Origin of the sequence: Gryllotalpicola ginsengisoli DSM 22003, from assembly GCF_000419445.1 — a bacterium.
GTDB lineage: Bacteria > Actinomycetota > Actinomycetes > Actinomycetales > Microbacteriaceae > Gryllotalpicola > Gryllotalpicola ginsengisoli.
On record NZ_AULK01000008.1, the window covers coordinates 1 to 56531 of the forward strand.

General features: G+C 70.9%; 49 protein-coding genes, 3 tRNA genes and 1 pseudogene (1 of these 53 running past the window's edge). 32 read left to right on the forward strand and 21 right to left on the reverse strand.

All coding sequences use genetic code 11. The features are described 5' to 3' along the window. The first annotated feature begins 42 nt into the window (after window positions 1-42). The 3 genes and pseudogenes from H563_RS17750 to H563_RS17480 form a co-directional block, all read left to right on the forward strand. Entirely contained in the window at window positions 43-327 is a 285-nt protein-coding gene (locus tag H563_RS17750; protein ID WP_245556852.1) for a transposase, read from the forward strand. Window positions 328-1188: 861 nt separating this feature from the next. Continuing rightward, on the forward strand, window positions 1189-1572 hold the full coding sequence (locus H563_RS18005; RefSeq protein ID WP_155865233.1) for a hypothetical protein: 384 nt from the start codon (window positions 1189-1191) through the stop codon (window positions 1570-1572). A 153-nt stretch (window positions 1573-1725) separates the two neighbouring features. After that, window positions 1726-2547 (forward strand): annotated as a pseudogene (locus H563_RS17480) (tyrosine-type recombinase/integrase); the annotation flags it as partial. Window positions 2548-2755: 208 nt separating this feature from the next. On the opposite strand, the gene H563_RS0112365 reads toward H563_RS17480, so the two are convergent. The 3 genes from H563_RS0112365 to H563_RS0112375 all read right to left on the reverse strand — a co-directional run bounded on the left by H563_RS0112365 (window position 2756) and on the right by H563_RS0112375 (window position 3074). Beyond that, window positions 2756-2831 (reverse strand) — tRNA-Phe (locus tag H563_RS0112365). A gap of 65 nt (window positions 2832-2896) precedes the next feature. Then, window positions 2897-2970, reverse strand: a tRNA-Asp gene (locus tag H563_RS0112370). A 31-nt stretch (window positions 2971-3001) separates the two neighbouring features. Next, window positions 3002-3074 (reverse strand) — tRNA-Glu (locus tag H563_RS0112375). A gap of 188 nt (window positions 3075-3262) precedes the next feature. On the opposite strand from H563_RS0112375, the gene H563_RS16575 reads away from it, so the two are divergent. Both H563_RS16575 and H563_RS0112385 read left to right on the forward strand, forming a co-directional pair. Beyond that, window positions 3263-4555, forward strand: coding sequence for a M23 family metallopeptidase (locus H563_RS16575; protein ID WP_022882918.1), 1293 nt, complete (start codon window positions 3263-3265; stop codon window positions 4553-4555). Next, entirely contained in the window at window positions 4548-5999 is a 1452-nt protein-coding gene (locus H563_RS0112385) for a C40 family peptidase (RefSeq protein ID WP_022882919.1), read from the forward strand. The genes H563_RS16575 and H563_RS0112385 overlap by 8 nt, the downstream gene beginning before the upstream one ends. Before the next feature lie 3 nt (window positions 6000-6002). Here H563_RS0112385 and ppa read toward each other — a convergent pair whose 3' ends face one another. Continuing rightward, on the reverse strand, window positions 6003-6497 hold the full coding sequence (gene ppa, locus H563_RS0112390) for an inorganic diphosphatase (RefSeq protein WP_022882920.1): 495 nt from the start codon (window positions 6495-6497) through the stop codon (window positions 6003-6005). Between the two features lie 17 nt (window positions 6498-6514). Between ppa and tilS the strand changes: the two genes are divergently transcribed. After that, window positions 6515-7639, forward strand: a complete 1125-nt coding sequence (gene tilS, locus H563_RS0112395; protein WP_022882921.1) for a tRNA lysidine(34) synthetase TilS — start codon at window positions 6515-6517, stop codon at window positions 7637-7639. A 16-nt stretch (window positions 7640-7655) separates the two neighbouring features. Next, window positions 7656-8207, forward strand: a complete 552-nt coding sequence (gene hpt / locus H563_RS0112400; RefSeq protein WP_022882922.1) for a hypoxanthine phosphoribosyltransferase — start codon at window positions 7656-7658, stop codon at window positions 8205-8207. Between the two features lie 123 nt (window positions 8208-8330). On the opposite strand, the gene H563_RS0112405 is transcribed toward hpt, so the two are convergent. Beyond that, window positions 8331-8636, reverse strand: a complete 306-nt coding sequence (locus tag H563_RS0112405) for a GIY-YIG nuclease family protein (protein WP_022882923.1) — start codon at window positions 8634-8636, stop codon at window positions 8331-8333. A 292-nt stretch (window positions 8637-8928) separates the two neighbouring features. Between H563_RS0112405 and ftsH the strand changes: the two genes are divergently transcribed. The 6 genes from ftsH to H563_RS0112435 are packed head-to-tail and all read left to right on the forward strand — an operon-like array spanning window position 8929 to window position 13796. Beyond that, the gene (gene ftsH, locus H563_RS0112410) at window positions 8929-10944 is read left to right on the forward strand and encodes an ATP-dependent zinc metalloprotease FtsH (protein WP_022882924.1); all 2016 of its coding nucleotides are present in this window, start codon (window positions 8929-8931) and stop codon (window positions 10942-10944) included. A 9-nt stretch (window positions 10945-10953) separates the two neighbouring features. Continuing rightward, window positions 10954-11592, forward strand: coding sequence for a GTP cyclohydrolase I FolE (gene folE / locus H563_RS16580; RefSeq protein ID WP_022882925.1), 639 nt, complete (start codon window positions 10954-10956; stop codon window positions 11590-11592). Beyond that, a complete protein-coding gene (gene folP / locus H563_RS0112420) occupies window positions 11589-12389 on the forward strand; it encodes a dihydropteroate synthase (RefSeq protein WP_022882926.1) in 801 nt (266 codons plus the stop codon). The genes folE and folP overlap by 4 nt, the downstream gene beginning before the upstream one ends. After that, window positions 12386-12766, forward strand: a complete 381-nt coding sequence (gene folB, locus H563_RS0112425) for a dihydroneopterin aldolase (protein WP_027479416.1) — start codon at window positions 12386-12388, stop codon at window positions 12764-12766. The genes folP and folB overlap by 4 nt, the downstream gene beginning before the upstream one ends. Continuing rightward, window positions 12766-13308 carry a 2-amino-4-hydroxy-6-hydroxymethyldihydropteridine diphosphokinase gene (gene folK / locus H563_RS0112430; protein ID WP_051142750.1) on the forward strand — a complete coding sequence of 181 codons (543 nt, stop codon included), beginning with the start codon at window positions 12766-12768 and terminating at the stop codon, window positions 13306-13308. The genes folB and folK overlap by 1 nt, the downstream gene beginning before the upstream one ends. Beyond that, on the forward strand, window positions 13305-13796 hold the full coding sequence (locus tag H563_RS0112435) for a DUF3180 domain-containing protein (RefSeq protein ID WP_022882927.1): 492 nt from the start codon (window positions 13305-13307) through the stop codon (window positions 13794-13796). Before folK ends, H563_RS0112435 begins: the two co-directional genes overlap by 4 nt. 48 nt (window positions 13797-13844) lie before the next feature. Here H563_RS0112435 and H563_RS0112440 read toward each other — a convergent pair whose 3' ends face one another. After that, window positions 13845-14447, reverse strand: coding sequence for a biotin transporter BioY (locus H563_RS0112440; protein ID WP_022882928.1), 603 nt, complete (start codon window positions 14445-14447; stop codon window positions 13845-13847). An 88-nt stretch (window positions 14448-14535) separates the two neighbouring features. On the opposite strand from H563_RS0112440, the gene H563_RS0112445 reads away from it, so the two are divergent. The 7 genes from H563_RS0112445 to H563_RS0112475 all read left to right on the forward strand — a co-directional run bounded on the left by H563_RS0112445 (window position 14536) and on the right by H563_RS0112475 (window position 22691). After that, window positions 14536-15018 carry a PH domain-containing protein gene (locus tag H563_RS0112445; protein WP_022882929.1) on the forward strand — a complete coding sequence of 161 codons (483 nt, stop codon included), beginning with the start codon at window positions 14536-14538 and terminating at the stop codon, window positions 15016-15018. Window positions 15019-15026: 8 nt separating this feature from the next. Continuing rightward, window positions 15027-16706 (forward strand): PH domain-containing protein, encoded by a 1680-nt coding sequence (locus H563_RS16585; protein WP_022882930.1) that lies wholly within the window; start codon window positions 15027-15029, stop codon window positions 16704-16706. 16 nt (window positions 16707-16722) lie between these two features. Then, window positions 16723-17460: a Rossmann-like and DUF2520 domain-containing protein gene (locus H563_RS16590; RefSeq protein WP_022882931.1), complete on the forward strand. Its 738-nt coding sequence runs from the start codon at window positions 16723-16725 to the stop codon at window positions 17458-17460. Further along, complete coding sequence (panC, locus tag H563_RS0112460; protein ID WP_022882932.1) at window positions 17457-18332, forward strand: pantoate--beta-alanine ligase; 876 nt, start codon at window positions 17457-17459, stop codon at window positions 18330-18332. The genes H563_RS16590 and panC overlap by 4 nt, the downstream gene beginning before the upstream one ends. 50 nt (window positions 18333-18382) lie before the next feature. Beyond that, window positions 18383-19900: a lysine--tRNA ligase gene (lysS, locus tag H563_RS0112465; protein ID WP_022882933.1), complete on the forward strand. Its 1518-nt coding sequence runs from the start codon at window positions 18383-18385 to the stop codon at window positions 19898-19900. Beyond that, window positions 19897-21234: a Gfo/Idh/MocA family protein gene (locus tag H563_RS16595; protein ID WP_022882934.1), complete on the forward strand. Its 1338-nt coding sequence runs from the start codon at window positions 19897-19899 to the stop codon at window positions 21232-21234. Before lysS ends, H563_RS16595 begins: the two co-directional genes overlap by 4 nt. Before the next feature lie 134 nt (window positions 21235-21368). After that, on the forward strand, window positions 21369-22691 hold the full coding sequence (locus H563_RS0112475; RefSeq protein ID WP_022882935.1) for an ABC transporter substrate-binding protein: 1323 nt from the start codon (window positions 21369-21371) through the stop codon (window positions 22689-22691). Here the strand turns inward: H563_RS0112475 and H563_RS0112480 are convergent. The 3 genes from H563_RS0112480 to H563_RS16605 form a co-directional block, all read right to left on the reverse strand. Further along, window positions 22688-23068, reverse strand: a complete 381-nt coding sequence (locus H563_RS0112480) for an ArsR/SmtB family transcription factor (RefSeq protein ID WP_022882936.1) — start codon at window positions 23066-23068, stop codon at window positions 22688-22690. The genes H563_RS0112475 and H563_RS0112480 overlap by 4 nt on opposite strands. Continuing rightward, on the reverse strand, window positions 23058-23489 hold the full coding sequence (locus tag H563_RS16600) for an SRPBCC family protein (RefSeq protein WP_022882937.1): 432 nt from the start codon (window positions 23487-23489) through the stop codon (window positions 23058-23060). Before H563_RS16600 ends, H563_RS0112480 begins: the two co-directional genes overlap by 11 nt. Before the next feature lie 66 nt (window positions 23490-23555). Continuing rightward, a complete protein-coding gene (locus H563_RS16605; RefSeq protein WP_022882938.1) occupies window positions 23556-24473 on the reverse strand; it encodes a cytochrome c oxidase assembly protein in 918 nt (305 codons plus the stop codon). 309 nt (window positions 24474-24782) lie between these two features. On the opposite strand from H563_RS16605, the gene H563_RS0112495 reads away from it, so the two are divergent. Continuing rightward, complete coding sequence (locus H563_RS0112495) at window positions 24783-27317, forward strand: glycoside hydrolase family 2 protein (RefSeq protein WP_022882939.1); 2535 nt, start codon at window positions 24783-24785, stop codon at window positions 27315-27317. Here the strand turns inward: H563_RS0112495 and H563_RS0112500 are convergent. Then, window positions 27304-30012 (reverse strand): AAA family ATPase, encoded by a 2709-nt coding sequence (locus H563_RS0112500; RefSeq protein ID WP_022882940.1) that lies wholly within the window; start codon window positions 30010-30012, stop codon window positions 27304-27306. The genes H563_RS0112495 and H563_RS0112500 overlap by 14 nt on opposite strands. Then, window positions 30009-31175, reverse strand: coding sequence for an exonuclease SbcCD subunit D (locus H563_RS0112505; protein ID WP_022882941.1), 1167 nt, complete (start codon window positions 31173-31175; stop codon window positions 30009-30011). The genes H563_RS0112500 and H563_RS0112505 overlap by 4 nt, the downstream gene beginning before the upstream one ends. A 131-nt stretch (window positions 31176-31306) precedes the next feature. On the opposite strand from H563_RS0112505, the gene H563_RS18155 reads away from it, so the two are divergent. The 3 genes from H563_RS18155 to H563_RS16615 are packed head-to-tail and all read left to right on the forward strand — an operon-like array spanning window position 31307 to window position 35189. Continuing rightward, window positions 31307-31477, forward strand: a complete 171-nt coding sequence (locus tag H563_RS18155) for a hypothetical protein (protein WP_169409505.1) — start codon at window positions 31307-31309, stop codon at window positions 31475-31477. A gap of 20 nt (window positions 31478-31497) precedes the next feature. Then, window positions 31498-32970: a cardiolipin synthase gene (gene cls, locus H563_RS0112515; RefSeq protein WP_027479419.1), complete on the forward strand. Its 1473-nt coding sequence runs from the start codon at window positions 31498-31500 to the stop codon at window positions 32968-32970. Window positions 32971-33008: 38 nt separating this feature from the next. Then, window positions 33009-35189: a prolyl oligopeptidase family serine peptidase gene (locus tag H563_RS16615; RefSeq protein ID WP_022882944.1), complete on the forward strand. Its 2181-nt coding sequence runs from the start codon at window positions 33009-33011 to the stop codon at window positions 35187-35189. A 275-nt stretch (window positions 35190-35464) separates the two neighbouring features. Here H563_RS16615 and rfbA read toward each other — a convergent pair whose 3' ends face one another. Genes rfbA through H563_RS0112545 form a run of 5 tightly spaced genes read right to left on the reverse strand, consistent with a single transcriptional unit; the run spans window position 35465 to window position 41172 of the window. Beyond that, window positions 35465-36343 (reverse strand): glucose-1-phosphate thymidylyltransferase RfbA, encoded by an 879-nt coding sequence (rfbA, locus tag H563_RS0112525; protein ID WP_022882945.1) that lies wholly within the window; start codon window positions 36341-36343, stop codon window positions 35465-35467. 24 nt (window positions 36344-36367) lie between these two features. Continuing rightward, a complete protein-coding gene (locus H563_RS0112530) occupies window positions 36368-37681 on the reverse strand; it encodes a UDP-glucose dehydrogenase family protein (protein WP_022882946.1) in 1314 nt (437 codons plus the stop codon). 10 nt (window positions 37682-37691) lie between these two features. Then, window positions 37692-39089 carry a sugar nucleotide-binding protein gene (locus H563_RS0112535; RefSeq protein ID WP_022882947.1) on the reverse strand — a complete coding sequence of 466 codons (1398 nt, stop codon included), beginning with the start codon at window positions 39087-39089 and terminating at the stop codon, window positions 37692-37694. A 12-nt stretch (window positions 39090-39101) separates the two neighbouring features. Next, the gene (rfbB, locus tag H563_RS0112540) at window positions 39102-40100 is read right to left on the reverse strand and encodes a dTDP-glucose 4,6-dehydratase (protein ID WP_022882948.1); all 999 of its coding nucleotides are present in this window, start codon (window positions 40098-40100) and stop codon (window positions 39102-39104) included. A gap of 58 nt (window positions 40101-40158) precedes the next feature. Further along, a complete protein-coding gene (locus H563_RS0112545; protein WP_027479420.1) occupies window positions 40159-41172 on the reverse strand; it encodes a pirin family protein in 1014 nt (337 codons plus the stop codon). A gap of 51 nt (window positions 41173-41223) precedes the next feature. On the opposite strand from H563_RS0112545, the gene H563_RS16620 reads away from it, so the two are divergent. The 4 genes from H563_RS16620 to H563_RS0112565 all read left to right on the forward strand — a co-directional run bounded on the left by H563_RS16620 (window position 41224) and on the right by H563_RS0112565 (window position 46710). Continuing rightward, the gene (locus H563_RS16620) at window positions 41224-41664 is read left to right on the forward strand and encodes a YgdI/YgdR family lipoprotein (RefSeq protein ID WP_022882949.1); all 441 of its coding nucleotides are present in this window, start codon (window positions 41224-41226) and stop codon (window positions 41662-41664) included. Between the two features lie 166 nt (window positions 41665-41830). Further along, window positions 41831-44344, forward strand: a complete 2514-nt coding sequence (locus H563_RS0112555; protein ID WP_022882950.1) for an ATP-dependent Clp protease ATP-binding subunit — start codon at window positions 41831-41833, stop codon at window positions 44342-44344. Between the two features lie 234 nt (window positions 44345-44578). Further along, window positions 44579-46039 (forward strand): MFS transporter, encoded by a 1461-nt coding sequence (locus H563_RS0112560; RefSeq protein ID WP_081416297.1) that lies wholly within the window; start codon window positions 44579-44581, stop codon window positions 46037-46039. A 167-nt stretch (window positions 46040-46206) separates the two neighbouring features. Continuing rightward, on the forward strand, window positions 46207-46710 hold the full coding sequence (locus H563_RS0112565) for an amino-acid N-acetyltransferase (protein ID WP_022882952.1): 504 nt from the start codon (window positions 46207-46209) through the stop codon (window positions 46708-46710). A gap of 26 nt (window positions 46711-46736) precedes the next feature. On the opposite strand, the gene H563_RS16625 is transcribed toward H563_RS0112565, so the two are convergent. The 4 genes from H563_RS16625 to H563_RS17485 all read right to left on the reverse strand — a co-directional run bounded on the left by H563_RS16625 (window position 46737) and on the right by H563_RS17485 (window position 53605). Continuing rightward, a complete protein-coding gene (locus H563_RS16625; protein WP_022882953.1) occupies window positions 46737-48749 on the reverse strand; it encodes a glycosyl hydrolase in 2013 nt (670 codons plus the stop codon). A 23-nt stretch (window positions 48750-48772) separates the two neighbouring features. Further along, a complete protein-coding gene (locus H563_RS0112575) occupies window positions 48773-49498 on the reverse strand; it encodes an HlyD family efflux transporter periplasmic adaptor subunit (protein WP_022882954.1) in 726 nt (241 codons plus the stop codon). After that, window positions 49495-51216: a glycosyltransferase family 2 protein gene (locus H563_RS16630; protein ID WP_022882955.1), complete on the reverse strand. Its 1722-nt coding sequence runs from the start codon at window positions 51214-51216 to the stop codon at window positions 49495-49497. The genes H563_RS0112575 and H563_RS16630 overlap by 4 nt, the downstream gene beginning before the upstream one ends. A 157-nt stretch (window positions 51217-51373) precedes the next feature. After that, window positions 51374-53605: an anthranilate synthase family protein gene (locus H563_RS17485; RefSeq protein WP_022882956.1), complete on the reverse strand. Its 2232-nt coding sequence runs from the start codon at window positions 53603-53605 to the stop codon at window positions 51374-51376. 231 nt (window positions 53606-53836) lie between these two features. On the opposite strand from H563_RS17485, the gene H563_RS0112590 reads away from it, so the two are divergent. After that, window positions 53837-54508 (forward strand): hypothetical protein, encoded by a 672-nt coding sequence (locus H563_RS0112590; protein WP_022882957.1) that lies wholly within the window; start codon window positions 53837-53839, stop codon window positions 54506-54508. Between the two features lie 9 nt (window positions 54509-54517). Here H563_RS0112590 and H563_RS0112595 read toward each other — a convergent pair whose 3' ends face one another. After that, window positions 54518-55072: a GNAT family N-acetyltransferase gene (locus H563_RS0112595; RefSeq protein ID WP_022882958.1), complete on the reverse strand. Its 555-nt coding sequence runs from the start codon at window positions 55070-55072 to the stop codon at window positions 54518-54520. Between the two features lie 90 nt (window positions 55073-55162). Here H563_RS0112595 and H563_RS0112600 point away from each other — a divergent pair, with 90 nt between their 5' ends. The 3 genes in view from H563_RS0112600 to H563_RS0112610 are tightly spaced (at most 24 nt apart) and all read left to right on the forward strand, a layout consistent with a single transcriptional unit that may run on beyond the window. Continuing rightward, window positions 55163-55558 (forward strand): VOC family protein, encoded by a 396-nt coding sequence (locus tag H563_RS0112600; protein WP_022882959.1) that lies wholly within the window; start codon window positions 55163-55165, stop codon window positions 55556-55558. A gap of 5 nt (window positions 55559-55563) precedes the next feature. Beyond that, window positions 55564-56259 carry a DUF998 domain-containing protein gene (locus H563_RS0112605; protein WP_162138950.1) on the forward strand — a complete coding sequence of 232 codons (696 nt, stop codon included), beginning with the start codon at window positions 55564-55566 and terminating at the stop codon, window positions 56257-56259. Window positions 56260-56283: 24 nt separating this feature from the next. After that, window positions 56284-56531, forward strand: the 5' portion of a protein-coding gene (locus tag H563_RS0112610) for an aspartate/glutamate racemase family protein (protein WP_022882961.1). The gene runs 466 nt beyond the window's last position; the window shows 248 of its 714 coding nt (coding positions 1-248); the start codon lies at window positions 56284-56286; the stop codon falls past the right edge of the window.

Sequence of the window (56531 nt, forward strand, 5' to 3'; positions counted from 1 at the left end):
AATGGCGGCCCGTTCCGGTCGTTGAACTTCGAGTTGTTCATCATGCGTCACCCCGAGCTTCGGCATGTCCGCACCCGGGTGAAGTCGCCAGGCCAGAACGGGTCACGCGAACGCGGGTTCGGGACGCTGAAGTACGAGCGGCTGTTCCTCGACGAGATCCCGGACTCCTTGACGCTCATCGAGCGGGCCGAGGACTACCGAGTCGAGTACAACACCGAGCGCCCTCATGAGGCGATCGCCTGGAACCGGCCACTGGAGGTGCACCTCGGCCTGGCCGACCCCACCACCCCCACCTTTGAAACAGAAGAAATCCTGCCAACTACTTGACGCGGGACAAAGACTGACAGCGATGTCCCAATTCTTGTCGGCCACCTCGCTCAAGTAACGGCGCATGCGACCAGTCGCCAAGGCCTGCGCGTACAGCGTTGCCCAGGCTTTGAAGTCTGCAGCCTTCGGAGGCGCCTCGGGCGGCGTGAGCCAGCGGGCCCCCTGATGCTCGCGCGCGAAAGCGATCAGCGCTTCCCGACACATGATCCCGATGCCTTGGTAATCCTCTGCCTCCCGGGCTGAGTCCATAGCCTCCCGCGCGGCTTCAAGACGCCGCCAGGCGGCACCGACTTCGTCCGCCTTGTCTTCCTCGATCTCGACTCGCTCGCGCTCCCACATGCGCATCATGAGACCGACGTGGAACGAGAACGCGACGTCGTAGTTGGGGAAATCGGCCTGCGAGTAGAGATTGGTCAGCTCCGTGATGACCCACCAACGCTGCATAGGCATGTGAACGTCGTATACGTCGTAGTCCGTTCCGAGAAGGCGGTAGCTCGCCACCTTCTGCACCAGCGTGACCTTGTTGTCGGGATTGTCCGGATCGTCGTGATCGATGCTCTCGCTCTCGACGTACTGTCGGATCGCCTTCTCTTCGTGCTCAGGTAGGGGCTTCGGCATGCTGCCCACTGTATGTACGCCCGGACGGCTACAAGCACCACACAACAAGCACTGTTCCGATTGACGATCCCAAACCGCGCGCGGAGCCCGGGCGTGGTCGCTTCCGCAGTCTTCGAGAGCCGTGAAGTTCGTTGTCCGGGCGAGCGATCGCTCGGCAACCGAGCTACGGCCCGCGGAGCGAGTCGGACAAATCCTGCGCGCCATTTGCGGGCCGTTATTCTTACCGATCGCCAACGTGCAGGTGTGAGGACAAATACACGAGCAGAACGAGATGCACGACGTCGGGCCGCTTATGCGCGACAGCGCGCGCAACGTGAAGCGGCCGCGGTCAGGAATGCGGTCCGAGAAGACGCCAGGGCCGCTGCGCGACGCGCCGCCGACGCCATCGACGCGCTCGAGGACGGCTGGGGCGGGCGCGCCCGCGCGCTCAGTGAGTTGGACGAGCTCAGCCAGGCGCTCGTGAAGCTGCAGCGGGAGGAGCTGAAGCTGCGGACGCAGCGCGACGAGCTGATCGACGCCTTGCGCGCGGCGGGCGCGAGCTGGACGTTGCTCGCGCTGCGTACCGGGCTCAGCCGGCAGGCGCTGATCAAGCGCCGCGGCGTAGCCGATGTCGCTGGTCGGGCCTAGGGTTCGGCCATGGGGAGCATCGAGCCCTACTCGACGTCGGCGGGTCGGCGCTATCGGGTGCGCTATCGGAAGCCCGATCACTCGCAGACCGACAAGCGCGGTTTCCGCACCAAGCGGGACGCCGAGCTGTTCCTCGCCTCGGTCACCGTCTCGATGACGCGCGGCGAGTGGATCGACCCATCGGATTCGCGCATCACCGTTCGCGAGTGGGGCGAGACGTGGTTCGAGGCCCAGGTGCAGGTGAAGCCGGCGACGCGCTCCGGCTACCGGTACAACCTCGATCACCACATCTACCCGCTCTGGGGCGAGCGCCGGCTCGTCGAGATCGGGCACGCCGAGGTGCAGGACTGGGTCGGCTCGCTCAGCGCGCGGCTCAAGCCCTCGACGGTCAAGCAGATCTACCTCGTGCTGTCCGGGCTGATGAAGTTCGCGATCCGCGACGGGCGCCTCGTGCGCAACCCGTGCGAGTTCATCCGGCTGCCGCGCATCGAGCGGAAGCGGAAGGGCTACCTGACTGCCGACCAGGTCGCGCACGTCGCGAGCCTGTGCAGCAGCGACGCCGATCTCGTCGTGTTCCTCGCCTTCACCGGGCTGCGCTGGGGCGAGATGGCCGCGTTGCGCGTCGCGTCGGTCGATTTCGACCGGCGGCGGGTGGCTGTCGACGAATCCGTCGTCGAGCTCGAAGGCGTCATGACCTGGGGCACGCCGAAGAACCACGAGCGCCGCTCGGTGCCGTTTCCCGACTTCCTGGTCGGCCCGCTCGCCGCGCGATGCGCGGGCCGCAGCCTGGACGCGCCGCTGTTCACCAGCGTGGGCGGCGGGCTCATCCGCAACGGCAACTTCCGCCACCGCGTCTTCGAGCCGGCGGTCCGGCAGGCGATGGCCGAGGATCCCGGATTCCCGTGGGTGACCCCGCACGACCTGCGGCATACGGCGGCATCGCTAGCCATCTCCGCCGGCGCGAACGTGAAGGCCGTGCAACGGCTGCTCGGGCACGCCTCGGCCGCGATGACGCTCGACGTCTACGCCGAGCTGTTCGAGGACGACCTCGATGCCGTGGCGACCGCGCTCACCCACCGAGTTGGCGCCTCTCGTGTGGGCAAAATGTGGGCAGAGCCCAAAAAACCCGCCTTGACCAAGACGGTCAGGCCCAAGAAAAAGGGCCCGCGATCAGGGAATTCAATGGTGGCTCCGACGGGCGTCGATCCCGTGACCTCACGATTTTCAGTCGTGCGCTCTACCAACTGAGCTACAGAGCCGAGGCGGCGAGAACGCCGCCTTCGGAAGAAAAGCCCTACCTCTCGATAGGGCTTTGTCGCTTCCGCGACCCTGACGGGACTTGAACCCGCGACCTCCGCCGTGACAGGGCGGCACGCTAACCAACTGCGCTACAGGGCCATGTTCTGTTGTGCTTCTCGGTAGTCACTTGTGACCCCAACGGGATTCGAACCCGTGCTACCGCCGTGAAAGGGCGGCGTCCTAGGCCACTAAACGATGGGGCCGTCGCGCGGCTGCCACCGCATGACTACCGAGGCTCAAGCATACGTGAGCCCTGGGGGAGAGACAAATCGCCAACGGCAGGTGCCCGGGCCGGGTTTGCGACACCCCGGCAAGGCGACGCCGACGGATGCCCCACCGGCGGTTACGTTCAATGCGACTGTGCATGCCGACCGTGCCCCTGAGGAGGCGTATGAGCGACACCCGAGCCCTGGCGACGGGCCGTCTGCCGCGCCGCGCCGACGCCCGGGGCATCCGTCTGCTCATCGCCGTCGCGGTCGTGGCCGCGCTCGCCGTGGGTGTCAGCGTGGCGCTTCCCGCCGACCCGGCCTTCGCCACCTCCTACCCCAGCTGGAGCGACGTGCAGAAGGCGAAGGCGAACGTCACCAAGGCGCAGCGCGCCGCGCAGCACCTCTCGCGCCTGATCACGCAGCTGCAGCAGGAGGCCACCGCTGCGCAGGACGCGGCGATCGCGGCCGGTGACAAGATGCAGGCGGCGCAGGAGGCGTACTTCGTCGCCGATCACAAGGCGACCGAATTGCAGGAGCAGGCCGACAAGCTGAAGAAGGAATCGGATACCGCGACGACGCGGGCCGGCCAGGTCGCGGCCGAGCTTTACCGCTCGGGCGGGCGTGACGTCACGGCGTCGCTGCTGTTCTCGGGCACGGACGGCACGTCGACGGCTCCCGATGCGCTGCTGGATCAGCTCGGCAGCATGACGAAGCTCGCGGAATCGACCTCGGACATCTACGCGAGCGCGGTGCAGGCGAAGAACACCGCAGCCTCCGTCGCCGCGCAGGCGCAGGAGGCCAAGAAGACCCGCGCCGAGATGAAGAAGAAGGCCGATGAGGCGTTCGACGCCGCCGTCAAGGCCTCGCAGGTCGCGGCGGCGAAGGTCAAGGAGGAGCAGGACCACAAGCTCGTCCTCAATGCGCAGCTCAAGGCGCTGAAAGACAAGAGCGCGAAGACCGTCGCCAAGTACAAGAAGGGCGTCATCGCTGCGAGGAAAGCGGCGGCGGCGAAGGCCAAGGCGGCCGCGGCGGCCGCGGCGCGCGCCCAGGCCGTGGTCAACTCGCAGGGCTGGGCGGTGCCCGCCGTCGGATGGATCAGCGACGGCTTCGGCCCTCGTCCGGCACCCTGCGCCGGCTGCTCGACCTGGCACCTCGGGGCCGACATCGCCAACAACTACAACACGCCGATCCACGCAGCCCACTCGGGAACGGTCGTCTACGCCGGCTGGGAGTCGGGCTACGGCAACTTCATCATCATCGACGACGGCGACGGCATACAGACGGCGTACGGCCACATCATCGACGGCGGCATCATGGTCGGCTACGGCCAGCACGTGAGCGCCGGCCAGCAGATCGCCCGCATGGGTTCGACGGGCCACTCGACCGGCCCGCACCTGCACTTCGAAGTGCGGATCAACGGAGTGCAGACCGATCCGATCGCCTGGATGAAGAATCACGGAGCACCCCTTGGCTGAGAACACCACCGGCAGCAGCTTCCGCCGCAACCCGGCACTCGCATTCGGCGCCGCCGCCATCGGCGTCGTGACCGCCTCGGTCGGCATCGTCGCGCACCCCGAGTCCGCGCACGCCGTCGACTACCCGAGCTGGAGCGACGTCGAAAAGGCCAAGGCCGATGTGCGCGACAAGCAGAAGATGGTCGAGCGCATCGGCTCCGTCGTCGAGGAGCTGCAGGAAGCGGCGACGCAGGCGGGCATCGAATCCGAGATGGCGGTCGAGAAGTACCACCAGGCGCAGGCCGAGCTCGACGACGCGACCGCGAAGGAGAAGGAGACGCAGGCGCGCGCCGACAAGGCGAGCGAGGCGGCCAAGACCTCGGCCGTGCGAGCGGGCCTGCTCGCGTCGCACCTCATGCGCGCGGCGGGCACGGATGGCTCGCTCAACCTGCTCCTCCAGGGCAGCCATGCCGATGCCGCCGACCGGCTGCTGTACCAGCTCGGCACGATGAGCCAGCTCACCGGCCAGAACAAGCAGATCTACGACCAGGCCGTCGCCGATCGGAACACCGCCAAGTCCCTGCAGGAGCAGGCCACCGCGGCGCGCAAGGCGCGCGAGAAGGCGGCGGATGCCGCGAAGGCGGCGCTGCAGCAGGCACAGGTCGCCGCGGCGGCGGCGCAGGCGGCGGTGACGACGCAGCAGCAGAAGCAGTCCGAGCTCACCAGTCAGCTGGCGGCGCTGCAGGATGTCTCGGTCGAGACGGCGAAGAAGTACGTGCAGGGCAAGCAGGCCGCCGCTGCGGCCGCGGCCGCAGCCGCCCAGGCGAAGCGCGACGAGGAGGCCCGGGAGAAGGCGGCGGCCGCCGCCCAGGCGAAGCAGGAGGCGGCGGCGCGCGCCGCTCAGCAGAAGTCGGAGAGCTCGAACTCGGGCGGGTCGAGTTCCGGTGGCGGCTCGAGTTCCGGTGGCGGTTCGAGTTCGAGCGGCGGCTCGAGCGGCGGAAGTTCGAGCGGCGGAAGCTCGAGCTCCGGCGGGAGCTCGGGTTCGTCGTCGTCGACGTCCACGGGGTATCCGCAGCCGAATGCCGCGATCGTGGCGGCAGTGCTGCAGTACGCCCGGGCACAGATCGGCAAGCCGTACGTCATCAACGGGGCGGGCCCGAACGGCTTCGACTGCTCGGGGCTCACGATGATGGCGTACGCCTACGCCGGCGTGAACATCGGCGGCCACGGGGTCATCTACCAGTACAAGCAGGCGAAGGCTCTCGGGCAGCTCGTGCCCCGCAGCCAGGCTCTGCCGGGCGACCTGATCTTCTACGGCACCCCCGACGACGACCTGTACCACGTCGGCATCTACGTCGGGAACGGCATGATGATCGCCGCCCCGCAGGTGGGCGAGAACGTCAAGGAGCAGCCGGTGTGGGGCAGCCCGATCGACGTCGTCGCCCGCCCGTCGGCGGGCCGCTAGCGGCTACTCGCCTGAGGTCTTGAGGCGCTCGATCGCCTCTTCGACGAGCTTCTCGGCCTCGGCCGCGGAGCCCCACGCCTCGACCTTGACCCACTTGCCGGGCTCGAGGTCCTTGTAGTGCTCGAAGAAGTGCTGGATCTCCTTCTTCGTGTACTCGGGGATGTCGTCGACGTCCTGGATGTGCGTCCAGCGCGGGTCCTTGTACTGCACCGCGATGACCTTGTCGTCGCCGCCGGCCTCGTCGCTCATGTGCAGCACGCCGACGGGACGCACCTTCACGCCCACGCCCGGGAACAGCGGGTAGTCCAGCAGCACGAGCACGTCGAGCGGGTCGCCGTCCTCGCCGAGCGTGTGCTCGAAGAAGCCGTAGTCGGTGGGGTAGCTGAAGTTGGTGTAGAGCACGCGGTCGAGGAAAACCCGGCCGGTCTCGTGGTCGACCTCGTACTTGTTGCGGCTGCCGCGGGGGATCTCGATGACGGCGTCGTAGGCGTTGGTCATGCCGATAACGTTAGTCGATGCCCGAAGACCCGCAGCAGCGTCGGCCGCGCCTCACACCGGCCATCGCCGACGTGCGCCGGGCGGTCCGCACGGCACTGCTCCCGCTGGTCGACGCGGGCGCGCAGCGCGCGGCCACGCCGGTCGACTCGGGCGCGCAGCGCCCGAATGGAGACCCGGAGGCCGCAGCCGGCGCGGTCTCCGTTCGCCCTGGCGGCCGAGTCGACCAGCGTCGTCCGCTCGTGCTCGTCGCGCTGAGCGGGGGCGCCGACTCCACCGCGCTCGCCGCGGCGACCGCGTTCGAGGCGCCGCGGGCGGGGCTGCGCGCCGCCGCGGTCATCGTCGACCACGGCCTGCAAGACGGATCCGACCGCGTCGCCGCCGAGGCGGCCGAGCGCGCGCACGCCCTGGGCCTCGATCCCGTGCGCGTCGTGCGCGTCACGGTCGACCTCGCCCGCGGCGACGGGCCGGAGGCCGCCGCGCGCCGCGCCCGGTACGCGGCGTTGACGGATGCCGCCGCCGAGCTGCGCGCCACCGCGATCCTGCTCGCCCACACGCTCGACGATCAGGCCGAGACGGTGCTGCTGGGGCTGGCGCGGGGGTCGGGCGCCACGAGCCTCGGAGGGATGCGCGAAGCATCCGATCTCTGGCTGCGTCCGCTGCTCGGCATCCGTCGCGAGACGACGCGGCGGTTCTGCGCCGACGCGCAGCTGCCCTACTGGGACGACCCGCACAACGCCGACCTCTCCTATACGCGCGTGCGGGTGCGCGAGAGGGTGATGCCCGTGCTCGAGGCGGAGCTCGGGCCGGGGGTGGCCGAGGCGCTCGCCCGCACGGCGGAGCAGTTGCGGGAGGACGCGGACGCGTTCGAGCAGATGATCGAGGAGGTCATCGAGGACATCGTCGGGCACGAGGAGGCGGGCATCTCCGTGTCGGTCTCCGCCCTCGAGGCGAACCCGCCGGCGCTGCGCGGCCGCATCGTGCGGTTCGTCGTGCGCTCGGAATTCGGCACCTCGCTCGAGCGCGTGCACGTGCAGGCCGTGCTGCGCCTGATCACGGAGTGGCGCGGCCAGAAGCCGCTCGACCTGCCCGGATGCACGGTGCGACGGGAGGCCGGGCGGCTGGTGTTCCGCGCCGCGGGGTGACCCATAGAGTTGTCGCATGCAGTCTGACGCCCTCGCCGGGGACCTCGAAAAGGTCCTGCTCACCGAAGCCGAGATCCGGGCGAAACTGGCCGAGCTCGCGCGCCGCATCGAAGCGGACTACGAGGGCAAGGACCTGCTGCTGGTGGCGGTGCTGAAGGGCGCGGTGATGGTCATGGCCGACCTGGCGCGCGAACTCGAGCGGCCCGTCGAGATCGACTTCATGGCCGTCTCGTCGTACGGCACTAGCACGCGATCGAGCGGGGTCGTGCGCATCCTCAAAGACCTCGACACGGATATCCACGGCCGCAACGTGCTCATCGTCGAGGACATCATCGACTCGGGCCTCACGCTCTCCTGGCTGAAGGACAACCTGCTCACCCGGCAGCCCGCCTCGATCGAGATCTGCGCGCTGCTGCGCAAGCCCGACGCGGCGAAGATCGACATCGACGTGAAGTACCTCGGCTTCGACATCCCGAACGAGTTCGTGGTCGGCTACGGCCTCGACTATGCCGAGAAGTACCGCAACCTGCGCGGCATCGGCGTCCTCGCCCCCCACGTGTACTCCTAGCCTCCCGGTTGCGCGGGTCTCCATTCAGCGCTGCGCGCCGAGTCGACCGGCGGGAGTTCGGCTCCCCGCTGGTCGACTCACGGCAAGGCCGTGATTGGCGACCAAGGGGAGCGGAGGTGCAGCTCATCCCGACCCACGCTTGCGCCGAAGCTGCCGCCGATTCCCCGTATTGCGGTGCACGCCGTCCCAATCCCCGCGGATCAGCGCCTCCCGTTTCGCCCGACTCCACCCTTGGATCTTCTTCTCCATCGCATAGGCGTCGGCGACCGAGTCGTACTCCTCGGCCCAGACCAATTCGACCGGCAGCCGCGTGCTCGTGTACTTGGCCCCCTTGCCGGACCAATGCTGAGCCATCCGTTGATCGAGGTCGCGAGTCGAGCCGACGTAGTACGAGCCGTCCGCGCATCTGAGCATGTAGACGTGTGGCATGCGTCGATGCTCGAGGATCGACGGATGCTTCGTGAGGGCGCTCTTGGCGCCTGTGGAGTGTCGGGGCCGTGGTCTCCATTCGCGGCTTCGCCGTGAGTCGACCGGCGGTGTTCGGGAGTCCCTCGGTCTCCATTCAGCGCGGCGCGCTGAGTCGACCGGCGGTGTTCGGGAGTCCCTCGGTCTCCATACATCGCGGCGCGCTGAGTCGACCAGCGGGGCCAGGCGGGGCATAGCACGCCTGGGGCGAACAGAGAGGCGCCCCTCAGGCGGGCAGGGTTACTCTGGCCTGACCATGAATCTCAAGAAGCTCTTCCGCGGGCCGATTCCGTACATCATCCTCGCGGGAATCATCGTCTGGATCGGCATGAGTGTCTTCACCATGTCCGGTTTCAAGCAGGTCTCGACGGAGAAGGGCCTTGAGTTGCTCTCCGAGGGCAAGGTGCAGAGCGCCCAGATCGTCGACGGCGATCAGCGCGTCGACCTGGTGCTGAACTCGCCCGACGGCAAGAACGGCGACCATGTGCAGTTCTACTACGTCGAGCCGCGCGGCGCGGCCGTGGTCAAGGCGATCGACGACGCGAAGCTGCCCAAGGGCTACGACGACAAGGTTCCGCAGCCGAGCGTGTGGGGTTCCATCCTGAGCTTCCTGCTGCCCGTGCTGGTGATCGGCGCACTGTTCTGGTTCATGCTCGCGGGCATGCAGGGCGGCGGAAACAAGGTCATGCAGTTCGGCAAGTCGCGCGCCAAGCTGGTCTCGAAGGAGAGCCCGAAGGTCACGTTCGACGACGTCGCCGGCGCCGACGAGGCCATCGAAGAGCTGCAGGAGATCAAGGACTTCCTCAAGGAGCCGGCCAAGTTCCAGGCCGTCGGCGCGCGCATCCCCAAGGGCGTGCTGCTCTACGGCCCCCCGGGAACCGGTAAGACGCTGCTCGCGCGCGCGGTCGCCGGTGAGGCGGGCGTCCCCTTCTACTCCATCTCCGGTTCCGACTTCGTCGAGATGTTCGTCGGCGTCGGCGCGAGCCGCGTGCGCGACCTGTTCGACCAGGCCAAGCAGAACGCGCCGTCGATCATCTTCGTCGACGAGATCGACGCCGTCGGCCGGCACCGCGGCGCGGGCCTCGGCGGCGGCCACGACGAGCGCGAGCAGACGCTGAACCAGCTGCTGGTCGAGATGGACGGCTTCGACGTCAAGACCAACGTGATCCTCATCGCGGCGACCAACCGCCCCGACATCCTCGACCCCGCCCTGCTGCGCCCGGGCCGCTTCGACCGGCAGATCGGCGTGGATGCGCCGGATCTCAACGGCCGCAAGAAGATCCTCGAGGTGCACGGCCGCGGCAAGCCGCTCGCCAAGAGCGTCGACCTCGAGGTCGTCGCCCGCAAGACTCCCGGGTTCACCGGCGCCGACCTCGCCAACGTGCTGAACGAGGCCGCGCTGCTCACGGCACGCTCCAATGCGCAGCTGATCGATAACCGTGCCCTCGACGAGGCCATCGACCGCGTCGTCGCCGGCCCGCAGCGGCGCACCCGCGTGATGAAGGACAAGGAGAAGCTCATCACGGCCTACCACGAGGGCGGCCACGCCCTCGCGGCGGCGTCGATGCGCCACACCGACCCGGTCACGAAGATCACGATCCTGCCCCGCGGCCGAGCCCTCGGTTACACGATGGTGCTGCCGGTGGAGGACAAGTACTCCGTCACCCGCGAGGAGCTGCTCGACCAGCTCGCCTACGCGATGGGCGGGCGCGTCGCCGAGGAGATCGTGTTCCACGACCCGACCTCGGGCGCGGCGAACGACATCGAGAAGGCCACCCAGATCGCCCGGAAGATGGTCACCGAGTACGGCATGAGCGCCGACATCGGCTCGGTCAAGCTCGGCCAGTCCTCGGGCGAGATGTTCCTCGGCCGCGACATGGGTCACCAGCGCGACTACTCCGAGACGCTCGCCGAGCAGGTGGACCGCGAGGTGCGCGCCCTCATCGAGAAGGCGCACGACGAGGCCTACCAGGTGCTCAACGCCAACCGCGACATCCTCGACCGGCTGGCCGGCGAACTGCTCGAGAAGGAGACGCTGGACCACAACCAGATCGCCGAGATCTTCAAGGACGTCAAGAAGCTTCCCGAGCGCCCCGAGTGGGTCTCGAGCCCGAACCGTCCGCTGCCGAACATCCCGCCGATCGAGATCCCGCACCCCAAGCAGCCGATCAACCCCGGCATCACCGACGGCGACATCGACAGCGACGGCAACGCCGCCGAGTCGCGCCCCCGTCGCAACCCGGGCATCACGCCGCGCCCTGCCACGGCGTAGGGGGCGCGCGTGACGGGCATCGACCGCACGCGCGTGGAGGCGGCCGTCGCCGAGCTGCTCGCAGCGATCGGCGAGGACGTCTCGCGTGAGGGGCTGGCCGAGACGCCGAGCCGGGTGGCGGATGCGTACGCCGAATTCTTCTCCGGAGTGGGGCAGGACCCGCTCGCACCGCTGTCGGAGACGATCCCGGCCGGCTCGGACGCCGAGCTCGTGATCGTGCGCGACCTGGAGTTCCGGTCGGTGTGCGAGCACCATCTGCTGCCGTTCCTCGGTCGTGCGCACATCGCATACCTGCCCGGCGACAGGATCGTGGGCCTCGGCCGGCTGCCCCGCGTGGTCGACGTGCTCGCGGCCCGGCCGCAGCTGCAGGAGCGCCTCACCGAGCAGGTCGCGGACGCGCTCGTCGCAGGGCTGCAGCCCCGTGGCGTCGTCGTGGTGCTCGACGCGCAGCACCAGTGCGTGACCACCCGCGGAGCCCGGCAGGTGCACTCGTCGACCGTGACGGTCGCGAGCCGCGGGGAGCTCGCCGACCCGGTGCGCCGCGCCGAGGTGACGGGGCTGATCGGTCAGGGCGGAGCGGGGTCTCCATTCGCCGGCTCCGCCGGCGAGTCGACCGGCGACAGCACCTGCGGAGACCCGGCGCTGTGACGGTGATCATGGGCGTGCTCAACGTCACGCCCGACTCCTTCAGCGACGGCGGGCGGTTCGAGTCCGTCGACGCGGCCGTCGCACACGCCGTCGAGCTGACCGAGCAGGGCGCCGACCTGATCGACGTCGGCGGCGAGTCCACGCGCCCCGGTGCGCCGCGGGTGCCGGTCGAGCAGGAGCTGGGGCGGGTGCTGCCGGTCATCGAGCAGCTGACGGCCCGAGGCATCCGTACCTCGATCGACACGATGAACGCGCAGACCGCCCGCGCCGCGGTCGCCGCCGGCACGGAGTGGATCAACGACGTCTCCGGCGGGCAGGCCGACCCCGAGATGTTCGCGGCCGCCGCCGAGCTCGAATGCGGCTTCATGCTCAGCCACTGGCGCGGCCACAGCGCCGACATGAACGCGCTGGCGCACTACGGCGACGCCGCGTTCGACGTGCGCGACGAGCTGCGCCGGCAGGTGGACAAGGCCCTCGACGCCGGGGTGCACGGGTCGCGGCTGATCGTCGACCCCGGCCTGGGCTTCGCGAAGGACCACGGGCACAACTGGCGCATCCTGGGCCGGCTCGACGTGCTCGAGGAGCTCGGCTACCCGGTGCTGATCGGGGCCAGCCGCAAGCGCTTCCTCGGCCGGCTGCTGCCCGACGACGCGCCGATCCAGGCGCGCGACCTTCCCACCGCCGTGATCAGCGCGCTCGCCGCGCACAGCGGCGTGTGGGGGGTGCGGGTGCACGACGTGGTCTCGACCCGCGTCGCGCTCGCCGTCGTGGACGCGTGGAAAACTGGGGCCCGATGACTGACAGCATCACCCTGACCGGCATCGCCGTCGAGGCGCATCACGGCGTGTACGACTTCGAGCGGGAGAAGGGGCAGACGTTCGTCGTGGACCTCACCGTCTGGCTCGACCTCGCCCCGGCCGCCCGAGGCGACGAGCTGGCGGCCACGGTGCATTACGGCGAACTGGCCGAGGCGGTGCACGCCGCGGTCGCCGCCGACCCCGTCGACCTGATCGAGACGGTCGCCGAGCGCGTGGCCCGCGTCGCGCTCGGATTCGCGGCCGTCGAACGGGTGCGGGCGACGGTGCACAAACCGGATGCGCCGATCCCGGTGCCCTTCGCCGACGTCGCGGTCACCGTCGAGCGCTCTCGGGCGTGGCTGGAGGCGAGCGCCTGATGCGCGTGCCCGACCCGTTCAGCATCTCGAAGACGCCCAGGATGCGGCCGGCGGTCGTCGCCCTGGGCAGCAACCTCGGCGACCGGGGCGAGCTGCTGCGCAGCGCCGTCGCCGCGCTGCGCGAAGCGCCCGGGGTCGTGGTCGACGCGGTCTCGCCCGTCGTCGAGTCGATCGCCGTGAAGCTCGACGGCGTCGACCCGGACGCCCCGCGCTACCTCAACGCCGTCGCGCTCGTGCGCACGCTGCTGCCGCCGCACGAGCTGCTCGACGAGCTGCAGCGCATCGAGGCAGAGCACGGCCGCGTGCGCACCGAGCGGTGGGGCGATCGCACGCTCGACCTCGACCTCGTGGACTACGACGGGCTCGAGGCATCCGATGACCGTCTCACGCTGCCGCACCCGCGCGCCGGGCTGCGGTCGTTCGTGCTCGCGCCGTGGCTCGCCGTCGACCCCGACGCCGTGCTGCCCGGCCGCGGGCGCGTCGACCGCCTGCTTCAGGCGCTCGGGGACGACACCGCACCCGTTCCGGAGGTGACCCTGTGAACCGAACCCATCCGCTGACGATCGTGATCGTCGCCCTCGTCGGGCTCGTGGTCGGCTTCCTCACCGACGTCGGGCTGACGGCGCTCGGCCGGGCGGCGCTGGTTCCCCCGGTGACGCTGTCGATCACCCTGGCCGTGATCGGCGGCGTGGTCGTCGCGCTCGCGTGGCCGGTGCGGCGGGCGGTGAAGGGCACGGCGCCGCTGCGCATCGACCCGTTCCGCGCCGCGCGCACCGCCGTGCTCGCCAAGGCGAGCTCGGTGGCCGGGGCGCTGTTCGCCGGCTTCTCGATCGGGCTGCTCGGCTATGCGCTCACCCGCGACGTGATCGTCTCCTCGGGGGCATGGCTCGTGTTCACGGCCGTGATCGGCAGCGGCGTGCTGCTGGCGTGCGGGCTGGTCGCCGAGTTCTTCTGCACCCTGCCGCCGCCGTCGGACGGCGACGAGGACGACCGGGAGCCCCCGACCGGTGCCACGCACTCGCACGCGTAGCCGGTGCGCCGTATCGTCGACCGGCGCGAGCGCCGCGCGGCCGGCGCGTCAGCGCTGGGACGCGCGCAGCGCCTTCCAGGCCGCGGGCAGCAGGGCGGCGGCGATCGCCCACTTCACGATGCCGCCCACGATGAACGGGGTGACGCCGTAGTTCAGCACGGTCGCCAGGTCGTGCGGGGCGCCCATCGCGGCGAGCGCCGCCGCGAGCCACGGCACGCCGAACAGGAAGGGCACGAGGCCGGCCAGGCCGAAGCCGACGACGGCGAGAAGGGGCCGGCGGTCCCAGCGGCGCTCGGAGAGCCATCCGATCAGCGCTGCGGCGGGAATGAAGCCGATCACGAAGCCGAAGCTCGTGATCACGTCGCTGCCGAGCCCGTGCGACCAGCCGGTGAAGACCGGGGCGCCGGCGACCCCGGCGACCAGGTACAGCGCGAGCGCCGCGGCCCCGCGCCAGGTGCCGAGCGTCGCCCCGACGAGCACGACGGCGAGCGTCTGGCCGGTGATCGGCACGGGCCACATCGGCACCTGCACCTGGGCGAGCAGCGCGACCAGCGCGGTGCCGCCGACGACGAGCAGCGAATCGGTGAGCCATCCGCGGCGCACGAGGGCGTCGGCGAGCACGGTCCGGGAGGGGGAGGCGGCGATCGTCATGCGATCAAGACTAGGAGAGCGGTGGGGCGGATGCTTGGCGGTGATGCACATCGATCGCCGCCGGTTGTTGGCGCAATACGATGAACCCGTGGCCGAGCGCGTCGAGATCGACACCGAATGGAATCGGGTCTCGCCGAGGTACGTGTGGATCGTGGTCGTCGGATCGCTGATCGCCGGCGTCGTGCTCGCCGCGGCCGCCGTGTTCGTCTGGCTCGGGGTCGGTGTGTCGTGGGGCTGGGCGCTGCTCGCGGCCGTGGTCGTCGGGTTCGCGCTGCAGCTGATCTTCGCGCCCCGCCGCGCCCGCGCCATCGGCTACCGGATGCGCGAGGACGACCTGCTGATCCGCCGCGGCATCGCGTTCCTGCGCTTCGTCGCCGTGCCGTACGGGCGCATGCAGCTCATCGACATCTCGCGCGGGCCGGTCAGCCGGGCGCTCGGCCTGTCGGACCTGCGCTTCGTCACGGCGTCCTCGGGCAGCGACGTGGCGATCCCGGGGCTTCCGGCCGACGAGGCCGAGGCCCTGCGCGACCGGCTCATCGCGCTCGCCGAGACGCGTCGGGCCGGGCTGTAGGGCCGCGCGTGGACCCGCTCGCTGACGGGCAGTGGCATCGGATGCATCCGGCCACGCCGCTGCTGCGCGGCGGGATCGTGCTCGTCGCCCTCGTCGGCATCGTGGTCGCGAACCTGCGTGAGCGGATCCTCGACGCGCTCGTGCGCATGCCGAACGACTTCCGGCAGGGCGACCCGGTCGACGAGATCGTGCGGCACGGCTGGACACTGTGGGCGCTGCTCGGCGTGCTGGTCTTCGTCGCGCTCGTCGTCGTCTTCTACCGGATCGCCTGGCAGACCACGACGTTCCGCGTCACCCGCGAGGCCGTGGAGCTGCGATCGGGGGTGCTGAACAAGCAGAGCCGGCAGGCCAGGCTCGACCGCGTGCAGGGTGTCAACGTGCATCGCACGCTGTTCGCGCGGCTGTTCGGGGCGGCGCGGCTCGAGATCGTCGTGGCCGGGCACGACGCGAATCTGACGCTGCAGTACCTGAGCTCGGCGCCGGCGGAGGAGCTGCGGCGGGAGATCCTCGGGCTGGCGCGGGCGACGCATGGGGACGCGGGTCTCCATTCGCCGGCTGCGCCGGCGAGTCGACCGGCGGAAGACAGGGCTGCGCCGGCGAGTCGACCGGCGGAAACCGGGGCTGCGCCGGCGAGTCGACCGGCGGACGGGGCGGGTTTCGATACGCGCCCTGCGGGCGCTACTCAACCAGCGGAGGGGGAGGAGGCCGCTGGTCGACTCGCGCGACGCGCGAATGGAGACCAAGCGGCGCTCGACGCGATCCTGCAGAGCCGGGTGGACGAGTTCCTCACCCCGGCCGACCTGCACCCCGACCTCGCCCCGCCCGAGTCGGTCGTCAAGGTGCACCCCGGCCGGCTGATCGGCTCGATCGTGCTCAGCCCGTACACGCTCATCGTGCTCGCGATCGTCGCCTGGCTCGTCGTCGAGGCATCCCTCGGCAACTACGTCGTGCTGTTCGCGATCATCCCGTCGGTGTTCGGCTTCGTCACCGCGTACACGCGCCGGTTCAGCCGGCTCGCGCGCTACACGATCTCGGGCAGCCCCGAAGGGGTGCGCGTCGGCTACGGGCTGCTCGGGACGAGCAGCGAGACGATCCCCGCAGGGCGGGTGCACGCCGTCGAGCTGGTGCAGCCGCTGATGTGGCGGCCGTTCGGGTGGTGGACGATCCGCATCAACCGCGCCGGGCGGGCCCGGCAGCGCGGACAGGCCGAGAACGCGTCGGTCGTGCTGCCGGTCGGCGACCTCGCCGATGTGCAGCGGGTGCTGCCGCTGCTGCTGCACGGCAGCGACCGGGAGCGGCTCGCGGAGCTCGTCGCCGCGGCGACCGGCAGGCCCCGCGACGCGGGTGCGAAAAATACGTATTTTTCGCACCCGCCGGCAAGCGCCGCGTGGCTGCATCCGTTCTCGTGGCGTCGTATCGGGTACGCGTTCGCCGCCGATGCCGTGCTGCTGCGCCGGGGCGTGCTCGCCCGTGCGCTCGTCATCGTGCCGCTCGCGCGCGTGCAGAGCGTGGCGCTGCACCAGGGGCCGCTGCGACGGATTCTGGGGCTCGCCTCCCTCGTCGTGCACGTCGTCGACGGCCGGGTGCGGCCCCGCCTGCCGGTCCTCGCGGCGGCGGAGGCGCCCGCGCTCTTCGAACGCGTGGCGCGCAGTGCCGTACTCTTGGCGAGTCGCGATGTGCGCGGGTGAAGGGCGATAGAGAGCAGTGCAAGAACGATCCGGACGCCTCGGCGTCGGCATCGTCGGCGCGGGCCGTGTCGGACCGGTGCTGGGCGCCGCGCTCGCCGGCGCCGGGCACGCCATCGTCGGCGTGAACGCCGTCAGCGAGAAGAGCCGCGAGCGCGCCGAGGACATGCTGCCCGGCGTGCCGGTGCTCGAGACGCCCGAGCTGCTGCGCCGTGCCGAGCTCGTGCTGCTCGCCGTGCCCTCCGACCAGCTGGCCGGCCTCGTCGAGGGCCTCGCCGCCGTCGGCGCCTGGCAGCCCGGGCAGCTCGTCGTGCACACCGCGCCCGAGTACGGCACCGACGTGCTGCGTCCGGCCCTGACCGCGGGAGCGATCCCGCTCGCGATCCACCCCGCCATGTCGTTCACGGGCACCCGGCTCGACCTCGCCCGGCTCGCCGAGACCTGGTTCGCCGTCACCGCGCCCGCGCCCGTGCTGCCGATCGGGCAGGCGCTCGTCGTCGAGATGGGCGGCGAGCCGGTGGTCGTCGACGAGGCCGACCGCCCCACCTACGCCGAGGCGATCGCGACCGCGACCGGTTTCAGCCGGTCCATCGTCGAGCAGGCGACGGCGCTGCTGAACGGCATCGGCTTCGAGAACCCCGGCGGGTATCTCGGCTCACTCGTGCGCTCCACCGTCGACGACGCGCTGCGTCGCGCGGGAGCGACACCCCCGCTCGACCTCAGCGAGCTCGGCACCGACCCCGACGGAAGACCATGACCGCGACCCTCACCGCACCGCAACTGCTCACCACCATCGCCGCCACCCGCGCGCTCGTCGCCGCCCACCGCGCCGCAGGCCGTCGCGTCGCCCTGGTGCCGACCATGGGGGCCCTGCACGACGGGCACCTCGCCCTCGTCGCCCGCGGTCGCGAGCTCGCCGACGTCGTCGTCGTGTCGATCTTCGTGAACCCCCTGCAGTTCGGGCCGAGCGAGGACTTCGAGAAGTACCCGCGCACCCTGGACGACGACCTCGCCAAGCTCTCCGGCCGGGCCGACGCCGTCTTCGCCCCCTCGGTGCCCGAGATGTACCCCGGCGGCGCCGCGCAGACCCGGGTCGTCGCGGGCCCCGTCGGCGAGCGCTACGAGGGCGCCGCGCGCCCCGGCCACTTCGACGGCATGCTGACGGTCGTCTCGAAGCTCTTCCACATCGTGCAGCCCGACGTGGCGCTGTTCGGGCAGAAGGACGCGCAGCAGGGCTTCCTCGTGCGGCAGATGGTCGCCGACCTCGACCTGCCGCTCGAGATCGAGATGGTGCCGATCGTGCGCGAGGCCGACGGGCTGGCCCTCTCGAGCCGCAACCGCTATCTCTCCGAGGGTGATCGGATGCGCGCGCTGACGCTCTCCGCCGCGCTGCGGGCCGGTCGTGACGCGGCGCCCGCCGGTGTGGCCGCCGCCCGCCGGGCCGCGCTCGCGGTCTTCGACGCCGAGCCAGACGTTAGGCTGGACTACCTGGTCATCGTCGATCCGGCGACATTCCTGCCGCTGGAGGACGACGCGACGGGCGACGCGCTGATGCTGGTCGCCGCCCGCGTGGGCGCCACCCGCCTGATCGACAACGCCCCGCTGGTGTTCGGCGGCGTCGCCGGTTGACTCGGCGGCCGCGGACGCCGAAGGGAAACCAGCCCGACGAAGGAACAGCATTGGCCGAGCAGCCCACCGACGACACCCCCGACCTCACCGCAGAGGAGATCAGCGAGCAGAAGGCGGTGCGGCTAGCGAAGCGCGAGCGGCTGGAAGCCGAGGCATCCGATCTCGGAAACGGCGCGTACCCGGTGTCGCTGCCGCTGACGACGACGATCCCCGAGGTGCGCGCCAAGTACCCCGAGCTCGAGGCCGACCAGACCACCGGCGACGTCGTCGGGCTGGCCGGCCGGGTCGTGTTCCAGCGCAACACGGGCAAGCTGTGCTTCGCGTCGCTGCAGTCGGGCGACGGCTCGCGCATCCAGGCGATGGTGTCGCTCGCGTCGGTCGGCGAGGAGAGCCTGCAGCGCTGGAAGGAGCTCGTCGACCTCGGGGACCACGTGTTCGTGCACGGCGAGGTGATCTCCTCCCGCCGCGGCGAGCTGTCGGTCATGGTCGACGACTGGAAGATCGCGGCCAAGGCCGTGCTGCCGCTGCCGAACATGTACAAGGAGCTCTCGGAAGAGACCCGGGTGCGCAGCCGCTACCTCGACCTGATCCAGCGCGAGCAGGCGCGGCGCACGGTCGTGAACCGCGCGAAGGCGACCGCGAGCGTGCGCGAGACGTTCGCGAGAAACGGATTCCTCGAGGTCAGCACCCCGAAGCTGCAGGTCGTCGCGTCCGGCGCATCCGCCCGGCCCTTCGTCACCCACTCGAACGCGTTCGACACCGACCTGTACCTGTCGATCGCGCCCGAGCTGTGGCTGAAGCGCGCCGTCGTCGGCGGCATCGAGCGGGTGTACGAGATCGCCCGCAACTTCCGCAACGAGGGCGCCGACTCGACCCACTCGCCCGAGTTCGAGATGATCGAGGCCTACCAGGCGTACGGCGACTACAACACGATCGCCGACCTGACCCAGCAGCTGATCCAGGACGCCGCGGTGGCGACGAACGGCTCGCACGTGGTGACCTGGGCCGACGGCACGCAGTTCGACCTCGGCGGCGAGTGGCCGCGCATCTCGATGTACGACTCGCTGAACGAGGCGGCCGGCACCTCGTTCACGCCCGAGACGCCGATCGAGGAGCTCGCGGCGCTCGCCGAGCGCGAGGGCATCGAGGTGAAGCATCCGATCCACGGCAAGTACATCGAGGAGCTGTGGGAGCACTTCGTGAAGGAGTCGCTGACCCGGCCCACCTTCGTGATGGACTTCCCCGTCGACACCTCGCCGCTGACCCGCCAGCACCGCTCGATCCCCGGCGTGGTGGAGAAGTGGGACCTGTACGTGCGCGGCTTCGAGCTGGCCACCGGGTACTCGGAGCTCGTCGACCCGGTCATCCAGCGGGAGCGGTTCGCGGCGCAGGCGGCGCTCGCCGCGCAGGGCGACGACGAGGCCATGCGCCTCGACGAGGACTTCCTGAAGGCGCTCGAGCACGGCATGCCGCCGTCGGGCGGCATGGGCATGGGCGTCGACCGGCTGCTCATGGCGCTCACCGGCCTCGGCATCCGCGAGACGATCCTCTTCCCGCTGGTGAAATGACCGCACGGGTCGTGCTGGCCGGTGCGCGGGGGTACGGGCAGACCCACCTCGCGGAGCTGGCGCGGCTCGGGGAGCGGGTTGAGCTCGTGGGCGTGGCCGACCCGGTGGTCGCGGCGGAGGGGACCACCCTTCGAGACGGGCGCTTCGCGCCCTCCTCAGGGACCGCCCTTCGAGACGCGGCCGATGGCCGCTCCTCAGGGACCGCCCTTCGAGACGGGCGCTCTGCGCCCTCCTCAGGGACCACCCTTCGAGACGGGCGCTTCGCGCCCTCCTCAGGGACCACCCTTCGAGACGGGCGCTTCGCGCCCTCCTCAGGGATCCCCGTGTACCGGACGCTGGGGGAGGCGCTGGCGGCGGCCGGGCAGGTCGACCTGGTCGTCGTCGCGACGCCGATCCCGACCCACTTCGAGCTGGCGGCTCTCGCGCTCGAGCACGGCGCGGACGTGCTGCTCGAGAAGCCGCCCGCACCGAGCCTGGAGCAGTTCGAACGGCTGCTCGAGCTCGAGCGGAGCGCGGGCCGGGCGGTGCAGGTCGGCTTCCAGAGCCTCGGCTCGCACGCGGTGCCCGCGCTGCGCGCCGGGCTGCCCGGCGTCGGCGCCCCGAGCCGCGCGTTCGCCGTCGGAACCTGGATGCGCACCGCCGCGTACTGGGCGCGCTCGTCGTGGGCCGGGCGGCGGGCCTTCCCCGACGGCACTCCGGTCTGCGACGGGGTGGTGACGAATCCGCTGGCGCACGCCGTGGCGACCGCACTCGCGGTGGTCGGGCTGCACGAGGCATCCGAGGTGGCCCGCGTCGACGTCGACCTGTACCGGGCCAACCCGATCGAGGCGGACGACACCTCGGCGGTGCGCGTCACCGGCACGAACGGCGCCGTGGTCAGCGCGGCGCTCACGCTGTGCGCGCCGCAGCAGTCGCTGCCGACCGTGACCACCGTCGGCGACGAGGGGGCGGCCGAGTTCGCCTACACGGTCGACGAGGTGCGGACGCTTCGACAGGGCTCAGCACAAGTGCTTCGACAGGGCTCAGCACAAGTGCAGACCACCACTGCGCCCGAAACGTTCGGCCGCACGAGCCTGCTCGAGAACCTGCTCGACCACCGCGAAACGGGTGCAGAGCTGCTCGTGCCGCTGACGCGCACCGGGGCGTTCATGCGCGTCGTCGAGGCGATCCGCACGGCGCCCGACCCCTTGCCGATCCCGGCGGAGCACCTCGACTGGGCCGGCGAGGGCCCCGACCGGCACCCCGTGGTGCGCGAGGTCGAGCAGTGGTGCCGTCGCGCGGCTGAGGAAGGCCGCACCTTCGCGGAGCTCCGCGCTCCGTGGGCGCGCCGCTGAGGCATCCGATCGCCTTCGAGCTCATCGCGCGCGCATGGCACGTTGACAGCCGATCGACGGCCTCACCATAATGACGCCTGGCGAGGAAAGCGCTTTCTCGCCTCCTCGGTGCCACCCGACAAAGGAGTCGATACATGGCCACACAGATCACCCGGCGGCAGCTCGGGTTCCTCGCGCTCGCCGGTCTCGGCACGCTCTCCCTCGCCGGCTGCGGAACCGGCGCCGCCAGCACGGGCAGCAGCGCGGCGGACGCCTACAAGACGGCGAAGCTCACCTTCTCCTGGTGGGGCAACGACGTGCGCAATGCGTACACGCAGAAGCTGCTCGACCTGTACCACCAGAAGCACGGCAAGATCAGCTTCACCGCGGATCCGGGCGAGTGGAACAGCTACTGGACCAAGCTGTCGACGCACGTCGCGGCCAACGACGCCCCGGACATCATCCAGATGGACTGGGCGTACATCGCCGAGTACGGCGGGCGCGGGGCACTCGCCGACCTGTCGCAGCAGGAGGCCCTCGACACCTCGAAGCTCGACGACGACGCGATGGCGTCGGGCACCTACCAGGGCAAGCTCTACGGGGTGAGCACCGGCCGCAACGCGATGTGCGTGGCGGTGAACGAGCGGATCCTCAAGGAGGCGGGCGCCGAACTGCCCGACGACGGCACCTGGACCTGGGACGACTACCAGGAGCTCGCGCAGAAGATCTCCGACTCGACGGGTGGCAAGACCGTCGGCACGTCGCTGCTGATGCAGGACTCGGATGCGTTCATCTGGGCCCGGCAGAACGGCGAGCAGCTCTTCACCAAGAGCGGCAAGGTCGGGCTGTCGGAGGAGAACGCGACCGCATGGTTCGAGCGCTGGAACGACATCGTGCAGTCGGGCGCCGGGCCGACGCCCGACCAGTGGACGCAGGACGTCACGCTGGCGTTGGAGCAGAGCCTCTTCGGCACCGGGAAGGCCGGCATGGCGTGGATCTGGACGAACCAGCTCGCCGCGTACGAGCAGGCCACCGGCGATCCGATCACGATGCTGCGGCCGCCGAGCGCGACGGGCAAGGCGGCCGACAACGGCGCCTACTTCAAGTCGTCGATGTTCTGGTCGATGTCCTCGCGCACGAAGGCGCCGGCCCAGGCATCCGCCGTCATCGACTGGCTGGTCAACTCCACCGAGGCCGGGAAGGTGATCCTCGCCGAGCGGGGCATCCCGACCAACTCCGACGTGCTGTCCGCCATCACGCCGCAGCTCGCCGACGCAGACAAGGCCGGCGTCGCCCTGCTCGACAAGATGAAGCCCGACATCAAGGACACCCCGCCGGTGCCGCCGAAGGGCACGAGCACCGCGACCGACGTGATCCGCCGGCACGCGACGGACGTGTTCTTCAAGCGGGCGAAGCCGGCCGCGGCGGCGAAGGCGGTGATCGACGAGCTGACCGCGCAGATCAAGCAGGCGTCCTAGGGGTGTTCGTCCGACTCGGCGAGGTGCTGCAGGCGCGTGAGCGCGTCGCCCCAGTACGGCGCGTAGCGGGCGAGCCACGGGGTCAGCACGGCCTGGAAGGTGTCGGCGTCGATGCGGTACCGCCGGTTGCGCCCCTCGCGGGTGGCCGTGACCAGGCCGGCCGCGCGCAGCGCCATCAGGTGCTTCGAGATTCCCGAGGCCACGAGTTCGGGGAACTCGGCGGCGAGCTCGCCGACGGTCAGCGTGCCGCGCTCGGCCAGCAGGTCGAGGATGCGCCGGCGCGTCGGGTCGGCGAGCATGCGGAAGAGCTCGTCGCGGGAGGTGCGGGAGGTGCGCGAGTCGGCGGCGTTGCCGGCGTTGCGGGGCTCAGGCTGCATCCGCGACCAGTTCGGCGAGCTTCGGCAGCAGCGCGTGCGCGTCGGCGCCGCGCTCGTAGGCGGCCTGCACGCCCTGCCAGTTCGCTTTGCCGATGCCCGCGAAGCCGTCGTGCTGCAGCGTCACCCGGGTGCCGCCGTCGGTCGGCTCGAGCAGGAACAGCAGCCGGCCCGGATGCACCCATCCGGTGCCCTCCTCCAGCCAGGACAGCACGAGGCGCCGCTCGGGGTCGAGCTCGAGCACGGTGCCGCTGTCTCGGGTCTCGCCGTCGGGCCCGGTCAAGGTGAAGGCGCCGCCGACCACGAGGTCGATCTCGAGGTCGGGGGTGCCCCACCAGCGGCGCAGCGCGTCCTGGGTCGAGAACCATTTCCAGACCACGCTGGGCGGGGCGGCGATCTCGATGGTGCGGATGACTTCGGGCATGAGGGCCTCCGGATGTCTTACTGACTGGTAAGAATTACCCTGCGGTAAAGCATCCGTGCTGTCAAGTCATCGCCCGAGGTGGGCGCGCACCGCGGCCTCGTACTCCTCGTCGGAGAGCTCGTCGACCTGCTTCGCATCGCGGCGGTCGACGTGGGTCCATCTCGTGAAGAGCGCGATCAGCACGGGCAGGTCGGCGATCTCGGCGATGAACCAGAGGAAGTCGCCGGACAGGTGCTGGTCGTGCAGCGGGCTCGGGAACCAGGCCGGCAGGGGCGCTCCCCACGCCGTGTGCGTGATCGCCGCCGCCCCGTCGAGCACGGAGTCGTGCAGGCGCAGGAAGATGCCCGGGATCGCGTCCATCATCAGCTCGACGAGCGACAGCAGGAACTCGTACATGATGAACAGGCTGGTGCGGCTGCGGGTGTCCTCGGCGATCGGCAGCGTCATGAGCAGGCCGCCGAGCGGCACGAGCAGGGTGATCGCCACCGCCCAGCCCTCGTCGAGGCGCAGCGGTGCGGCCAGATGGGTGAGGAACAGCGAGAACCCCGCGAGGGCGAGCAGCGGGGCGAAGATGGCGTTGCCCATCAGTCGCACGGGCAGTGAGCGCATCAGCGCCTCGAGCGCGGCGAGCGCCCGGCCGGTGAGCGCGGCGCGGGCGAGCGTGAGCGGCGCCCCGAGCGCCATCAGCATCGGCGTGAGGAAGAGCAGGAACGCGACGCGGGTCGTGAACGCCCAGCGCAGGTCGTGCGACCACGTGCCGAGGAAGCCGAACTGGATCCAGGCGAACGAGCCGAGGCCGAGCAGGTAGAACGCGAGCGTGTGCCACAGGCGCCACGGATGCCCGTGCCGGCGCGCCACGACGACGCCGTAGCCGTACAGCACGGCGGCCACGACGATCGCCCCGGCGGCGACCGGGTCGAACGACCAGGTGCCCAGGAACTGCGGGATGGACGGCGTGGCCTCGCTCCTTTCGTGCCAGAACATTCTCTCCCGCATCGGCTATGCGTGCGCCGCACGGAGGGGCGGGGCGCTGGCGACGAGGCGGCTCTTGGCGATTCGTCACTTCTTGCTCGTCAGAGGGCCGGTCCGAGCACTTATCGACGAATCGCAGGAAGGCAGAAAAGTGACTCGTCGATTAGTGCGACGGCGGGCCGATGGGGGAGCACAAATCGACGAATCGAGCTGGCGAAGGATGCTCGGGCGGTGAGTGCGCCGGAAGCAGCTCGCGTCAGCCTAGGCTCGAATCGTTGCGATCGCTGTCGTTCGCGCCCACGTCCTCCATGAAAGCGAGCCATGAGCTTCATTCCTGAGACCTTCACGCCGATCGCCGACGGCTGGACGGTCGCCCCCGTCTCCGGTCCGACCCCCGACGGATTCCCCGCGCAGCCGATCCCGGCCGTGGTGCCGGGAGTGATCCACACCGACCTGCTGCGCGCCGGGGTCATCGCCGACCCCTTCGACGGCGACAACGAGGCGGCGCAGCAGTGGATCGGCGACACGTCGTGGCGCTACCGCACGACCTTCGAGTGGCATGACGACGGCAGCATCCGTCACGACCTGGTCGCCTACGGTCTCGACACGGTCGCGACCGTGACGCTCAACGGGCGCGAGGTGGCGCGCACCGAGAACCAGCATCGCTCCTACCGGTGGGACGCGCGGGAGCTGCTCGTCGACGGCGACAACGAGCTGGTCGTCGAATTCGCGGCGCCCGTGCCCGAGGTGACCGAGCGCGCCGAGCGCTACGGCGCGCTGCCGCGGGTCAACCACCACGACTACAACCAGCTGCGCAAGACCGCCTCGCACTTCGGCTGGGACTGGGGCATCGACGTGGCCGGCAGCGGCATCTGGCAGCCGATCGGCATCGACTCGTGGTCGGGCGTGCGCATCGCGTCGGTGCGCCCGCTGGTCGACGTGGTCGACGGCACGGGGGTGCTCACCGCGCACGTCGAGCTCGAGCGCGACGGCGTGGGCGAGGCGACGGATGCCCCGATCGAGGTCACCGTCGCAGGCCCCGGCGGCACGTGGACGGCGCGCGCGAGCGCCCCGGCCGACACCACCGAGGCCACCGTGGAAGTGCGGGTTCCGGACGCCGAGCTGTGGTGGCCCGTCGGCCACGGTGGGCAGCCCCTGTACGACGTCGCGGTCACGGCGGGCGAGGCCCGGTGGACCGGCCGGGTCGGCTTCCGCACTGTGCACGTCGACACCTCGCCCGACGTCGTCGGCCGCCCGTTCCGGGTGTTCGTCAACGGCGAGCTCATCCTCGTGCGCGGCGTCAACTGGATCCCCGACCACGCCTTCCTCACCGAGATCGACCGCGACCGCTACGCCCGCCGCCTCGACGACGCCGTGCAGGCGAACGTCAACCTGGTGCGCGTGTGGGGCGGCGGCATCTACGAGTCCGATGGCTTCTACGACCTCGCCGACGAAAAGGGGCTGCTCGTGTGGCAGGACTTCCTGTTCGCGTGCGCCGCCTACGCCGAGGAGCCGCACCTGGCCGACGAGATCGAGGCCGAAGCGCGCGAGCAGATCGCACGGCTGTCGCCGCATCCGTCGCTCGTGATCTGGAACGGCAACAACGAGAACATCTGGGGCTACGCCGACTGGGGCTGGCCGGCGCTGCTGCAGGGCCGCACCTGGGGCGACGGCTACTACCAGGGGCTGTTCCCGAAGCTCATCGCGGAGCTCGACCCGACCCGGTTCTACTCGCCGGCCTCGCCGTACAGCTTCGGCGACTACCTGCACCCGAACGACCCGCGAAACGGCACCATGCACATCTGGGACGTGTGGAACCAGCGCGACTACACCGTGTACCGCGAGTACCGGCCGCGCTTCGTTTCCGAGTTCGGGTTCCAGGGCCCGCCCGCCTGGTCGACGCTGACGGCCGTGGTGCACGACGAGCCGCTCGACCCGTACGGCCACGAGATGCTCGTGCACCAGAAGGCGAACCTCGGCAACACGAAGCTCGAACGCGGCGCGGCCGGCCACCTGCCCGCCTCGACGACGATCGAGCACTGGCACTGGGCGATGCAGCTGAACCAGGCGCACGCGATCCGCTTCGGGGTCGAGCACTTCCGCTCGCTCACCCCGCACAACACGGGCATGATCCTGTGGCAGCTGAACGACAACTGGCCGGTCGTGTCATGGGCGGCGGTCGACTTCGACGAGCACCGCAAGCCGCTGTGGTACGCGCTGCGCGACGCATACTCGCCCCGGCTCGCGACGATCCAGCCGCGCCCGTCCAAGGCCGCGCGCGAGGCCGCGTTCGAGGGCGCGGAGCCGGAGAACGACGCGCTCGCGCTCGTGCTCGTCAACGACACGGATGCCTCCTTCGACGGCGCCTTCCGCGTGAGCCGGCAGGCGTTCGACGGGTCGGTGCGGTCGGAGACGGTGCTCGAGGCATCCGTGCCCGCCCGCGGCGTGCAGACCCTGTACCTGCCCGCCGAGGTCGCCGAGCTGCAGGCGCCCGCCGAGGAGATCGTCGTCGCGGCCCCGGTGGGCGAGGGAAGCGGCTTCGCCGTCGCGGTGCTGAACGGCGCCGAGGTGGCGGAGCAGGCGCTCGCCGTCGACGCGTTCGACGCCGTCGCCGAGAAGACGGATGCCGGGTTCGCGGTCGCCGTGACCGCGCGGTCCTATCTGCGCGACGTGTTCCTGCAGGTCGACCGCGTCGACCCGGCCGCCACCGTCGACCGCGGCCTCGTCACGCTGCTCGCCGGCCAGTCGGCCCGGTTCGAGATCGCCTCGGCGGCCGAGGTCGGGCCGGAGGCGTTCCTCGACCCGCTGGTGCTGCGGTCGGCGAACCAGCTGCTCGCGCCCGTCACTGCCGGATGACGCTCCAGCCGCCGTCGGCGACCTCGACCTGAAGCTTCGCCGGGATCTGCTCCTTCATCGCCTCGACGTGGCTGATCAGGCCGATGGTGCGGCCGCCGGCGCGCAGCGAGTCGAGGGTGCCCATCGCGATCTCCAGCGTCTCCGAGTCGAGCGAGCCGAAGCCCTCGTCGATGAACAGAGTGTCGAGCCGGACGCCGCCGGCGCGCCCCGTGACCACCTCGGCGAGCCCGAGGGCCAGGGCCAGGCTGGCCAGGAACGTCTCGCCGCCGGACAGGGACGGCGTCGGCCGGGCGAGACCGGTGTGCTGGTCGAGGATCGCGAGCCCGAGCCCCGACTGCGCGCCGCGCGCGGCCCGCTCGTCGGAGTGCTCGAGCAGGTACCGGCCGCCGGTCATCTGGGCGAGCCGCGCGTTGGCGGCCTGCACGATCTCCTCGAGCTCGGCGGCGAGCACGAAGCTCTCGAGTCGCATCGCGCGCGTGTTCGGCGGCTGCCCGTGCACCGTCGCGGCGAGGCGGCGCACCACCTCGTAGCGCTCCGCCAGCTCGGCCGAGCGCTCGTGGGCGGCGCGCGCCGCTTCGAGGTATCCGGTGGCGGTCTCGAGCCGGGTGGCGAGGGTGGTGCGCGTGTCGCGCGTGCTGTCGCGGGCGACGGATGCCTCGGCGAGCAGCCTGCGCACCTCGGTCAGCTCCACGGGCTCGTCGGGAAGCTCCTGCAGCTCGGCCTCGGCCAGCGTGGCCTCCACCCCGGCGAGCGCCGCCTCGTGCTCCTGGCGCCGCGTGGCGAGCCGACGCACGGCGCGCAGGCTCTCGTCGACGGCGCCCGCACGGGCGGAGGCCGCGTCGAAGTCGCCGCGGGCTGCGGCGACCGTCTGCCGCGCTTGATCCAGGCTCGTGCGGGCGGAGGCCAACTCGGCGGACGCCGCGTCGCTCTCGGCGGTGAGGCGCTCGAGCTCGGCGTCGTGCCCCTCGAACTGCGCGGTGAGCTTCGTGCGCCGGGCGCGCAGCTCCGCGGCGCGGGCGGCGGCTGCGCGGGCATCCGTGAGCCGCGCCTCGGCCGCCGCCTTCGCCGCGGTCGCGGTCTCGAGGGTGTGGCCGGCGGCCGCGCCCTGCAGCTCGGCGAGCTTCGCGCGGGCATCGGCCGCCCTCCGGCTGAGGCTCTTCGCCTCGGCCTCCGCCTGCTGCAGCGCCGCCTCGGCCGCGGCGAGGTCGTCCTCCGTGACCGGTTCGCCGCTCCAGCTCGCCTTCGCCGGGTGCTGCGTCGACCCGCACACCGGGCACGGCTCGCCCTCGACGAGCGCGGCCGCCAGTTCGGCCGCGTGGCCGTCGAGGCGCCGCTCGCGCAGCTCGTCGAGCGCAGCGGAGGCGGCGGTGCGGGCCTTGCCGCCCTCGAGCTCGCGCCGCTGTGCCTCCTCCGCGGCGGCGCCGACCGCGACGGCGGCGGTGAGGGCCTCGAGCACCGGGGTGATCGCCCGCAGCGCCTCGAGCGCCGCGCCTTCGTCGGCGGCCTGCGCGGTCGCCTCGTCGAGCTGCGGCTCGAGGGCGCGCAGCTGCGCCTCCCACTCGACGGCGTGCTCGCGCGCCTGCCGGATCAGCTCGGCGGTCTTCTCGCGCCGGGCCTCCGCGGCGGCGACGGCGCGCTCCCGCTCGGGCAGCGTGCGCTCGGTCTGCACGGCGCCGGAGAGGGATCCGGCGAGCTCGGCCAGGGCCCCGGCCGCCTCGTCGAGGGAGCCCTGCGGCCCGACGTGGGCGGCGGCTGCGGCGAGGGCGTCGAGCACCTCCCGCTCGAGGTCCGCGCCGGCCTGCGCGAGTTCCTCGCGCCGCGCGAGCGCCGCCGCGCGGCGCTGCTGGCGGCCGTGCACCTCCGCCAGCCGGTCGTGCTCGGCGCGCGCCGTCTGCCAGGCGCCGTCGGCGCGGGCGGCCTCGGCCTCGGCGGCTGTCAGGCGCTCGCGATGGCCGTCGACGGCCGACGACATCCAGGCGACCGCGGCGCGGGCATCCGTCGGCAGCGTCTCGGGCTGCTCGAGCAGCGCGCCGAGCTGGCGGGCGAGCGAGTCGACCTCGCCCTGCCCGCGCGTCAGCGCCGCCTCCAGCTCGCGGCGGCGCTCTTGCAGGGCGGCGTCGTAGTCGTCGAAGCGGCGGGTGCCGAACAGGGTGCGCAGCAGCGACTGCCGGTCTTCGCTGCGGGCGAGCAGGAACTCCTGGAAGCGGTTCTGCGCCAGCAGGATCACCTGCAGGAACTGCTCCTGCGACAGCTGCACGATCTGCGCGAGCCGCACCCCGACCGTGCGCAGCTGCGCCTCGAGGCCGACCCAGCCGCCGTCGGGGCCCTGCTGGAACAGCTCGGCCTCGGCCTTCTGCGTCGTGAATCCGTCGCCGCGGGTCTTCGGGCGCTCGTACTCCGGCGAGCGCCGCACCAGGTAGCGCTGCTCGCCGACCGTGAACTCGAGCTCGACTCGGGTCGGATCCTCCGGGGCGCAGTGGTCGCTGCGCAGCCGGGTCTGGGCGGCGGCCTGCCCCTCGTAGCGCGGCACGGTTCCGTACAGCGCGAAGCAGATCGCGTCGAGGATGGTCGACTTGCCTGCGCCGGTCTTGCCGCCGATGAGGAAGATGCCGTCGTCGGCGAAGGCGTCGAAGTCGACGCTCTGGGTGGTCTTGAACGGGCCGAACCCGGTCATCGAGACGCGGTTGATCCTCACGCGGTCTGCTCCGCGGCGGCGCGCTCGGCGACGAGCTCGGCGATCAGCTCGGCCTCCGCAGGGCTCGGGCCCTCCCCGTTCCGCACGTGCGCGAGGAATGCGGCGATCACCTCCGGGTCGGGACGGTCCTTGCCGCCGACGCGCTCGCGGTAGCCGCGCGCGCCGTCCGAGTCGACCACCGCGGGGCGGTGCTCGAGGCTGGCGCAGTGCGGGAAGCGGGACTGCAGCTTGCGCATCGCGTCGAGGGGGCGGGTGCGGTCGGTGAGGATCGCGGCCACCCAGTCGTCGCGGTGCGCCTCGAGCGCGGCATCCGTCAGCAGCTCGTCGAGCTCGCCGGTGATCACGGCGAGCGCGCGGGGGACCGGCAGGTCGACCCACTGCACCTCGGCCGGCCCGTCGGCGCCGAGCTCGACCAGCCAGGCGCCGCGCGGCTTGCCCGCCTCGCTGAACGAGTAGTGCAGCGGCGCGCCCGAGTAGCGCACGTGCTCCGCGAGCGCCGCGCGGCCGTGGATGTGCCCGAGCGCCGCGTAGTCGACGCCGTCGAAGACGCTGAGCGGCACCACGTCGAGGCCGCCGGCGCTGAGGTCGCGCTCGGCGTCGCTCGCCTCCGCCTGCCCGCCCGCGGCGAAGCAGTGCGCGAGCACGACGCTGCGGTGAGCGGATGCCGCGGCGGCGGCCCGCACGTTGCGCATCGCGAACCGCAGCGCATCGGCCTGGCTGCGCAGCGGCTCGTCGGGCCACAAATGCCGGATGAGCGCGGGCTCGAGGAAGGGGATGCCGTAGAAGTCGACCGGAACCCCGTCGCGGCCCCGCAGGGTGACGGGCTCGGCGTGGTCTTCGGCGCGCGTGACGATGTGCACCCCGCCGAACGCGGCGAACTCGGACTGGAACCCGAGCCGGGCCGGCGAGTCGTGGTTGCCGCTGGTCACCACGAGCTGCGCGCCGGCCTCACGGATGCCCCGCAGGGCGGCCCCGAGCACCGCGAACGCCTCCGACGACGGGGTCGCCGAGTCGAACACGTCGCCGGCGACCGCCACCACGTCGACCTCGCGCTCACGCACCTCTCGGGCGAGCGCGTCGAGCACGCCGGCGAGCGCCGGGAGCGTCGGATGCCCGTGGAAGGTGCGGCCCACGTGCCAGTCGGAGGTGTGCAGGATGCGCATGCGAATCACGCTAGCTGCGGGGTGCGACGCCCGGGTGCGCCGCCGCCGTCGCGAGCGGGCCCGGCGGCACGCATCCGATCACCGCCTCGCCCAGCCTTCGCCCACCCGGCGCCGCGTAGAGTGTGCTCGACATGAACGTGTGGGCTGGGATCATCTGGGCGCTCGCCCCGACCGTGCTCGTCGGCCTCGTCTTCTGGTGGGTGATGGCCGCCATCGTGCGCGCCGACCGCACGGAGCGCAAGGCATACGCCAAGATCGAGGCAGAGGAGCGGGCCAAGCGCGGCTTGCCCAGCAAGTCCTGATCGCACGCGGGAGGTAGCCCATCAACGCAGGGTTCTGGACCTCCGCGGCCATCATCTTCGGCCTGCTGGTCGATTTCGTCTTCCGCGTCATCGCGATCATCGTGGTGCCGCGCAACCGGCGCCCCACGAGCGCCACCGCGTGGCTGCTGGCGATCAACTTCATCCCGTATCTGGGCCTGATCGTCTTCCTGCTCATCGGCTCGTACAAGCTGCCCAAGAGCCGGCGCCGCAAGCAGGCGCAGATCAACCAGTTCATCATGGACTCGACCGAGGGCATCGAGCGGGTGCGCCGCGACCACCCCTGGCCGATCTGGCTCGAGCAGGTCGTGCGCCTCAACCGCAACCTCGGCGCCATGCCGCTGGTCGGCGGCAACTCGGCGACGATGATCACCGAGTACGGCGAGTCGTTCCAGGCGATGATCGACGAGATCGACCGGGCGCAGAACTTCGTGCACGTCGAGTTCTACATCCTGACCCTCGACCCGACGACGGAGCCGTTCTTCGACGCCCTCGAGCGCGCGACCCGGCGCGGGGTCACCGTGCGCGTGCTGCTCGACCACATCGCGAGCCTGCGCACCCGCGGCTACCGGGCCGCGACGAAGCGGCTCACCGCGATGGGGGCGCAGTGGCAGCTGATGCTGCCGATCCAGCTCTTCAAGGGCCGCTACCAGCGCCCCGACCTGCGCAACCACCGCAAGCTGCTCGTCGTCGACGGGGCGATCGGCTTCATGGGCTCGCAGAACGTGATCGACCCGGGCTACGACAAAGCGCGCAACCGGCGCCGCGGCCTGCGCTGGAAGGAGCTCGTGGTGCGGCTCGACGGCCCCATCGTGGCCGGCCTCAACGCGATCTTCATCACCGACTGGTACGTGGAGACCGACGAGCTGCTGGCCCGCGAGGCGCGGCCGGTCGAGCCGGTGTTCCAGGTGCCGCCGCGCGAGCAGATCGACTGCCAGCTGGTGCCGAGCGGGCCGGGCTTCGCGGGCGAGAACAACCTGCGCCTGTTCCTCGCGCTGCTGTACTACGCGCAGGAGCGCATTTCCATCACGAGCCCGTACTTCGTGCCCGACGAGTCGATCATGTACGCGATCATGACGGCGATCGAGCGCGGCGTGAAGGTGGAGCTGTTCGTGAGCGAGGTCGCCGACCAGTGGCTCGTCTACCACGCACAGCGCTCGTACTACGAGCAGCTGCTGCGCTCCGGCGTCACCATCTGGCTGTACCGGGCGCCGACGATCCTGCACGCCAAGCACTTCACGATCGACGACGACGTCGCCGTGGTGGGCTCGAGCAACATGGACATCCGGTCGTTCCAGCTCAACTGCGAGATCTCGCTCATGGTGCGCGGCCGCAATTTCGTGGCGGAGTTGCATGAGATCGAGGAGAGCTACCGCGAGCACAGCCGGCAGCTCACCCTCGAGGAGTGGGAGCTGCAGCCGCTGCGCTCCACCATCGCCGACAACCTGGCCCGGTTGACGAGCGCGCTGCAGTGACGGCATGCGGCGGCTCGGACGGCCGCTAGCGTTGGGGCATGACGGATGATCTCGACAAGCTCGATCCGGCGGCCAGCGGTGAGAGCCCCCTCACCTACCCGCACTCCCCTCGGGGCGAGGTGGTCGAGGTATTGCACGGGCGCGAGATCGCCGACCCGTACCGGTGGCTCGAAGACCCCGATTCGGAGCAGACCCGCGACTGGGTGCAGCGGCAGAACGCGTTCACCGAGAGCGTCTTCGCGGATATTCCGGAACGGGAATACTTCCACGAGTTGATGGGCCGGGTCGTACGGCGCCCCCGCGCGGGCATCCCGGTGAAGCGCGGCGGCACGTACTTCGTGACGCGCAACGACGGCAGCCGGAACCAGGACCAGGTCTTCGTCGCCGACACCCTGGCCGAGTTGCGCGCCGGCGGCCGCCTCGTGCTCGACCCGAACGCGTGGTCCGCCGACGGCACCACGTCGCTGCGCGGCTTCACCGTCAGCCCCGACGGCCGCTACCTCACCTACAACGTCAGCGAAGGCGGCAGCGACTGGGTCGACCTGACCACGATCGACCTCGCCACGGGCGAGCAGGTCGAGGCCCCGATCCAGACCAAGTTCGGCTCGGCGCAGTGGCTGCCTGACGGCCGCTCGTTCCTGTACGAGGCGGTGCCGCACGAGGGGCGCGCGGTCGGCTCCCAGGCCGGCCACGTCACCACCGGCCTGCTGAAACTGCACCGGCTCGGCACGCCCGAGGCGGCCGACGAGACCGTCGTCGACATCCGCGACGAGTACCGGCAGGCGTTCGTCTGGGCCGAGGTGAGCTCCGACGGCGGCCTCGCCTACGTCGCGCTCGGCAGCGGCACCGAGCGCGAGAACCGGCTCTGGCTCTTCCGCATCACCACGGGCACGGATGGCTCGAGCCGGTTCTCCGCTCCGATCCGGGTGTTCGACACCCCCGACGCCTTCTACCACGTGGTGCGCGCCGACGGCGACCGTGTCGTCGTGCACACCGACCTCGGCGCGGACCTCGGCCGCGTCGTCGCGTTCGACCTCGGCGAGTTCGAGCGCACGGGCGCGCTCGAGCTCGAGGAGCTCGTGCCCGAGGCATCCGATTCTCTGCAGTCGGTGCACGGCGCCGGCGACGAGCTGCTCGCCGTGCGCCTCGTGGATGCGCAGCCGCGCATCACCCGGCACGCGCTCGACGGTCGCGAGCTGGGAACGGTCGAGGTGCCCGGCGGCGCGATCGCCGCGCTGTGGAGCGAACAGGACTCCGACGAGTGGTTCCTCGGGCTGTCGACGCCGACGTCGCCGGGCCGCGCCTTCCGCGCCGAGGTGGGCTCGGGTGCGCTCGAGCCGCTCGACGATCTCGTGCCGCCCGCGTCGGGCGAGGCGGTCGACTTCCCCGAGGTGGCGGTGGGCCGGGCCCGCGCCGTGAGCGCCGACGGCACCCCGGTGCCGTACTTCCTGATCCGGCCCGACACGGCGGTGCCCGCGCCCGCGCCGGTGCTGCTGTGGGGTTACGGCGGCTTCGACATCCCGGTCGAGGCCGACTACCGGCCGCTGTTCGCCGGGTGGCTCGCCGCCGGCGGCGTGCTCGCGATCGCCAACCTGCGCGGCGGCGGGGAGTTCGGCCGCGCCTGGGCAGAGGCGGGCAAGCGCGACCACAAGCAGAACGTCTTCGACGACTTCATCGCCGTCGCCGAGCACCTGGTCGAGACGGGCGAGACGACCCGCGAGCAGCTGGCGGTGCACGGCCGCAGCAACGGCGGGCTGCTGATCGGCGCCGTGCTCACGCAGCGGCCGGAGCTGTTCGCGGCGGCGATCCCGGGCGTCGGAGTGCTCGACATCCTGCGCTTCCACAAGTTCACCGCCGGCGCGGCGTGGACGAGCGACTACGGCGACCCCGACGACCCGCACGACTTCGAGGTCGGGTTGGCCTACTCGCCGCTGCACAACGTGCGGCCGCTCGCCTACCCGCCGACGCTCGTGCTGACCGCCGACCACGACGACCGCGTCGTGCCCGCGCACAGCCACAAGTTCACGGCGACGCTGCAGACGGCGCAGCAGGGGCCCGCGCCGGTGGTCACCCGCATCGAGACGCAGGCCGGCCACGGAGCCGGCAAACCGCTCGCCATGGTCGCCGCCGAGGCCGCCGACGTGCTCGCCTTCGCCGCGCACTTCACCGGCCTGCGGGTGCCGTCGGTGGGGTCGGCGCCCCAGGTCGTCGCGCCGTAGCGCCCAAGACGCACCGTCGGGAGGAACTTCTCGCGAAAAGCTCCTCCCTAGCCTGCGTCTTGGGAGATTCGCGTCGGCGGCCGTTTCACGGAGGGCACACGTGACGTCGAAGGGCAGATCGGATGCGCGCTTCTGCGGTGCCCGTAGGCGCGAAGTGTGCCCTTCGAGAAGGCGCGGTCTCCATTCGCGCTGCGCGCGAGTCGACCGGCGGAGGCGCTGCGCGCGAGTCGACCGGCGCGGGCGCTGCGCGCGAGTCGACCGCCGCCGCCGCGGCCTCAGCGGCGGGCGCGCTCCATGTCGACCAGGCGCTGCAAGTACATGCCGTAGCCGCTCTTGCGCAGCGGCTGCGCGAGCTCCTCGAGCTGGTCGAGGTCGATCCAGCCGGCGCGCCAGGCGATCTCCTCGATGCATCCGATCTTGAAGCCCTGCCGGTCCTCGATGACGCGCACGTACTCGGAGGCCTGCATCATCGACTCGAAGGTGCCGGTGTCGAGCCAGGCGGTGCCGCGGCGCAGCACCTGCACCTGCAGCTTGCCGGCCTCAAGGTAGCGCTCGTTGACCGTCGAGATCTCGAGCTCGCCGCGCGCGCTCGGGGTGATGGTCTTGGCGATCTCGACCACCGAGTTGTCGTAGAAATACAGGCCGGGCACGGCGTAGTTCGACTTCGGGTTCGCCGGCTTCTCCTCGATGGAGATGGCGCGGAAGTCCTCGTCGAACTCGACCACGCCGTATGCCGTGGGGTTGCTGACCTCGTAGGCGAAGATCAGGCCGCCGTCGATGTCGGTGTTCTGCCGCAGCGACGCGCCGAGGCCCGTGCCGTGGAAGATGTTGTCGCCGAGCACGAGGGCGACGGACTGGTCGCCGATGAACTCCTCGCCGATGATGAACGCCTGCGCGAGGCCGTCGGGCGAGGGCTGCACCGCGTACTCGATGTGGATGCCGAGCTGCGAGCCGTCACCGAACAGCGCCCGGAACTGGCTGTTGTACTCGGGCGTGGTGATGATCAGCACCTCGTTGATGCCCGCCATCATCAGGGTCGACAGCGGGTAGTAGACCATCGGCTTGTCGTAGATGGGCATCAGCTGCTTCGACGTGCCCTTGGTGATCGGCCACAGGCGCGTGCCCGAGCCGCCGGCGAGGATGATTCCGCGCATCGATGGTGCTCCTAGGGGTTGGGGTTACGGGCGGCCGAGCGCGCGATACTGCCAGCCGGCGGCGCGCCACGCCTCCGGGTCGAGGCAGTTGCGGCCGTCGAGGATGTTCTTCGCGCCGACCAGTTCGCCGAACGCGGCCGGGTCGAGCTCGCGGAACTGCTTCCACTCGGTGAGCACGACGACCGCGTCGGCGTCGGTCGCGGCCTCCTCGACGGATGACGCGTAGTCGAGCTCGGGGTGCTGGCGCTTGGCGTTGACGATCGCCTCGGGGTCGTAGGCGATGACGCGGGCGCCCTGCGCGCGCAGCTGGACGGCCACGTCGAGCGCCGGCGAGTCGCGGATGTCGTCGGAGTTCGGCTTGAACGCGAGCCCGAGCACGGCGACCTTCTTGCCGCGCAGGGTGCCGTCGAGGATCTCGCGGGTCAGGTCGACGGCGCGGACGCGGCGGCGCTGGTTGATCTCGTCGACCTCGCGCAGGAAGGTCAGCGCCTGGTCGGCGCCGAGCTCCCCGGCGCGGGCCTGGAAGGCGCGGATGTCCTTCGGCAGGCACCCGCCGCCGAAGCCCAGGCCGGCGTTCAGGAACTTGCGGCCGATGCGGTCGTCGTATCCGATCGCGTCGGCGATCTTGGTGACGTCGGCGCCGGTCACGTCGGCGACCTCGGCGATCGCGTTGATGAACGAGATCTTGGTGGCGAGGAACGCGTTGGCGGAGACCTTGACGAGCTCGGCGGTCTCGTACCCGGTGACCACCAGCGGCGTGCCGTTGCTGAGGGCGACGGCGTAGATCTCGTCGAGCACGGCCTTGGCCCGCTCGCCGGCCTCGCCCTCGGGCACGCCGTAGACGAGGCGGTCGGGGCGCAGGGTGTCCTCGACGGCGAAGCCCTCGCGCAGGAACTCGGGGTTCCAGGCGAGCCCCGCGTCGGGCGCGCCGGCCTCGACGATGCCCGCGAGGCGCCGCGCGGTGCCCACGGGCACGGTCGACTTGCCGATCACGAGCGCGCCGGGCTTCAGGTGCGGCACGAGGGAGGTGACGGCGGCGTCGACGTAGCTCAGGTCGGCGGCGAACTCGCCCTTCTTCTGCGGCGTGCCGACCGCGATGAAGTGCGCGTCGTAGTCGGCCGCCTGGCTCATGTCGGTGGTGAACCTCAGGCGGCCCGTGGCCGAGGCCGAGCGCAGCAGCTCGGGCAGCCCCGGCTCGAAGAACGGCGCCCGGCCCGCGGCGAGCGCGTCGACCTTGGCCTGGTCCACGTCGATGCCGAGCACCTCGTGCCCGAGCTCCGCCATGCACGCGGCGTGGACCGCTCCGAGGTAACCGCAGCCGATGACCGTGATGCGCACGAGGTCTCCTTTACTCCTGGGTCAGGTACTCGTCGAGCGCGACGAGGTGGTCGCGCGGGGTGAAGCCTGCCGCCTCGATCTTGTCGAGCGGCAGCACGCTGTTCAGCGGCCTCGGTGCGACCTGCTTGCCCGCGAAGTACTCGGCGGTGGTCACGCCGGTAACGCGCGCGGCGTCGTGGCCGGTGCGGGCGAAGACGCGGCGGGCGATCTCGGCCCAGCTCACCGGCTCGCCTGAGCCGGTCAGGTTGTAGACGCCGAACGGCGCGCCGGTGTCGACGAGATGACGGATGCCTGCGGCGATGTCCGCGGTGAAGCTCAACCGCCCCACCTGGTCGTCGACGACGCTCGGGTCGACGCCGCGCTCGGCGAGCGAGGCCATGGTGCGCACGAAGTTCGCGCCGTCGCCGATCACCCAGCTGGTGCGCACGATGTAGTGCCGCGGCACGGTCTGCACGATGGCGTCGCCCGCGGCCTTGGTCTGGCCGTACACGCCGAGAGGGCTGAACGGCTCGTCCTCGGGGTGGCCGTCGGCGGTGCCGTCGAAGACGTAGTCGCTGGAGACGTGCACGAGGGTGATGCCGTTGTCGGCGGCGATGCGGGCGAGCGCGGCGACGCCGGCGACATTGGCCGCCCAGGCGTCGCGGCGGCCGTCGGCCGTCTCGGCGAGGTCCACCTTCGTGTACGCGGCGGCGTTGACGATCACGCCGTAGTCGCGCCACGGCCGGGCGCTCTCGAGACCGGGGGCGGCGAGGTCGAGCTCGGCGCGGGTGGCGAACTCGGCGTCGGGGTACACCGCGCGCAGCGCGCGGCCGAGCTGGCCGCCGGCGCCCAGCACCAGGGTCTTGCGGGGCGCCATCGGCGAGACATCCGTCAAGCGCGGATGCGCCTTGTCCTTCTCGCTCAGGATCGCCTGCTCGAGCGGGATCGGCCATTGGATGGCCGCCGTCTCGTCGGCGAGGTTGAGGAAGGTGTACTTCGCTCCGGCGTCGGGCGACCAGTGGTCGTTGACCAGGTAGGAGTACACCGTGTCCGGCTCGAGGGTCTGGTAGGAGTTGCCGACGCCCCGCGGCACGAAGACGGCCTTCGACGCGTCGATCTCGGTGGTGAACACCGCGCCGAACGACGGCCCCTCGCGCAGGTCGACCCACGCCCCGAACACCTTGCCGTGCACGACCGAGACGAACTTGTCCCACGGCTCGGCGTGGATGCCGCGGGTGGTGCCGACCTCGTCGTTGTACGACACGTTGTTCTGCACCGGCCCGAAGTCGGGAAGCCCGAGCGGCACCATCTTGGCGCGCTGCCAGTTCTCCTTGAACCAGCCGCGGTTGTCACCGCGCAGGTCGAGGTCGACGACGAACAGGCCGGGGATCGGAGTCTCGTGCAGGGCAGGGAGCCGCGTGTCGCTCATCGTCTGGAAAGCCTACTGGCCCTGCAGGACGTACTTGGCCTCGGTGGCGGCCTTCTGCGGCTTCCACCACGCCTCGTGATCGCGGTACCACTGGATGGTCGCCGCGAGCCCCGCCTCGAAGTCCTGGTACTGCGGCTGCCAGCCGAGCTCGGTGCGAAGCTTGGTCGAGTCGATCGCGTAGCGCAGGTCGTGGCCGGGGCGGTCGACCACGTGGTCGTACGCGTCGGTCGGCTGGCCGGTGAGCTTCAGGATGAGCTCGACGACCGTCTTGTTGTCCTTCTCGCCGTCGGCGCCGATCAGGTAGGTCTCGCCGATGCGGCCCTTCTCGATGATGGTGAGCACCGCCGAGGAGTGGTCGTTGGCGTGGATCCAGTCGCGCACGTTCAGCCCCGCGCCGTACAGCTTGGGGCGCTGCCCCGTCAGCACGTTGGTGATCTGGCGGGGAATGAACTTCTCCACGTGCTGGTAGGGGCCGTAGTTGTTCGAGCAGTTCGAGATCGTCGCCCGCACGCCGAAGGAGCGCACCCAGGCCCGCACGAGCAGGTCGCTGCCGGCCTTGGTCGAGGAGTAGGGGCTCGACGGGTTGTACGGGGTCTGCTCGGTGAAGCGCTGGGGGTCGTCGAGCTCGAGGTCGCCGTAGACCTCGTCGGTGGAGATGTGGTGGAAGCGCACGTCGTGCTTGCGCACCGCCTCGAGCAGGGTGAAGGTGCCGACCAGGTTCGTGTCGACGAACGGGCGCGGGTCGTGCAGCGAGTTGTCGTTGTGGCTCTCGGCCGCGTAGTGCACGACGACGTCCGCATCGGCCACGAGCTCGTCGACGACGGATGCGTCGGCGATGTCGCCCTTCACGAAGCGGAAGCGATCCTCGGGCAGGCCTTCGAGGCTGGCGAGGTTGCCGGCGTAGGTGAGCTTGTCCAGAACGGTGACGTGGTCGTCGGTGTTCTCGATCAGGTAGTGGACGAAGTTCGAGCCGATGAAGCCGGCGCCACCGGTGACGAGGACTTTGCGCATGGGAGACAGGGTAGCGAAGCGCGCCTGGGAGGCCCGGCCCCCTGCGTCGCGGGATGCGCTACTGGTCGCGCGGCTTGAGCCGGACCGTCGGAAGGGCCGGCGCGGGCAGCGGCGCCTCACCGTGCGACTCGGGCACGAAGCCGAAGCGGCCGTCGGCCGGCCGGTCGCCCAGGATCGCCTGCGCCTGCCAGTCGGCGCGCGCCCGCACGATGTCGTCGTGGCTGCGGCCGACGAAGTTCCACCACATCACGATCGGCTCGCCGAGCGGCCGCCCGCCGAGGAGGATGAGGCGCGAAGCATCCGTCGCCGCAAGGCGCACCCGTGACCGGCCGGGCTCGAGGTAACCCAGCTCGCGGGCGGCGAGCGGCGACCCGTCGACGGTCACCGCGCCGTGGTCGACGAGCACGCCGTGCTCGAAGGAGGGATCGACCGCGAGGTCGATCCACGCGCCCGCCGGCAGCTCGAGCTGGGCGCCGAGCAGCGGGCTGTGGGTGTCCGTGTCCGCCGCGTGCTCGGGGTGGTCGAGCAGGGCGCCGACGAAGACGAAGGTGCGGATCGGCACGCCGGCATCCGTCAGCAGGTCGAACGGCGCGGGCTCGGTGTGCTCGAACGACGGCGGCCGGTCGCGTTCGGCGTCGGGCAGCATCAGCCACAGCTGCACCCCGTGCAGCACCGTCGTCTCCGGCGTCGAGTACTCGGTGTGCGAGATGCCGTGCCCGGCGGTCATCAGGTTGAGCTCGCCCGGCCGCACCAGCGCGTGCGAGCCCACCGAGTCGCGGTGCTCGATCTCGCCGCGGAACAGCCAGGACACGGTCTGCAGCCCGATGTGCGGGTGCGGCGGAACGTTCATCCCGCCGGTGAGCGACACGTCGTCGGGGCCGTAGTGGTCGATGAAGCACCACGCCCCGATGGTCGAGCGGCGGCGCTGCGGCAGGGTGCGGTACACGGTCATCGCCCGCGGCCCGCCGAGCGGCACTTCGCGCGGTTCGAGGAGCACCATGGGCCTCGCCTCCGCCCCGTCGGCGACGCACTCCGCGACCGTCTCGGCCGGCTCCCGCTCGAGATTGCTCACGCTGCCGTAGCCTACGCTTCCACCCAGGTTCCCCCTTCTAAGATCGTGCGCATGCGCCCCTCGAGATCCCGCCTTCTCGCGACCCTCGCGGTGGCGGCCGGGGCGGTTCTCGTGCTGGCGGGCTGCGGTTCACACGCATCCGTCTCGACCAAGCCGGTCGAGAGCTACAAGGGCGAGCCGAAAGGGGTCGAGGCGCCCGCGTCGAGCGCCGGCGGCGCGCCGTGGGCCGTGTGGATGACGAAGGACGGCGACGAGTTCGCGGTCGTCCTGTACGGCTCCGACAAGTGCCCGCCGAAGGCCACGGGCTACAAGGTCACGGCGCCCGACGAGATCACCATCAAGGTCGCGAAGCAGGCGGATTCGTGCACCGACGGCTACTCGCCGTGGACCACGGTGTTCGACACCCCGTCGAATCTCGACCGCTACGTGCACATCCAGTTCACCGCGCAGGACACGCACTTCTACCTCGCCCCGGTGAAGAAGAAGAAGTAGGCGGCCGCCGCCGGTCGACTCACGCGCCCGGGTGAATGGAGACCAGACCAAAGCGCGCGAATAACGCCTGGGGCGAACAGGGCCGCGCTCGCCGGGGAGCGCTGGTTACCCTCGATGTATCGGAGCCGACCCACGGGTCTGGCAAGGCTTCGACGAGGAGTGACACATGTTTGAGAGGTTCACAGACCGAGCCCGTCGGGTCGTCGTCTTGGCGCAGGAAGAGGCCAAGATGCTCAACCACAACTACATCGGCACCGAGCACATCCTGCTCGGGCTGATCCACGAGGGCGAGGGTGTCGCAGCCAAGGCTCTCGAGTCGCTCGGTATCTCTCTCGATGCCGTGCGCGAGCAGGTTCAGGACATCATCGGCCAGGGTCAGCAGCAGCCGACCGGGCACATCCCGTTCACCCCGCGCGCGAAGAAGGTGCTGGAGCTGTCGCTGCGCGAGGCGCTGCAGCTCGGCCACAACTACATCGGCACCGAGCACATCCTGCTCGGGCTCATCCGCGAGGGCGAGGGCGTCGCCGCCCAGGTGCTCGTGAAGCTCGGCGCAGACCTGAACCGCGTGCGCCAGCAGGTCATCCAGCTGCTGTCCGGCTACCAGGGCAAGGAGCAGGTGCAGGTCGGCGCGAACGAGCAGCAGGGCGCGCAGGGCGGCTCGCAGATCCTCGACCAGTTCGGCCGCAACCTGACCCAGGCCGCCCGCGAGGGCAAGCTCGACCCGGTGATCGGGCGCGAGAAGGAGATCGAGCGCGTGATGCAGATCCTGTCGCGCCGCTCCAAGAACAACCCCGTGCTGATCGGCGAGCCCGGCGTCGGCAAGACCGCCGTCGTCGAGGGCCTCGCCCAGGCGATCGTCTCCGGCAACGTGCCCGAGACGCTGAAGGACAAGCAGCTCTACACGCTCGACCTCGGGTCGCTGATCGCGGGCTCCCGCTACCGCGGCGACTTCGAGGAGCGCCTGAAGAAGGTGACGAAGGAGATCCGCACCCGCGGCGACATCATCACCTTCATCGACGAGATCCACACGCTCGTCGGCGCGGGCGCGGCGGAGGGCGCGATCGACGCCGCGTCGATCCTGAAGCCGCTGCTGGCCCGCGGCGAGCTCCAGACCATCGGCGCCACCACCATCGACGAGTACCGCAAGCACTTCGAGAAGGACGCCGCGCTGGAGCGCCGCTTCCAGCCCATCCAGGTGGCCGAGCCGTCGCTGCCGCACGCGATCAACATCCTGAAGGGGCTGCGCGACCGCTACGAGGCGCACCACAAGGTCTCGATCACGGATGGCGCGATCGTCGCCGCCGCGAACCTGAGCGACCGCTACATCAGCGACCGCTTCCTGCCCGACAAGGCCATCGACCTGATCGACGAGGCGGGCGCCCGCCTGCGCCTGTCGATCCTGTCGGCGCCGCCCGAGCTGCGCGAGTTCGACGAGAAGATCGCCGCCGTGCGCGAGAAGAAGGAAGCGGCGATCGAGGAGCAGGACTTCGAGAAGGCCGCGGCGCTGCGCGACGAGGAGAAGAACCTGCTCGGCGAGCGGCTGCGCCTCGAGAAGCAGTGGAAGTCCGGCGACGTGAAGACCACCGCCGAGGTCGATGAGGGTCTCATCGCCGAGGTGCTGGCGCAGGCCACGGGCATCCCGGTGTTCAAGCTCACCGAGGAGGAGTCTTCGCGGCTCGTCTTCATGGAGAAGGCGCTGCACGAGCGCGTCATCGGCCAGGAGGAGGCCATCTCGGCCCTTTCCAAGACGATCCGCCGCACCCGCGCCGGCCTCAAGGACCCACACCGCCCGTCGGGCTCGTTCATCTTCGCCGGCCCCACCGGCGTCGGGAAGACCGAGCTCGCCAAGGCGCTCGCCGAGTTCCTGTTCGACGACGAGTCGGCGATGATCTCGCTCGACATGTCGGAGTACGGCGAGAAGCACACCGTCTCGCGGCTGTTCGGCGCCCCTCCGGGCTTCGTCGGCTTCGAGGAGGGCGGTCAGCTCACCGAGAAGGTGCGCCGCAAGCCGTTCTCGGTCGTGCTCTTCGACGAGATCGAGAAGGCACACCCGGACATCTTCAACTCGCTGCTGCAGATCCTCGAAGAGGGTCGCCTGACCGACGGTCAGGGCCGCGTGGTCGACTTCAAGAACACGGTCATCATCATGACGACCAACCTGGGCACCTCCGCGATCAGCGGCGGCCCGGTCGGCTTCCAGCTCGAGGGCGAGAGCTCGAACGCGTACGACAACATGCGCGCCAAGGTGAACGAGGAGCTGAAGAAGAACTTCAAGCCCGAGTTCCTGAACCGCGTGGACGACATCATCGTCTTCCCGCAGCTGACCAAGGACGAGCTGCGCCAGATCGTCGACCTGTTCATCAGGCGCCTCGGCACCCGCATGCTGGACCGCGACCTGACGGTCGAGATCACGCAGCCCGCCAAGGACCGCCTGATCGAGATCGGCTTCGACCCGACGCTCGGCGCCCGCCCGCTGCGTCGCGCCGTGCAGCGCGAGGTGGAGGATCGTCTCTCCGAGAAGATCCTCGCCGGCGAGCTGAACGCGGGCGACCACGTGGTGGTCGACTTCGTCGACGGCGACTTCGCCTTCGACATCTCGCCCCGCGGCGAGAAGGTCGGCTCCATCGCGAGCGGCGGCGCGCACGCTGCGACGCCGGATCTGGCGATCACCAGCGACTGAGTTGGTTTGGTTCGCCGGTCCCCGCCCGGCGAACGGCAGTCGGCTTGCGCGATCCATGCGTTCGGCGGCGGCCAAGCCGCCGCCTGGCAGAGCCGGTGACGAAGGGCCTGCACCCGCTGGTCGACTCACGCGAAGCGTGAATGGAGACCTGCGGGTGCGGGCCCTTAGCCGTGTAAGCGCGCGTGAAAGCGCCGCGCAAGTGACGTGAAAGCGGGCCTTGGTCCAATGGTCGACATGACCACTTCGACCATCGCACCCACCCGCTCCTACGCCTCGCTGCGTGCGGCGTGGATCCCCCTCACCGCGCTGTGCCTCGCGTTCTTCGTCGAGATGGTCGACAACACGCTGCTGAGCGTCGCGTTGCCGACCATCGGCCGCAGCCTCGGCGGCAGCACGACCGCCCTGCAGTGGGTGACCGGCGCGTATTCGCTCACCTTCGGCGGGCTGCTGCTCACCGCCGGCTCGATCGCCGACCGCTTCGGGCGCAAGCGCGTGCTGCTCGTCGGGCTCGCGGCGTTCGGCCTGATCAGCCTGCTGGTGGTCGGGGTGCACTCGACCGGCGAGCTGATCGCGGTGCGCGCCGCGCTCGGAATCGCCGCCGCGGCGATGGCGCCCATCACCAACTCCCTCGTCTTCCGGCTGTTCGAGGGAGAGGCGGAGCGGATGCGCGCGATGACGCTCATGATCGTCGTCGGCATGAGCGGATTCATCCTCGGCCCGCTCCTCGGCGGCACGGCGCTCGCGCACATTCCGTGGCAGTGGCTGCTGGTCGTGAACGCGCCCATCGCGCTGATCGCCGTGATCGGCGTGCTGCGCGGCGTCGCCCCCGACCGCCGCGAAGACCTCACGGCCGACAAGCTCGACCTGCCCGGCGCCATCCTCAGCATCATCACGATCGGCCTGGCCTGCTACACCGCCACGAGCGGCGTCGAGAACGGATGGCTCTCCGCGGCGACCCTCGCCTCGGCACTCGGGGCGCTGTGCGCCCTCGCCGCCTTCATCTGGCACGAGCGCCGCACGCCCGCGCCGATGCTCGACCTCAGCATGTTCCGCAATGCGACGATCCGCGGCGCCGTGCTCGCGGAGATCGGCACCGCGGTCGCGATGGCCGGCGTCATGTTCGGGCTCGTGCTGCACTTCCAGTACGCCTACGGCTGGAGCCCGGTGAAGGCCGGCCTCGCGAACCTGCCGATGATCGTCACGATGGTCGCCGCCGCGCCGTTCTCGGAGTGGCTCGTGAAGCGCTTCGGTCACCGCGTCACCTGCCTCGTCGCGGCGGTGCTGCTCGCCGGTTCCATGGCCGGGCTCGCCTGGGGCGTGTTCCGCGGCTACCTGGTGATCGCGGTGTTCATGGTCACCTTCACCCTCGGTCTGCGCACCGTCATGACCGTCTGCGGCGTCGCGCTCGTGGGCGCCATGCCCGCCAACCGCACGTCGATGGGCGCGGCGCTCAACGACACCGCGCAGGAGATCGGCACCAGCGTCGGCACGGCCGTCGTCGGCACCCTCATCGCCGCCCTGGTCACCAAGGTGCTGCCCGCCGGGGTGTGGGGCCACGCGCTCGTGCTGTCGTTCTTCTCCGGCGAGCGGGTCACCTACGGCGCGCTCGCGGTCATCGTCGGCCTGATCGCCGGGTGGGGCGCCCTCACCCTGACCGACTCGAAGGACACCGAGGAGCACCCCGCCGAGGCGTGAGGCTCGGCGCCCGGCCATTGCGCGCCTCGGATCCGCACTGCGCTACTCGGATCCGGGGCGCGCAGCGCGGATCCGAGTAGCGCACGTGGAGGCGACGACCGAAGCCGGGGCGCGCAGCGCGGATCCGAGTAGCGCACCGGGCGCGCCGGGGCGGATACGGTGGGGGGATGGGCGACTACACGGTGCGGCGCGCGCGCACGAGCGATGTCCGCGGCATCCGTGACCTGATCTCGCCGCTCGTCGACGAGCGCATCCTGCTCGGCAAGGAGCTCGTCACCCTGTACGAGTCCGTGCAGGAGTTCCGTGTCGTCGACGACGCAGCCGGCCGGCTGATCGGCTGCGGCGCCCTGCACGTGATGTGGGAGGACCTCGGCGAGGTGCGCACCCTCGCGACCGCCGCCGACTACCGCGGCAAGGGAGTCGGCCACGCGCTCGTCGAGGCGCTCGAGGCGGACGCCCGCAACCTCGGCCTGAGCAGGCTGTTCTGCCTCACCTTCGAGGTCGAGTTCTTCCGCCGGCAAGGATTCGTCGAGATGGGCGAGCAGGTGGTCGACCCGCAGGTGTACGCCGAGCTGCTGCGCTCGCACGACGAGGGCGTCGCCGAGTTCCTCGACCTCGCCCGGGTGAAGCCGAACACGCTGGGCAACACCCGCATGATCAAGCACCTCTGACCGCGGCCGAGCCGCGCCCCGCCGCCTCAGTGCGAGTAGACGTACGCGAGCAGGTACGCGCGCGAGTCGGCGGTGTCGATGGCCGCGTCGGGCAGGGTGCGCGCGGCGGCGCGCGCGGCATCCGCGGTCGCTCCCCCCGCGAGGGAGAGATACATCAGCAAATAGTCGCCGAACTGCCCGGTCTCGTCCGACGCGCCCACCGACTGGACGGCCGCTTTCTCGCGCGCCGCCGTCGAGGTCAGGTAGGTCGAGACGGGACTCATCGGGATGAGCTGGATGCCGAGCACGGCGACGGGGTCGGCCGTGAACCAGGTCGCGAAGTCTCGCTTGCCGCCCCAGTCGATGCCGACGACCGAGTGCTCGAAGCCGGCGAACTGCGACACCTCCGGGTAGACCTGATAGCTGCGAGCGACGGATGCCTCGTTCGACAGCAGCCACACCGCTTCGCGCTGCACGTCGCTCTGGCCGGTCGCCGAGCCCCACAGGGCGAGGGCGTTCCACGCGTTCACCGCCTCGGAGGAGGACTCCTGGTTGTTGCCGTCGGCGAACGGCGAGTACCCGGACGCCCAGGAGTGCCCGAAGTAGGGGTCGTAGACGCGGCGGGTGGGCAGCTTGCTGCTTCCGCTGCCCGCGATGTCGGCGGCGACCGCGTCGAAGACGGGCTTGAGCTTCGGGATGGTCGCCTTGTCGTGCTGGGCGAGCACCGCGGCCGCGTAGAGCAGGTAGCCGTAGTGGAAGTGGTGGTCGTTGAACTGGTCGGAGCCGTAGCTTGCCGCGAGCCCCACCACGCCCCGCACGGCCGGGTCGTAGACGAAGCAATGGGTGGCCCGTGTGGTGCAGCCGCTCACGTCGGCCCACTGCAGCATGTCGGTGCGCAGCTGCGAGGTCAGCGACGCGGCGATGGAGCTCTGGCCGAGCTGCGTGGCGAGGGTGAGCAGGTTGGCGATGCGGTACAGCGCCTTGCCGCCGCCGTAGGTGTCATCCGGGATCGTGACCCGGGTGGCCGCGTCCTTCTTCAGCTGTGCGACGACGGTCGACTTCTGCGCGGCGGTGAGGGCGGAGAGGTCGAGGGAGCTGCTCGGGGTCTGCCGGGAGACGTGCCACGTGAGGGTGCTGGAGGCGCACAGCCTCATGGTTCCGTAGACGGTCGCGTAGCTGCCCAGGGTGCACCCCTTCGTGGTGAGTCCCGCGGACTGGTGCGGCAGCACTCCGACCACCGTGCGGCCGCTGCCGGTGTTGTAGCCGAGCGAGGTCGAGACGGTCTTGTCGGCGACGTCGTAGGAGGTGCTCACGGAGGTGACGACGCCGGTCGCCGCGGCGGCGACCGCTGCAGCTGAGCCGCCCGTGGGCACCGGGAACCACCGCACGCTCGCGCCCTTCGCCAGCTTCACCCGCCGGCCGCCGACCGCACCGTCGGTTCCGAGGGCTGCGTACCGGGTGGTGCCGACCGTCGCCTGCGCGACCCCGTCGCGGTCGGCGAAGGAGACCGAGGACGCCAGCGTCGTCGCCCGCGCGGCGGTGAAGGTCACGAACGGCGACCCCTCGGCGATGAGCACCCGGCCGATCGCGGCGCCCGCGCTGTCGCGCAGCTCCACGGTGACGGAGACCTCGTCGTAGCGCACGACGACCGCCTTGGCCGCCCCCGCTGCGATCGTCACGTCGGGGCGGTAGCCTCCGGCGATGGTGTTCGCCGTGGCGGTGACGAGGGGCAGCCCGAAGGCGAAGCCGTCGGAGGTCAGCCCGAACGACAGCGGGCTGGGGAACACCGGCTCGGGCGACGAGCCGAAGACCAGGCCCGAGAACCACCGGTTCGTCGGCGGCACCAGGCCGTCGGCGAGACGCGTGGCCGGCGCCGCCGCCACCGAGCGCTGCGGCAGCTTCGCGAGCGTCGACGTCACGTCGGCGCCGGACAGCACCTCGGCCGACGTGCCCGTGACGTTCGTTGCGGCCGTTTCGGTCGAAGTCGGCGCGGCGGCGGTGCACCCGGTGACGGCCGCGAGGGCGGCGATCACGGCTGCGGCGGCCACGGTGCGAAGCATCCGTTGGACATTGGGGGCGATCCTCACGGAAGCAGGCCGATCGAGCGGGCGAAGCCGCGCAGAGTGTCGAGAGGGCCGCTGAACACGCCGTCGTCGTGCAGGGCGATGGAGACCTGGACGGGCGTGCCGGGGCTTTGCAGGCCGAGGTCGCCGTGGTCGACCAGGCCCTTCACGGCGATCTTCGCGGTCGTCACCGCCTGCCCCGCCTCGGTGCGCACCTCGAGCGACTCGACGTGCCCCTTCAGGTCGCGCTGGTTCGGCAGGGTCACGGTCGCAGCGGCGCCGGGCAGGATGCGGGCGTAGTCCTGCGGCGACAGGGTGAGTTCGGCGCGCACGTAGAGCGAGTCGTCCTCATCCACGGTCGCGATGGTCTGCCCCGCGGTGGCGAAACCGCCGGCCGGCACGTTGAGGTCGGCGACGCTTCCGTCGGCGGTCGCGAGCAGCGTGGTCACGCCGTCCGTGGTCACGGAGTAGGGCGTCTTGGCGTTCTTGGACAGCAGGGCGTCGGTCTGAGTGGGGCGCACGTCGATCAGCCGGTCGCCCTTCTTCACGTGCCCTCCCTGCTGCACGTACACGTGCGTCACCACGCCGCCGAAGGTGGAGCCGACGGGGTAGCTCAGCGCCTCGATCGAGGCGGACTCGCTCGTCGCGTGCGAGACGCGCTGCGTGAACACGACCGTCAGCACGGCGACCAGCAGGATCACCGAGACGACGCCGCCGAGCAGTTTGAGGCGTGCGATCCAGGTCATGACATCGCTCCCTCGGCGTGCTCGGGTCGGGCGACCACCGTGATCGGCCGGTTGAGCGGGGCGGCCTGCGCCGGCGCGCGGGTGGGCACGGCTGCCGCGTGGGCGGCGAGCGGATGCCGGATCCGATGCGCTTCACGGGTTGCGGCCACCAGGAACGCGCCGAGGATGAGCGTGTTCGTGATGTTCCACGCGGTGGCCAGCGTGAGCCCGCCGTTGTCGACGTCGCGCGTGATGGCCACGAACGAGGTGAGCGCGAGGAAGACGAAGAACATCACCTGCGGGGCGATGAATTCGAACGGGGAGCGCTGCTTGGCGGTGCCGGTCGACTGCCAGGCCTGGTCGGTGCCGGTGAGCACGTTGAGCAGGGCCTTGGTGTAGATGGGGAAGGAGACGGTGGCGAGGGTCAGGGTCTGCCACTTGAAGGTGCCCTGGGTGAACAGCGCCAGCACGATCTGGAGCCCGTAGAAGCCGCCGTAGTACAGCACCCACTGCAGCGGGGTGATGGAGAGGTTCATGGGGCGCAGGTCGAAGTAGATCTCGAGCGGCGGCACCAGGATCAGCAGCAACGGCGCGATGCCCGTCAGGTAGAAGGTGGCGGTGACGAAGTACTGCAGCCGCTGGTCCATGGTCAGGCGCCGCCGGGGGCTGAACGGATTGTGCGTGAAGAGGATCTCGAAGCCGCCGGTGGCCCAGCGCAGCTGCTGCTTGCTGTACGCCTCGATCGTCTCGGGCGCGTCGCCGATGGCGAGCACGGTGGGGATGTACATCGAGCGCCAGCCGGCCTCGTGCAGCATCAGCGAGGTCCACACGTCTTCGCTTTTCGAGTCGGTGTACATGCCGCCGACCTCGTCGATGGCGCTGCGGCGGAAGACCACGTTGGTGCCGACGCAGAATGCGGCGTTGAAGCGGTTCCGGCCCGGCTGCACGTAGCGGTAGAACATCGACTGCATGTAGGCAGCACCGGTGGAGATCGTGGTCGTGAGGTTGCCGTAGGTCTGCGGCGTCTGCACGAAGGCGATGTCCGGTTCGGCGAAGAACGGCAGAGTCTCGTAGAGAAAGGTGGGCGCTGGGGCGAAGTCGGCGTCGAAGATGGCGAAATAGTCGCCCTTCGCGATGGACAGCGCGTGGTTCACGTTCCCGGCCTTGGCGCCGTTGCGCGACAGCCGCCGCACGTAGCGCGCGCCGAGTTCCTCGGCCAGCTGCTTGACCTCGTCCGAGTGCCCGTCGTCGAGCACCCAGGTGCGGTGCTTGCCGTGCACGGCGATCGCGGCGGTGACGGTTCGGCGGACGGTCTCTAGATCTTCGCCGTAGACGGTGACGAACAGGTCGATGTCGACGACGCGCCCCGCCAGCTGCACGGGCCACTGCTCGGGGCATTCGGCGCCGAGGCCGAGGCGGTGCTCGCGGCGCTGCTCGTCGGTGAGCTTGGGCCGGATGAACATCACGGCCTGCGCGCGGTAGAACGCGAAGCCGCGCGGGTCGGGAACGGCCGACAGGATCGTCCACATCGAGACGAGCGCGTGGAACACGAGCACGCTCTCGGCGGAGATCACCATCGCGTACGGCACGATGTTGCCGCGGTGGGCCGGGTTGAGCAGGAAGCCGGCGTAGGCCAGTACACCTGCCGTGCACAGCAGCACGAGCAGAACGGTGAGGGGGGAGTGGGAAAGCGGCCGTGCCGGGCGGGTGGGCCCGGGGCCGTCGAGTGGGCGCGCCATCGATCCTCTAACGGGCGAGTCGGGTGCTGCGGAGGGGAGTCGCTCGCCTTTCGGCTCGACGCCGACCGGAGAGCGGGGGCAACGTCGCCTAGCTGAGGTTTCATCATAAATGGCGGTCCGCGGGGCGCAAGCCCGCGCCGCAGGGGTTTACGCGCTGTTAACGGGCGCCCGTCGGGACGGGCGTCGCGGGCGCGGTGCGCGGTGCGCGCACGGCGGCCGGCGCCGGCGCCGGCGCGAGCGCGTGGCACGCGAGCTCGCGCAGCACCTCGAGCCCGTCGGGCGACAGCACCGACTCGAGGTGGCCCTGGATCGACGCGATCCCCGGCCCGCGCAGCGCGGTCACGACGCCCTCGGCGTCGACGGATGCCTCGAGCCGCAGCTCGGCGACGCGCGATCCCTGAGGAGCGGCCGGAGGCCGCGTCTCGAAGGGTGGTTCCTGAGGAGGGCGCGCAGCGCCCGTCTCGAAGGGTCGCGCCCCGAAGGTGTTGTAGAACCCGATGCGCGCCGGCCGCCCGAACACGTCGACCTCGAGCTGCACCCCCTGCCGCGGCGCGGGCAGCGGCTCGACCGGGAAGCCGGCCAGTTGCGCGAGCACCTGATGGCTCAGGCACACCGCGACGAGCGGAGCCCCGGACCTTGCCCGCTCGAGCAGCAGCGCGCGCAGCCGTGCGACGCGCCGGTCGGCGAGGTCGCGCGGGTCGCCAGGCCCCGGCCCGAACACGACGAGGTCGTCGCCCGAGACCGCATCGACCCGCGACCACCGCTCGAGCCGCACCCGCATGCCCAGGTGCCGCAGCTGGTGGGCGAGCATGGTCGTGAACTGATCCTCGTTGTCGATGACCAGCACCGAGCGCCCCTCGAGCAGCGGGTCGACGGCGGTGCCCTGCGGCTCGACCCAGAACGACGCCAGCCGCCGGTTGCGCTGCGCGAGCGCGGCGGCGACCTCGGCGTCGGCGGCGAGCGGCGCGGCGGGGGCGCTCCCTGAGGAGGGCGCGGAGCGCCCGTCTCGAAGGGCGGTCCCTGAGGAGCGGCCAGGGGCCGCGTCTCGAAGGGTGGTCCCTGAGGAGGGCGCGGAGCGCCCGTCTCGAAGGGGGGTCCCTGAGGAGCGGCCACCGGCCGCGTCTCGAAGGGTCGCACCTTCGCCCGACGCATCCGCTCGCGCCTCGATGAGACCGAGCGCGGCGAGCACGCCCGACGCCTTCGCGCGCGTCTCCGCCACCTCGCCCTCGGGGGTCGAGTGCCGCACGAGCGTCGCGCCGGCCGGCACCCGCAGCCGGCCGCCCTCGTCGAGGTAGGCGGTGCGGATGAGGATGGGGGCGTCGAGGGAGTAGGCGAGGGGCGCCGCTTGGTTTGGTCTCCATTCACGCTGACGCGTGAGTCGACCAGCGGAGGCAGAGGGCGGCGGCTCGAAGAGCGCGAGCACTCCTGAGTAGTAGCCGCGCGGCCGAGCCTCGTGGCGGGCGATCACGGCGCACGCGTTCTCCATCGGCGAGCCGGTCACGGTCGGGGCGAAGAGGGTGCGCCGCAGCGCCTCACGCACGTCGAGGTCGGTGGTGCCCTCGAGCAGGTACTCGGTGTGGGTGAGTCGCGACATCTGCTTGAGGTACGGCCCGAGGATGCGGCCGCCGCCGGGGCACACCGCGCTCATCATCTTCATCTCCTCGTCGACGACCATGAAGAGCTCCTCGCTCTCCTTCACGTCGGCGAGGAAGGCGAGCAGGCCGTCGCGGGTCGGGCCGCCGGCCGGGTGCCGGTACGTGCCGCTGATCGGGTTCATCACCGCGGTGCCGCCGCGCACCGTGAGGTGCCGTTCGGGCGTCGCGCCGACCATGGCGAGCGGATGGCTCCCGCCGGCGCCGCCCGGAGCGGGCAGGTGTACGGCGAAGGTCCAGTAGGCGCCCGACTCCCCGATCAGCAGGGCGCGCAACCAGCTGAGCAGAGCGGGTACGGCCGGGGCATCCGTCTGCCCCTCGAAGCTGCGGGAGATGACGAAGTTGGCGCCCTCGCCGCGGCCGATCTCGTCGTCGATCACGCGCCGCACGATGCGCGCGTACTCGTCGTCGGGGATGTCGAAGCCGAGCGGGCGGGCCGGCGCGGGGGTCTGCGGCAGCAGCGCGAGCGCCGCGTCGAGGTCGACGCGCTCGCTCTCGCGCACGATCAGGCAGCGCATCGGCGCGCCGTCGTCGCAGGCGGCGAAGCCGCGCTCGCGGATCTGCCGGTACGGCACCGCGGCCAGCACCGGGCCGCCGTCGAGCGGGATGTCGGCGAGCGCGTCGACGTCGACGACGTCGCCGGTGAGCACGTCGAGCTCGGGGGAGCCGTGGCGGCGCAGCACCGCGAACGGCAGCGCGTCGGCGCCCGTGAGGAGGCGGGAGAGCAGGTCGGTCATGGCAGATCCTTGTCTGCCGCCGATCGGGAGACCGCCCCCGACATGCGAGACGACCGCCCGGTCAGGCGGTCGTCGTTGCGTTTCGTGCGCGCGTCGGTCCGCCTAGGAGGCGGGCCACCAGTTCTGGTGCAGACGCGTGCGCATGCCTCGACCCTAACCCCCGCCGCGGGTGCGCGGCAACCGGCGGCGCGCCTCGGCAGGCGGCCCGGCGCCCCCGGTTAATCTGCCCTCATGTCGACGATCAAGCACCCCGTCGGCCGCCGGTCGCCGCGCGTGTACTGGCGTCGCAGGATCGTGGTGCTGCTCGGCCTCCTCGCCGTGATCGCGGTCGTGGTGCTGATCGTGACGCGGCCCGGATCGCACGGGGGAGCGCAGGGCGAGGCGCCGCACGCGTCCGCGGCGTCGGCTGCGCCATCCGCTTCTCACACGTCGTCGACGGCCGCCACGGCGACGCCGACCGCCTCGAGCACGCCCACCCCGACCGCGCGCGCCGCGGGCCAGCCGTGCCAGGCGAGCGACATCGACATCGAGGCGCTGACGGATGCCTCGCACTACGGCTCCGACCAGCAGCCGCTGCTCTCCTTCTCCATCACGAACACCGGAAGCGTGATGTGCACCATCGACGTCGGCACGGCCGTGCAGGTCTACACGATCTCGAGCGGCAGCGACGTGTACTGGCGCTCGACCGACTGCCAGAAGAACCCCGAGCACACCGAGATCAAGCTGCAGCCGAACAAGACCCTCACCTCGACCCCGATCGCATGGGACCGCACCCGGTCGTCGACGACGACGTGCTCGGGCAAACGCCCTGCCGCACCGGCCGGCGGCTCGTCGTACCACCTGAAGGTCACGGTCGACGGCATCGCGTCGCGGCAGAGCAAGCAGTTCCTGCTCGACGGGTGAGCTGGGGCCTCACAGCGGCCGCCTCACGAGCCAGCGGGGCCTGCCGCCGCGCTTGCCGGCGGTGAGTTGTACGCGTTCGAAGCCATGGGCCTCGAAGAGCTCGACCGTGCCGACGTAGGCGCTCGTCTGGTCGATCTTCGTGCCGGCGGCCTCCACGGGGTACCCTTCGATTCCCACCGCGCCGTGCTCGCGGGCGTGGGCGATGCCGCCCTCGAGCAGCTCATGCATCAGCCCGCGCCTGCGGAACGGGGCGCGGATGACGAAACAGTTCGCCGACCACACGTCTTCGTCGTCAATGTGCGGGATCGTGCGCGAGTTGACCAGCGCGCGGAATGTGGCCTTCGGCGCCACTGACAGCCACCCCGCGACCTCCCCGTCGACGTAGGCGAGGACGCCCGGCCCCGGCTCGGTCGCGCATTCGGCTTCCATGTGGGCCACTCGACCAGGCATGTCCAGCGACGAGTTGCGGTAGGCGATGCACACGCATCCTCTGCCGCGTTTCGGCACCATGAACGAGGCGAAGTCAGCGAACCGTCCCGTGGCGGAAAGGACCTGCACGGTCATGCCGCGAGGCTACTCCGGGCAGACCTGGTGCGGCGCGAGCGTCCATTGCCTAGCATGCGGTCCAGTGGCCACTAGCCAGGTGGAGGACGGATGTTCACGGCGTTCGGTCAGATCACCATCACGGTGCGCGACTACGACGAGGCGATCGACTTCTATGTCGGCAAGCTCGGTTTCACGCTCGTCTCCGACACGAGACCGGTGCCGGGCATCCGCATCGTCAAAGTCGCGCCCGCAGCCGGCAGCGAGACCGTCGTCGTATTCGAGAAGGCGACCACCGAGGAGGACTGGGCGCGGCTGGGCAAGCAGTTCCCCGGCATGACGCTCACGCTCTTCACGGACGACATCGACGAGACCGTCGCTCGGCTCAAGCAGAACGGCGTGCAACTCGTCGAGCCCGTCCGGAAGGCGCCATGGGGCACGCAGACCGTGATCGCCGACCTCTACGGCAACCTCTTCGACGTCCTCCAGCCGGCGCAGCTCGAGTGAGCGGGATGGCGCTCGGTGCGGGCGCGAGGACACGTCCGGGCCGGCTCTGTCTTGGAGCCGTGCTCGGCCCCGTCGTGTTCACCGCCACCTTCTTCGCGCTCGCGGCGGGCTGGCGCGGGTACTCGGCGATCCGGCAGCAGATCAGCGTGCTCGCCGCCGCGCCGGGCGGGCTCGGTCTCGACGTCGCGTTCGTCGTCTCCGCGCTCTTGATGCTCATCGGAGTGATCGGGCTGCGCGGGAGCCTGTTCGCGGACCTTCCGCGAGGACGGTTGGCGACGGTCACCACGATGTTGCTGATCCCGCTGGTGGGGATGCTGATCTGCGGCTTCTTCCCCTTCGACAGCCCGGCCGCATTCATGCACGTCATCGGCGCGAACATCGCCTGCGCTTTCCCCGTGATCGGATTCACCACGGCAGGGTGCCTCGTGTGGGCTACGCCCGGGCATCGAATGCTGGGCATCGCGCTCGTCGCCGCGGGCGCACTCACCGCACTTGCACTGGCCGGCTACTTCACCAGTGCGCCGCTCGAGGACATCCGCACCGTCGCGGGCGGCGGCACGCTCGGCCTGTGGGAGCGCATCCTCGTCATCGAGATCTTCGCCTGGTATGTGCTGCTCGGCGTACTGGGGGCGACGACCAGACGAGAAGCCGGCGCGCGGCCGGCTGGCGCGGCCACCGGCGTTACAGAAGGTCACCTGTGAGACCGCGCGTGCAAGGCTGACAGGGTGACCGCCCAATCGCTCGTCCCCGGCATCATCGGCTTCGCCCCGGCGACCGATCATGTGTATCTGGATGCGATCCAACGCGCCGCCGCCGAACCCAGCGGTGATGGGCTCGTGAACCGACTGCGGCTGGTGTACGCGACGCTCGACACCGACCGCTTCTTCGCCCTCGACGAGGAGGGGCGCACGGACGAGGCCGAGAGGCTCATCGCGCAGGCGGCGCGGTCGCTTCGCGACGCCGGCGCCGATTT

Bases quoted from the DNA above. Each gene is read 5' to 3' on its own strand.
- H563_RS16625 (WP_022882953.1), bottom strand. From the start codon at position 48,749: ATGCTTCGCACCGTGGCCGCCGCAGCCGTGATCGCCGCCCTCGCGGCC.
- H563_RS16620 (WP_022882949.1), top strand. From the start codon at position 41,224: ATGCGCCCCTCGAGATCCCGCCTTCTCGCGACCCTCGCGGTGGCGGCC.
- ftsH (WP_022882924.1), top strand. From the start codon at position 8,929: ATGAATCTCAAGAAGCTCTTCCGCGGGCCGATTCCGTACATCATCCTC.
- rfbA (WP_022882945.1), bottom strand. From the start codon at position 36,343: ATGCGCGGAATCATCCTCGCCGGCGGCTCGGGCACGCGCCTGTGGCCG.
- H563_RS0112590 (WP_022882957.1), top strand. From the start codon at position 53,837: ATGTCGACGATCAAGCACCCCGTCGGCCGCCGGTCGCCGCGCGTGTAC.
- H563_RS0112480 (WP_022882936.1), bottom strand. From the start codon at position 23,068: ATGCAGCCTGAGCCCCGCAACGCCGGCAACGCCGCCGACTCGCGCACC.
- H563_RS0112600 (WP_022882959.1), top strand. From the start codon at position 55,163: ATGTTCACGGCGTTCGGTCAGATCACCATCACGGTGCGCGACTACGAC.
- H563_RS16605 (WP_022882938.1), bottom strand. From the start codon at position 24,473: ATGTTCTGGCACGAAAGGAGCGAGGCCACGCCGTCCATCCCGCAGTTC.
- H563_RS0112475 (WP_022882935.1), top strand. From the start codon at position 21,369: ATGGCCACACAGATCACCCGGCGGCAGCTCGGGTTCCTCGCGCTCGCC.
- H563_RS16615 (WP_022882944.1), top strand. From the start codon at position 33,009: ATGACGGATGATCTCGACAAGCTCGATCCGGCGGCCAGCGGTGAGAGC.
- rfbB (WP_022882948.1), bottom strand. From the start codon at position 40,100: ATGCGCAAAGTCCTCGTCACCGGTGGCGCCGGCTTCATCGGCTCGAAC.
- H563_RS16595 (WP_022882934.1), top strand. From the start codon at position 19,897: ATGACCGCACGGGTCGTGCTGGCCGGTGCGCGGGGGTACGGGCAGACC.
- H563_RS0112535 (WP_022882947.1), bottom strand. From the start codon at position 39,089: ATGAGCGACACGCGGCTCCCTGCCCTGCACGAGACTCCGATCCCCGGC.
- H563_RS0112560 (WP_081416297.1), top strand. From the start codon at position 44,579: ATGACCACTTCGACCATCGCACCCACCCGCTCCTACGCCTCGCTGCGT.
- folB (WP_027479416.1), top strand. From the start codon at position 12,386: ATGACTGACAGCATCACCCTGACCGGCATCGCCGTCGAGGCGCATCAC.
- H563_RS17750 (WP_245556852.1), top strand. From the start codon at position 43: ATGCGTCACCCCGAGCTTCGGCATGTCCGCACCCGGGTGAAGTCGCCA.
- H563_RS0112505 (WP_022882941.1), bottom strand. From the start codon at position 31,175: ATGCGCATCCTGCACACCTCCGACTGGCACGTGGGCCGCACCTTCCAC.
- H563_RS16630 (WP_022882955.1), bottom strand. From the start codon at position 51,216: ATGGCGCGCCCACTCGACGGCCCCGGGCCCACCCGCCCGGCACGGCCG.
- panC (WP_022882932.1), top strand. From the start codon at position 17,457: ATGACCGCGACCCTCACCGCACCGCAACTGCTCACCACCATCGCCGCC.
- tilS (WP_022882921.1), top strand. From the start codon at position 6,515: ATGCCCGAAGACCCGCAGCAGCGTCGGCCGCGCCTCACACCGGCCATC.
- ppa (WP_022882920.1), bottom strand. From the start codon at position 6,497: ATGACCAACGCCTACGACGCCGTCATCGAGATCCCCCGCGGCAGCCGC.
- H563_RS16575 (WP_022882918.1), top strand. From the start codon at position 3,263: ATGAGCGACACCCGAGCCCTGGCGACGGGCCGTCTGCCGCGCCGCGCC.
- H563_RS0112495 (WP_022882939.1), top strand. From the start codon at position 24,783: ATGAGCTTCATTCCTGAGACCTTCACGCCGATCGCCGACGGCTGGACG.
- H563_RS18155 (WP_169409505.1), top strand. From the start codon at position 31,307: ATGAACGTGTGGGCTGGGATCATCTGGGCGCTCGCCCCGACCGTGCTC.
- H563_RS0112555 (WP_022882950.1), top strand. From the start codon at position 41,831: ATGTTTGAGAGGTTCACAGACCGAGCCCGTCGGGTCGTCGTCTTGGCG.
- H563_RS16600 (WP_022882937.1), bottom strand. From the start codon at position 23,489: ATGCCCGAAGTCATCCGCACCATCGAGATCGCCGCCCCGCCCAGCGTG.
- H563_RS0112595 (WP_022882958.1), bottom strand. From the start codon at position 55,072: ATGACCGTGCAGGTCCTTTCCGCCACGGGACGGTTCGCTGACTTCGCC.
- H563_RS0112405 (WP_022882923.1), bottom strand. From the start codon at position 8,636: ATGCCACACGTCTACATGCTCAGATGCGCGGACGGCTCGTACTACGTC.
- H563_RS0112605 (WP_162138950.1), top strand. From the start codon at position 55,564: ATGGCGCTCGGTGCGGGCGCGAGGACACGTCCGGGCCGGCTCTGTCTT.
- hpt (WP_022882922.1), top strand. From the start codon at position 7,656: ATGCAGTCTGACGCCCTCGCCGGGGACCTCGAAAAGGTCCTGCTCACC.
- H563_RS0112575 (WP_022882954.1), bottom strand. From the start codon at position 49,498: ATGACCTGGATCGCACGCCTCAAACTGCTCGGCGGCGTCGTCTCGGTG.
- H563_RS17485 (WP_022882956.1), bottom strand. From the start codon at position 53,605: ATGACCGACCTGCTCTCCCGCCTCCTCACGGGCGCCGACGCGCTGCCG.
- H563_RS0112565 (WP_022882952.1), top strand. From the start codon at position 46,207: ATGGGCGACTACACGGTGCGGCGCGCGCGCACGAGCGATGTCCGCGGC.
- folK (WP_051142750.1), top strand. From the start codon at position 12,766: ATGCGCGTGCCCGACCCGTTCAGCATCTCGAAGACGCCCAGGATGCGG.
- H563_RS0112440 (WP_022882928.1), bottom strand. From the start codon at position 14,447: ATGACGATCGCCGCCTCCCCCTCCCGGACCGTGCTCGCCGACGCCCTC.